Origin of the sequence: Micromonospora sp. LA-10 (genome assembly GCF_051853095.1) — a bacterium.
Lineage (GTDB): Bacteria > Actinomycetota > Actinomycetes > Mycobacteriales > Micromonosporaceae > Micromonospora > Micromonospora echinospora_A.
The window spans coordinates 5,799,344-5,856,126 of record NZ_CP195710.1 but is presented as its reverse complement, the minus strand read 5'-3'; the positions used below and the strand labels follow the sequence as shown (position 1 = coordinate 5,856,126).

The following is a 56,783-nucleotide window of genomic DNA, read 5'->3' as shown; positions in this document are numbered from 1 at the left end:
CGCTGGCGGTGGCGCATCGGTGACGTGGTGATCGAACGGGAGATCGCCATGACGTACGGCCGCTCCTGCGTCGCCGTCGTACACCGGTTGATCTCCGGCGGCCCGGTGCGGCTGGACCTCGCGGCGGCCTGCACCTGGCGCGACGCGCACGGCGAGCGGCGGGCCGACGGCCCGGCGCCCCGGCTGGAACCCGCGGCCGGCGGCGCGGTGATCGACGGCGCGTACCGGCTCGCCGGACCGGACTGGAGCCCGCAGGGGCAGTGGTGGCACGGGGTGCGCCACCGGATGGAGGCCGAGCGCGGCCTGCACCCCGACGAGGACCTCTGGTACGCGGGCCGCTTCACCGGCGCGCTCGACGAGCCCGGCGCGACCGTGTCGGTGCTGGCCTGGGCGGACGACCTGGCCGAGGAGCCGCCCCCGGCGACCGCTGTCATCGAGTCGACCCGCCGGCGCAACCGGGCGGTGACGGCGGCGGCGAAACCCGCCGACGCGGTCGAGGCGACGCTGGCGCTCGCCGCCGACGCCTTCGTGGTACGCACCGCGACCGGCCCGGACGTGGTCGCCGGCTACCCCTGGTTCGGGGCCTGGTCGCGGGACACGATGATCTCCTACGAGGGCCTGTTCCTGTGCACGAACCGGGCCGACGAGGGCCGGGACCTGCTGCGCGCGTACGCCGCCACGCTGTCCGAGGGGATGCTGGCGAACACCGCGGACACTGGCCGGGTCGAGTACAACACCGTCGACGCGACGCTGTGGTTCCTGCACGCCGTCAGCCGGCACGTCACAGTCACCGGCGACACCGACCTCGGCGACGAGCTGCTGCCCGCGCTGCACGGCGTGGTCGAGGCGCACGTGGCGGGCACCCGGTACGGCATCGGCGTCGACCCGGCCGACGGGCTGCTGACCCAGGGCGGGCCGCCCGACGTGGCGCTCACCTGGATGGACGCCCGGGTGTACGGGGTGCCGGTGACCCCGCGTACTGGCAAGCCGGTCGAAGTAAACGCGCTGTGGATCAACGGGCTGGCCGGGCTCGCCGAGCTGACCGAGCTGGCCGGAGGCGACGCCGCCGCGCTGCACGCCCTGCACCGGCGGGCCGCCGCCGCGTTCCGGGAGCGGTTCCCCGCACCGGCCGGCTGGCTGTACGACGTGGTGGACGCCCCCGCGCCGGCGTACCCGCTGGGCGGGGCCGCGCACCACGACGACGACCTGCTGCGCCCCAACCAGCTGCTCGCCTGGTCCCTGCCGTACGCGCCGCTGGAGCCGGACGAGGGCACGCTGCGCCGGATCACCGAGGCGCTGGTCACCCCGCTCGGGCCGCGCAGCCTCGCCCCGGACTCCCCCGGCTGGACCGGCCGGCACCGGGGCGGCCCGGCCGAGCGGGACTCCGCGTACCACCAGGGCACGGTCTGGCCGTGGCTGACCGGGCCGCTGCTCGACGCGTACCGCCGGGCCGGGCTGCCCGCCGACGACCTGCTGGTGGGGTTGGAGGGCCACCTCGCCGAGGACGGCCTGGGCTCGGTGAGCGAGACCGCCGACGGCGCCGCCCCGCACGCGGCCACCGGCTGCCCGTTCCAGGCGTGGTCGGTCGCCGAACTGCTGCGCGCGCGGCGCTCCCGCCGGTAACGCGTTACAGACCGGCAACCGGCGCGTCGCCGCCGGTTATCGACGCCTCGGCAGGATGGGTGGCGGCCCCACCGGGACACCCGCGGCGACGCCGCCGGAGGTGGGGACACCACAACTCAAAGGGGGCCGCGTGTCAGCTGACGCCGAAGTGATCGACATCCAGCCCGCCCGGCGCCTGCGGGTGCTGCTGCTCTCCTGGGAGTACCCGCCGGTGCTCGTCGGCGGCCTCGGCCGCCACGTCCACGCGCTCTCAGTCGCGCTGGCCGCCGCCGGGCACGAGGTCACAGTCGTCACCCGCCACGCCGAAGGCGCACCCCTGGAGGAGTACGCCGAGGGCGTACGCGTCGTCCGCGCCGCCGAGGACCCCGTCCGGTTCCCGCTCGCCACCGACTCGCTGCTGGCCTGGACCATGGCGTTCAACCACACCCTCACCCGCACCGCGCTGCGCGCCGCCTCCTCCGGCGCCTACGACGTCATCCACGCCCACGACTGGCTCGTCGCGCACACCGCCGTCACGCTGGCCGAGCACCTGGACGTGCCGCTGGTGACCACCATCCACGCCACCGAGGCCGGCCGGCACCAGGGCTGGCTGCCCGAGGAGATGAACCGGACGATCCACGGTGTCGAGCACTGGCTGAGCAACGCCTCCGGCCGGGTGATCGCCTGCTCCGGGTACATGCGCGACCAGGTGGCGCGGCTGTTCGGCGTACCGGCCGGGCGCATCGACGTGGTCGCCAACGGCGTCGACGACCGGGCCTGGCGGGCGCGGCCGCACGCGGTGGCCTCGGCCCGGGCCCGCTTCGCCGCGGGCGGGCCGCTCGTCGGGTACGCCGGCCGGCTGGTCTACGAGAAGGGTGTGCAGCACCTGGTGCACGCCGTGCCGCGCCTGGCCGACCGGCACCCCGGCCTGCGGGTGGTGATCGCCGGGGACGGCCCGTACAAGGACGAGCTGGTCGACCAGGCGCGGCGGCTGCGCCTGGGCGACACGATCCGGTTCGCCGGCTTCATGGACTCCACCCAGCTGCCCGCGGTGCTCGCCGCCACCGACGCCACGGTGATCCCCAGCCTCTACGAGCCGTTCGGCATGATCGCGCTGGAGGCGGCGGCGGCCGGAGCGCCGCTGGCGGTGGCCCGCACCGGCGGGCTGGCCGAGATCGTCGAGGCCGGGGTGACCGGGGTGACGTTCCCGCACGGCGACCCGGACGCGCTGGCCGGCGCCGTCGACCGGCTGCTCGCCGACGAGGTCTTCGCCCGCCGGGTGGCGCGCCGGGCCCGGACCATGGTGACGCGGCGGTACGCCTGGTCGGCGATCGCCGCCCGCACCGCGGGCAGCTACGCCGCCGCGCGCCGCGACCACGACACGTTCCATGCCCGCCGGGCCACCGCCCTGCTGGCCCGGGATCGTTCCGCGATCACCATTCCGGAAGGGAATCTGCTTGCCGGTACGGCCAGTTAGGGCATGACGTCTCGCCATGCGATAGGTACCGTCCGATCCGTTGGCTATTGTGGACCACTGACCAGCGGTGAGGAGTGCGGTGCGGGACGTAGTGATCGCCGGACGGTACCGCCTGCTCGACCTGGTCGGCCGGGGCGGGATGGGCCAGGTCTGGCGGGCGCGCGACGAGGAGCTGCACCGCGAGGTCGCGGTGAAGCAGGTCGTGCCGCCGAACTGGCTGGCCGAGAACGAGCGGGACGAGTTGCGCGCCCGGACGCTGCGCGAGGCGCGGACGGCCGCGCGGCTCAACCATCCCAACGTGGTCCGCGTCTACGACGTGGTCCGGGTCGAGGGCGACCCCTGGCTGGTCATGGAGTACGTCCCGTCCCGCTCCCTGCAGGAGATCGTCGAGTCCGACGGGCCACTGACGCCCGGGCGGGCCGCCGAGATCGGGCTGGCGGTGCTCGCCGCGCTGCGCGCCGCGCACGACGCGGGGGTGCTGCACCGGGACGTGAAGCCCGCAAACGTGCTGCTCGCCCGGGACGGCCGGGTGCTGCTCACCGACTTCGGGCTGGCCGTGTTCCAGGGCGGCGACGGCGCCATGACCCGGCCCGGCCTGGTCCTCGGCTCCCCCCAGTACGTGGCGCCGGAGCGGGCCGCCGAAGGCGTGTCGAGCGTCGAGGCGGACATGTGGTCGCTCGGCGCCACGCTGCACGCCGCAGTGGAGGGCCGCTCGCCGTACGCCCGCAGCACCGCAATGGCCACGCTCGCCGCGCTCGCCACCCGGCCGCCCGACCCGGCGCCGCACGCCGGCCCGCTGACGCCGGTGCTGGCCGGGCTGCTGCGGCGCGACCCGCGCGCCCGGCTCGGCCACCACGAGACCGCCCGCCTGCTCGGCGTGGCCGCGGTGTCGGACACCGACGCGACGGCGGGCAGCGGGTCCGCGGGCCGGTCCGCCGCACCACCCGACCGGCCAGCCACCGGGCGCGAGGGCGACACCCGGGGACGTCCCCCGGGCGACGGTGACGAGGCGGCGACCCCGGCGGCGGGCGCCGTGTACCCGGACCTGATGCCGCCGGCCGCCGCCGCCCGCGCCTGGAGCCGGGCGGCGAAGCGCAGCGAGTGGGCCCCGCCCGCCGCGGGCGACCAGGCGACCCCGGCCGATCCGTCCGACTCCGCCGACCTGCCGGAGCGCTCCGGCGAGTCCGGCCGGACCGGTCCTTCCGCCGCCGCTCGCTCCGGCCAGTCCGGCCCGGTGGGCTCGGCGGACCGCTCCGAGCCACCGCCGCCGCCCCGCTCCGAACCGCCGCCGCGACCCCGCTCAGAGCCGCCGCAGCGGGACCGGTCCGGCGAGCTGGAGCGGGCGGAGCCCGCCGCGACCACTCCGGCGGAGCCGCCCCGGGACGTCCCGGACCGCCCGGGTCCGGTCAGCCTCGGCCCGACGGTCCTCACCAGCTTCGTCGACCCCGGCAGCCCGACCGGCCCCGAGTCCGCCCCCCGCGCCGACGCGCTCAGCCCGGTGCGCATTGCCGGCCCGGACGCGGCGCCGGTCGCCCGCCCGGCCCCGGTCGCCCACAGCGGCCCCGCCGACAGCGGCGCGCTGCGGGCCGGGCCGCCTCCGCCAACCGGGGTTCCCCGCCCCGCCGACCGCCCCCTCGACGCCGAGGATCAGAAGCGGCTGCAACGCTGGGGGCTCGCCGTGGGCGCTGTGCTGCTCGCCGTGGCGACCGGCGTCGGCACCGCGCTGGCGGTCACCGACGGCGCCGACGACCATCCGGAGGCGCGCAGGTCCGGCGAGACCGTCGCGCGGCCCTGGGAACGCCCGCCCGGCGGCCCGGGCGTGCCCCCTCCCCCGTTCCCCTGCGTCCGGCCGGACGTGACGGGCACCCCGGTCCGCAAAGGCCCACCACCCGAGGACCCGGCGGTGAACGTGCCGGCCGGCTGGGTCTGGCCCGCCGACACCGGCGGCTTCCACATCGCCCTGCCCGCCGGGTGGCTGCAACTGCGCTCCGGCGACACGACCTGCTTCCAGGACCCGGCCACCCGGCGCATCCTCGGCGTCGAGCCGTACCCGGGCGGGGATCCGGTGGGCCGGCTGCGCTCCTCCGAGCGGGACCTCACCTCCGCCGGGCGGCTGCCGCAGTACGAGAAGATCCGGCTGGCCGCCGACGGGCCGGGCGCGGAGTGGGAGTGCCGGTGGACCGCGCCGTACGGCGAGCGGATGCGCGCATTGCGCGTACTGCCCGGCGAGCGGGCCGGATGGACGCTCGGCCTGACCACGTCCGATGCCGACTGGGCGGCCGCGTCGAAGCAGTTCGCCGTCATCCGGGCGAGCCTCGGAACGGTCCGGCCCACCCGTACCGCGGGCTGAACGGCGCCCGTCCCATCACCGACAGTCGGCGTGGCGCCGGCTGCCCGGCCCGCCATACTTCCGGGTGACCGTGGTGCGCCGTCGGGCGCCCGCGGCACCCCTTCCCCAGTGGACCGTCCGGCTGATGCCCCGCTGTCGCACGGGCTGACTACAGTGGCGTAGTTTTTGTGGATCAAGACCTTCGGGAAGGGCGAGCCGAGATGATGGGACCGTCCCACGCGCTCTCGGGCGCGGCGGTGTGGCTGACCGGCTCCTGGGCGATGGCCCAGTTCGCGGACTACCACCAGACACCGCTGGCGCTCGCGGTGGGCACCGCGGTCTGCGCGGGCGGAGCGCTCTTTCCCGACCTCGACCTGTCCGGGAAGGTCACCCGCAACCAGGGCGGCGCGACTGTGGCCCGCACGTTCGGCGTGGTCAGCCTCTTCGTCGCCGAGGTGATGGAGAAGATCTCGCTCGGCGTCTACTACGCCACCAAGCTCAGCAAGGATCCGCGCCGCAACAACGGGCACCGCACGCTCACCCACACCATCCCGTTCACGGTGCTGGTCGGCTGGGGCACCACCGCGCTCTGCGCCCACTACGGCAAGTGGGCGGTCGTCGGAATCCTCTTCTTCATGATCGGCCTGGCGCTGCGCGGGCTGTTCGACAGGTGGGCCGAGCGCGCCGGCTGGGTGGTGGTCACGCTGGTGTCCGCCGCCGCGGCCTGGTTCACGTTCGCCAACCTGCCCGGCGACCGGGGCTATCCGATGATCGGCCTCGCCGTCGGCGTGGGCTGTTTCGTGCACATCCTCGGCGACATGATCACCCGGGCCGGGGTGCCGATCCTCTGGCCCATCCCGATCAAACGCCGGATGTGGACCATGATCGGGCTGCCCAACAAGATCGCCCTGCGTACCGGCAGCAAGGCCGAGACGGTGGTGCTGCGTACCGCGATGACGATCCTGTCCGTGCTGGCCGCGGTGGGGCTGGTCGCGCCCTCGGTGCTGCAGCGCTTCGACATCCAGGTGTAGCCCGGGCGCCTCAGCCCGCCTCGGCCCGCACCACCCGCGTGTCGGCTATCCGGCGCCGGATCAGCCGGGCCGTCCGACCCACGCCGCGGGCGGTGAGCGCGTACGCCGCCGTCGGCGCGAGGACCAGCAGCGCGCTGATCCCGGCCACGAGCGGCACCCGGGCGCCGGGCACGTCCGTGGCGACCGCCACCGCGGCGGCGTACCCGGCGGCCAGCACAACCGCGACGAGCCCGGCGTACGCCAGCGCCGGGGCGGCCCGACGCCGGCCCGCGGCTTCGCCGAGCGCGACGGCCGGCGCGAACAGCAGCGGCAGCGCGGCCACGCCGAGCAACGCGGCGATCAGCACCAGCAGCGGTCCGGCCAGCGGGCCGCCCGGGTCGGCGCCGGTGACCAGCGCGTACGCCAGCAGGCCGAGGTAGCCGACGACCGCCTCGGCGACGACGACGAGCCAGGCCGCCGTGGCTCCCGCGAGATGCCGAGCGATGGTGGTGCCCACTTTGTGCCCTCCCCCGTGGCGGACGTCCCGGTGACCGTCCCGGAAGGACGGTAGCGCCTCACCTCACCGCGGCGTCAGCAGGCAGAACTCGGTGCCGTCCGGATCGGCCAGCACCAGGTCGTCGGCGGTGTGCCGGCCCACGCCGACCCGGCTCGCGCCGAGCGCGAGCAGCCGGTCGGCCTCCGCGTCCCGGTCGCCGGCCGCGACCAGGTCCAGGTGTACGCGGTCCCGGCCGCCGCGGTCCATCAGCGGCGGCCCGCTCCAGGTGACCTTCGCGCCACCTCGGGGCGACTGGATCGCGGTCTCCTCGTCCTGGTCCCAGACCAGCGGCCAGCCCAGCGCCTCGCTCCAGAAGAGGCCGGCCGCCCGGGTGCCGTCGCAGTTGACCGCGCCGAGCGGGCCGCAGCCGGCGAGGAAGGTGTTGCCCGCGCCGATGACGCAGAACTCGTTGCCCTCGGGGTCGGCGAGCACCACGTGGTCGTCGTCCGGGCCCTGGCCGATGTCGATGTGCCGGCCGCCCAGGGCCAGTGCGCGGTCGACCGTCTCCCGCTGGGCCTGCGTCGACGCGCTGGTCAGGTCGAAGTGGATCCGGTTCTGCACGGTCTTCGGCGCGTCGCTGGGCAGGAGCCGGATGCGGACGTCGCTGTGCGCGTCGCCGCCCAGCGCCACGCCCTCGCGCGGGTGCTCGACGATCTCCCGGCCCAGCACCCCGGACCAGAACCGCGCGAGCCGCAGCGGGTCGCCCGTGTCGAGGCTGACCGCGTAGAGGTGAACCGCCATCTGCCGTCTCCGATCCCCCGCTGCCGACTGGCCGCAGCGTAGGACGAGCCGGTCCGGTCCCGCACCCGGATATCCGGCGGGCTACTTCGCCGGCAGCGTGCGCGCGACGCGGACACCCCGGTCGACCCAGCGGGCCAGGTCGGCGTCGCGCTCGCAGGCATCCGGCGACACGGTGACCCAGCCGCGCATCTCCCGGCCCCGCATGACAGTCGCCTCGGCGCCGGGCTCGCCCAGCGCACGCTCGGCCTCGGCCGGGTCGACCCGGACCATCAGGCCGCCCGCGCCGCGCACGACCACCGCCATGTTGCCGCGCAGCATCATCGCCAGGCCGCCGAACATGCGCCGCTCGGTGATGCCGGGCTCAGGGCCGAGAAGTTCGCGTACCCGGTGCGCCAGGTCCTCGTCGTAGGCCACGGTCCGATCCTGGCACCCGGGTCCGACAAGCGGGGGCGCCTCAGGCGCCGACGCGCTGCTCGGGGATGGACAAGCCGTAGAGCGCCATCAGCTCCGGGCTGTCGATGCGGCTGCCGTCGGCCACCGAGTCGCAGGCGATGTCGACGATCTGGTCCTTGTGCGCCAGCAGGTACGGCCGGGCCCCGACGTCGGCGCTGGCGAGCGTGGCGATGCCGGACCAGTGCCGGCGGCCGAACAGCATCGGGTAGCCGCGCAACCCGTCGTAGGTGGCGCAGACCAGCACGTCCGGGTACGGCAGGGCGGTGACCCGGCGGACCGCCGCAGCGGTGAGCCCCGGGCATGTCCACCGGCACCACGACGACGGCCTCGATGTCGTCGTCGGTGAGCGCGGCGAGCCCGGCCCGGATCGAGGAGCCGACGCCGGTGCCCCACGCGCGGTTGACCACGACCGTGGCGCCGGTCAGGTCGGTGGTCTGCCGCACCTGCTCGGCCGCCGCGCCCAGGACGACCACGACCTGCGCGCAGCCTGCCTCGGCCATGGTGTCGATCATCTGGCTGACCAGCGGCTTCTCTCCCTGGTGCAGCAGCGCTTCGGGTCCGCCGATGCGGCGGCCGCCACCGGCGGCGATGATCATTGCAGCGATCCGGTTCAGCTGTGCCCCCTCGATCAGGGGACGGACCGGGCACAGCCGCCCGGTCCGTCCCGTCGTACGCACACCGGGCCCAACGAGCACGACCGGGGGCGGGTAGCGGGGCAAAACGGAAATTTGCGTGACTATGCCGCGTCTGCGTAGCAGTCGACAGTGGACAGGTCGAGCGGGAACCGCACCGGAGTGTCGCCGAACAGCAGCCGGGTGGCCCGCGCGCCAGCCGCGGTGACCGCCTCGGCGACCGCCGCCGCCCGCCCGGCCGGACAGTGCACCACCACCTCGTCGTGCTGGAAGAACACCAGCTCCGCCTCCGCGCCGGCCAGCTCGGTGCGCAGCGTGGCCAGCAGCGTGGAGGCCCACTCGGCGGCGGTGGCCTGGATGACGAAGTTGCGGGTGAAGCGCCCGCGTGAGCGCGCCGCCCGGGCCGACGGGCTCTGCGGGTCGGCCTCGCCGTCGGGCAGCGCGTCCTCCCCCTCGGCGAACCCCGCCGACCCCGGCGGGCAGGTGCGGCCCAGCCAGGACCGGACCAGCCCGCCCGCCTCACCGGTACGCGCCGCCGCCTCGACGTAGCCGAACGCGGTCGGATAGTTCTTGCGCAACACCGCCAGCGCGGGCAGAGCCGCCCCGCCGGTCTGCCCGTACATCGCCCCGAGCAGGGCCACCTTGGCCTTCGCCCGGTCACCGGCGAACGCGTCGCGGGCCAGCGCGGCGTACAGGTCACCGGCGCCGCCCGCGGCGGCGAGCCGCTCGTCACCCGAGACCGCCGCCAGCACGCGCGGTTCGAGCTGACCCGCGTCCGCGACCACGAACGTCCACCCCGGGTCCGCCACCACGGCCTGCCGGATCACCTTCGGGATCTGCAAGGCCCCGCCGCCCCGGGTCGCCCACCGGCCGGAGACCACACCGCCGGGCACGTACTCCGGGTGGAACCGGCCGCCGGAGATCCACGCGTCGCGCCAGGCCCAGCCGTGCGCCGTCCAGATCCGGTACAGCTCCTTGTATTCAAGAACCAGCGGCGCCGCCGGATGCTCCACCCCGCGCAGCACCCAGGCCCGCGTGTTCGGCAGGTCCACGCCCGCCCGGGCGAACGCCCGCAGCAGCTCCGCGGGCGAGTCGGCGTGCACCTGGCGTACGCCGAACGCGTCGGCGATGCGGGCCTGCAACTCGGCCAGCCGCCGGGGTGGCCCGCCGACCGGTGACGCCTCACCGAGCAGATCGGCCAGGATCGCGTCGTGCACGTCGACGCGCCAGGGCAGACCGGCCGCGCCCATCTCGGCGGCCACCAGCGCGCCCGCCGACTCGGCGGCCACCAGCAGCCGGAACCGGCCGGGGTGGGTGGTCGCGGCGATCCGGGCGAGCTGGTCGGCGTACACCCGGGTCAACGCCGTGACGCCCGGACCGGGCGGGCCCGACGGCGGCTCGAAGAGCGCGGCCTGGGCGTGGCCCGGCGGCTCCGGCGGACGCGGCGCCGGATCCGGCGGGACCGGTGCGCCGGTCAGCCGGGCCCAGGCGGCCGGCAGCGCGCGGGGCTCGCCCCAGCGGCCCGCGTGCCCGAGCAGCAGCGCCTCGGTCAGCTCCACGTCGTGGCAGCGGTCGAGCCGCACCCCGGCGCGCAGCAGCGCCGGATAGACGCCCGCCCAGGCGGCCCAGAGCCAGCGCGGGTGCCCGGCGGCCTCGCGGGCGGCCACGGCGGCGGCCAGGTCGGCGACCTCCTCGGCCGGGCCGGACGGGGTGCCGTCGGGGTGCAGCGGTTGCAGCACGCCGCCGCCCCGCTCGTCCGCCACCACCGCCATCAGCACGAACGCATTCTGCCCCCTCCCCCCGACACGCTCCGCGTGGAAGGAAGGGCCCCCTCTTAACGCCTGCGGTAGAGGAAGGGCCCCTTGTTAACGCTGCGCGTTAACAAGGGGCCCTTCCTTACACCCCCGGAGGGCTACTTGCTGACGCCGGCGGTCAGGCCGGACTGCACCTGGCGCTGGAAGACGATGTACACGATCAGCACCGGCAGCATCGCCATGGTGACGCCGGCGAACAGACCGGACCAGTCGGACTTGTAGCCCTGGTTGACCGACAGCTCGATCAGCCCCTGGGCGATCACCTGGTTCTTCGGCTCGCCGGAGACCGACTGCATGAGCAGCGTCGGCAGGTACCACTGGTTCCACTGGCCGAGCACGTTGAAGATGCCGATGCTGATCAGGCCCGGCTTGGCCATCGGCAGCATCACGCTGAAGAACGTACGGGTGTGCGACGCACCGTCGACCTGGGCCGCCTCGGCGATCGAGTCGGGCAGTGTCCGGAAGAACGAGTGCATGAAGAAGATCGTGAACGACAGCGACCAGGCCACGTAGACCAGGATCAGCATGAGGTGCTTGTTCGGGCCGAGCAGCGGAAGGCTCACCCCGGTGTTGTAGACGCCCTTGAACAGCGGCACCGCGGCCAGATAGATCGGCAGCGTCAGCCCGGACAGGAACATCCAGTAGATCAGCCGGTTGCCGCGGAACTCGTAGCGCGCCAGCGCGTACGCGGCCATCGAGCCGAGCAGCATCGTCAACGTCACGCTGAACACGAGCACGAGCAGCGTGTTGAGGAAGAAGCTGTCGATCCCGGCGGTCCAGGCGCGGGCGAAGTTGTCCCACTGCAGCGAGTCGGGGATCAGCGACAGCGGTTCGCGGATCACCTCGGAGTCGGTCTTGAGCGCCGACATCACCACCCACAGCAGCGGGTAGACCACCATGATCGCCCAGACCGCGAGGAACAGGTGCGAGAAGCCGTTGAAGATCCGGCCGCCGAAACCGTTGCCGATGTCCTTCGCGCGCCGGTCCGCCGGCGGCCGGTCCGGCGGCGCCGTGTCGGACCGGGCCGGACCGGAGGTGTGGGTCACCGTGCTCATCGTCCAGACCTCCTCAGTACTCGATCCGCTCACGGCGGGTGATCCTCAGCTGGAGCGCGGCCAGCAGGATGGTGAAGATGGCCAGCGCGACGGCGATCGCGCAGGCGTAACCGAACTGGCCCTTCTGGAACGCGTTGAACTGGATCACCGAGGCGAAGATCTCGCTGGCGTGGTTCGGCCCGCCCTGGCTCGGCGTCATGACGAAGACCAGCGCGTACATGTCCAGCGCGATGAAGCCCAGATAGACCCAGGCGACCGAGATGCTGTCCCGCAGCAGCGGCAGCGTCACCCGGAAGAACGTGTGGAACCGGCCCGCGCCGTCGAGGATGGCGGCCTCGTAGATGTCCTTCGGGATCGACTGCATCGCGGCGGAGAAGAGCACCATGTAGAAGCCGGCGCCGCTCCACACCGCGATGAGCAGCAGCCACCAGAGCACCGCCGGCACGCCGAGGAACGGCTCCGGGTCGGCGGTGAAGGCGATCGGGTTGTCCGCGTCGACCAGCCCGATCTTGATGAGCAGGCCGTTGATCAGGCCCTGCCCGTCGGTGCGGTAGATCTGCTGCCACATGACGGCGATGACGACCAGCGACAGCACCTGCGGGAAGAAGAAGATGACCTTGTAGATCCCGGAGCCGAACACCCCGCGGATGCCGGCCCTGTCCTCGCGTCCGCCCACGTTGAGCAGGAACGCGAGGAACAGGGCCAGCGCGATCGTGAACAGCGGCACGGTGACCAGGAAGAAGACGTTGTGCCAGAACGCCTTCCGGATCAGTTCGTCGGAGATCAGCCGGACGTAGTTGTCCAGCCCGACGAAGCGCTGGGAATCCGAGTACCCACCCCAGTCGGTCAGCGAGTACCCCGCCGCCTGGGCGAACGGCCACACCACGTAGAACAGGTACAGCGCGACGGGCACGGCCAGGAAACCCGTGACGAAACGCGCGACTCCGTGCCGCATTGGACTCACTTCCTCGCAGGGATCAGGCGGTGCGGGTCTGCTTCTTGACCGACGAGTCCTTGGCGACCTTGTCGGCGGCCGCCTGCATCTTGTCGACGAACTGCTGCGCGGTGAGGCGGCCGGCCATCAGCTCCTCGGAGAGGTTCTGGCTCTCCTTGTCCAGGTCGGCGTAGAAGTCCGGGAACTTGACCGAGATCAGGTCGGAGCTGCCGTTCTTCATCAGCGAGTTGGCCGAGGCCAGCGCGGTGTCCTGGACGTTGTCGCCGGAGCCCTTGGTGGAGGCCAGCGACTTGGTCAGCTCGGCGAACTTCGCCGAACCGGCCTTGGACAGGATGGCCCGCAGGAACTCCTTCGCGGCCTCCTTGTTCGGCGCCTTGCTCGGCACCACGAAGCCCTCGCCGGAGGAGGCGAAGACGTCCTTGGCGGCCTTGTCGCCGCTCTTGCTCCAGTAGTCGGAGATGGTCATCTCGAAGCCCGGCGGGATGGTCGCGGCCATCTCGTTCTTCAGCCAGGTGCCGACCTGGATGAAGGCCGCCTTGCCGTCCAGGAACGCCTGCTGCGACTGGGTGTGGTCGAGCTTGCCCGGCAGCAGCAGCTTGTCCTTGACCAGCTTCTCCCACGGCTCCAGCGCCGCGACGATGCCGTCGGCCTTCCAGGCGCCGTCCTTCAGGTTGTCGATGTCGACGACGGCCTGCTTGCCGACGGCCTTCCAGATGCTGGCGAACAGCGCCCAGCGCGGGTAGTAGCCGTGCACCGCGTCGTGCACGTACGGCGCCATGCCCTTGGCCTTGATCTTCGGCGCGAGCGCGAAGAACTCGTCCCAGGTGGTCGGCGCCGTCCAGCCCTCCTTCTTGAACAGGGCGGCGTTGTACCAGTTGCCCCAGACCGTGTACGCCACGTTGACGACGTAGAACTTGCCGTTCTGCGTACCGTCGGCGACGGTGCCCGGCAGCAGGCTGTCGGCCACGGTCCCCTCGCTGTCCCAGGCGGGCGCGGTGAGCAGGTCGTCCAGCGGCTCGATCGCGCCCTCGTTGATCAGCGTGCTGCGGTCCATCATGTCGGCGCCCGAGTTCATCACCAGGTCGCTCGGCTGCGTCGCCATCTTGGGCTGCTCTTCGGTCTTGATCTTCTGAGTGGAAGACATGTTGACCGTGATGTTCGGGTGCTTGGCGTTGAAGATGACCTTGTCTTCCTTGGCCCACTGGTCGCCCAGCCCGCCGTTGAAGACCACCACCTTGACCGCGCTGCCGTCCTTGACGCCGAACGGGTTGTCCTTGCTCTTGGCCGCGCCGCCGCCGTCGGACTTGCTCGGCTCGCTGCCGGCGCACGCGCTCAGCAGACCCGCCGCCGGTACGGCCAGCAGACCGGCCGCGGCGGCGCGCCGCAGCAGCGTCCGACGGCTGACGTCGCCGAACTTCTCGGGAGTAACCGACATCTTGTCTCTCCTTGTGGTGTCGGGTCAGGCGGTCCGCCGGAGGCGCCCGGCGTACCGCGACTCGAGGGCGAGGTTGTGCTCGTCCCCACCGGGGACGTTGGCGGAGAGGTAGACAGGGGGTACCTCTCCGGCCTGGTGGAACCGTCGTACGACCTCGGCGGTCAGCAGCTGCGCCAGCAGCGCCGCGGTGACCGAGGAGACCGCACAGACCGCGCCGCCGCCCTCGAGCGGCAGCAGTGCGTCGCCGTACGGCGCGCCGTTGTCCAGCACGACGTCGGCGAGGTCGGCGAGCCGGTGCCCGGACGGGTGCCGAGGAGCGACCCGCGCGGTGTGCTCGACCGAGGTGACAGCGATCAGCTGATGGCCGCCGCGCTTGACGAGCGTCGCCAGCTCGACCACCGAGCCGTTGATGCCGGACTGCGAGGCGACCACGAACACGTCCTCCGGCTGCGGCGCCGCCAGCGCGTAGAGCTGGTGCGCCACGGCCGGGTCGCGTTCCAGTTTCGGATCGGCGAGCACGTCGCGGGGCGCGTCGCCGTGCAGCACGAGGTCGTGCAGGGAGAGCCGGTTGGCGGGGACCAGGCCGCCGGCCCGGGCGACCAGTTCGGCGGCGAACGCCTCGGAGTGACCGGCGCCGAACGCCTGCAGGACGCCGCCGGCGCGCAGCCCGGAGGCGATCAGGTCGGCTGCCCGGTCCACCGCGACCGCCTGGGTGTCGACCAGCCGGTCGAGCACCGGGCGGACCGCGTCGGCGTACCGCTGGGCACTGATCATGAGAGGGACCCCTTCGCGGCCTTGTGCCCGTCGACGGCCTGGGCGGTACGCCGGAAGGCCGCGTGGGCGCGGTCGTGGGTACGCTGCGCCACCGCGATGTAGAGCAGGTCGAGCACGACGAGCTGGGGATGCCGGGCGGAGAGCGCATCCGGCCGGAACGTGGTCGCCTGGCTGGCGGTGACCAGCACGATGTCGGCCAGCTCGGCGAGCGGCGAGCGGGGGAACCCGGTGAGCGCGACGGTGGTGGCGCCGCGGCTGCCGGCCTCGGCGAGCAGCTCGATCGTCTCCCGGGTCTGCCCGGTGTGTGAGATGCCGAGCGCGACGTCCCCGGCGCCCAGCAGCGCGGCGCTGGCCAGCCCTTCGTGCACGTCGCTCCAGGCCCACGCCGCCACCCCGATGCGGTGCAGGCTGAACTGCATCTCCTCGCCGACGAGCGCGCTGCCGCTGGCTCCGAAGATGTTCACCCGGCTGGCCCCGGCGATGGCGACCGCGGCCCGTTCCACCTCGGCCAGGTCGAGCAGCGCGGCGGTGTCGTGCATGGCCCGCGTGTCGGCGGCCATGATCTGGTCGAGCACCCGGGACAGCGGGTCGCCGGGCTGGATCTCGCGTCCGATGTCGACGGTCCAGCCGGCGGAGCGGGCCCGCCCGGTCTCGGCGGCGATGCCGAGCCGCAGGTCCGCGTACCCCTCGAAGCCCATCGCCCGGCAGAACCGGGTGATGGTCGCCGGTGACGTGCCGCTGCGCTCGGCCAGCTCGACGATGGTGGCGCGGGCCGCCGCCTCCGGGTCGCTGAGCACGTGCTCGGCGACCCGGCGCAACGCGCCGGTCAGCTCCCCCGCGCCGGCCCGGACCCGGGCCAGCACCCCGTCGGCGCCCAGCCGGTCGGCCGGACCGGCATCGACCACCGCGGTCGCCGCGGAAGTCTCCACCTCGTGCTCGGCCATCGGCGGGCGCCTTTCGGAAAAGAGTGTTAACTGTTAGTGGTAAAAGTTCTTACTGAAGGCCCCTCCGTGTCAAGGCTGTGGGCGAAGTTTTCAAACTGTTACCTGGCGCACGACCGCGATCTTGCGTCCGGCGACGCGGCCGACCAGCATGAGGACCATGTCGGACACCGTCGTGGTCGGCCTCGACGTCGGGGGTACGTCCACCCGCGCGGCAGCGCTCAGCCTCGACGGCACACGCCTGGGCGCCGGCCGGGCCGGTGGCGGCAACCCGACCAGTCACGGCGCCGAGCGGGCCGCCGCCGAGCTGCTCGCCGCCCTGCGCACGGCGCTCGCCGACATCGATCCGATCCGGGTACGCGCCGGCGTCATCGGCCTCGCCGGGGCCGGCCGCCTCCTGGCCGACCCGAACGGCCGCGACGCGTTCGACCACGCCTGGGCCGAGGCGGGACTGCGCTGCCCGTACGCGGTGCACGGCGACGCCCTCGTCGCCTACGCCTCCGGCACCGCTGCCCCGGACGGCACGGTGCTCATCGCCGGCACCGGCGCGATCGCCGCCCAGGTACGCGACCTGCGCCTGGACCGCGTCGCCGACGGCCACGGCTGGCTGCTCGGCGACGCCGGCTCGGGGTTCTGGCTCGGCCGTGAGGCGGTCCGGCGGCTGCTGACCGATCTGGACCGCGCGGAAGCACCCGGCGAGCTGGGGCACCGCGTCCTGTCGGAGCTGACCGGCGCGACCGCTGTGGACGCCCGTCCACGCGCGACGGTCGACGCCGTGGTGCAGGCGGTGACCCGGCGGCCTCCGGTGGAGCTGGCCCGGCTCGCGCCGCTCGTGGTGTCGTCGGCCCGCGACGGGGAGCCCACAGCGGTAGCGCTGATCGCCGAGGCCGCCGCGGCGCTGGCGCAGAGCGTGTCGCGGATCCGCCCGCCCGGCGCGACCGACCCGGTGGTGCTCGGCGGCGGGCTGCTCACCGGCGACACCCCGCTGGCCGCCGCGGTACGCGCGGAACTGGCCGAACGCTGGCCGGACGCGCCGCTGTCCGGCGCCGGGGACGGGGCCGCCGCCGCGGCCTGGCTCGCCGCCCGGGACCTGCCCGAGGTGACCGACGCGGCGGCGCTGCACGCCCGCCTCGTGCCCCCACCCACCTGACCCACGTCCTGGCGGCCCGCGCTGTCACCGGAGACCTCGCGCCGCCCTCCCGGGACGCTCGCCCACCGGGTGGAACGCCATGGGTGTCATAACGCCGGTTTGGCACCCATGGCGTTCCACTCGCCGCTTCCGGCGGTTCTCGGCGTGGGCGGGGTACTCCTGCTGATCAGTATCGGTCTTGCGAGTTTGGCTGATTCGGGTGCCAGCCCTGCGGGGCGGGCTGAGCCGGATGACCCTGCGGCGCGGCGCCGTACGGTGCGGGCTGACCTGGGGCGGGCTGACCCTGAGCGGGCGGGAACGCCTGGCCGGACTGACCGTGCCCCGCCCCCGGGTACATGCCCGGCTGCTGCTGCCCGCCCGGGTACTGCGGCGCGCCCGCGAACTGCTGCTGACCCCCTGCGAACTGCTGCTGGCCGCCGGGGTACTGCTGCTGGCCGCCGACGAACTGCTGGCCGCCCGGGTACTGCTGCGGCCCGCCCGCGAACTGCTGCCCGCCCGCGAACTGCTGCCCGCCCGCGAGCTGCGCGGCCGCCTGCTCGCGTGCCTCCTTGCGCGCCTTCACCGCGCGCACGATCAGCAGGATCGGCAGGACGAAGACGTAGAAGAAGATCCGGTAGCTGTCGCCGTCGAAGAGGAACAGCAGGTAGAAGCCGTACCCGAAGAAGGCCAGGCCGACGACCACGTTGAGGATGCGGGAGCCGGCCCCCTGCTCCTTGACGACCGCGCCGACCACGACCATCGCGATGCCGCCGAGCATCAGCAACAGCGTGTAGAGGAGGAAGAACATGATATTCCTGTCGATAGATGAGCGTGCCGGCTCACCCTAGGTCACTTCGATCTTCTCCACTGCCCCGTTGCCTGTGGCAACCACCTCACTTGAGCTGCCCGGCGGTCAGTCCGGACTGGACCTGGCGCTGGAACGCCACGTACACCACGAGAACCGGCAGCACCGCGATGGTCAGGCCGGCGAACAACTGGGCGTAGTCACCGGCGTAGCCCTGGCTGACCGCGAGCGAACTCAGGCCCTGGGCGAGCATCCGGTCCTGCCCGTCGCCCGGGATCAGCACCTGGGGCAGCAGGAACTGGTTCCAGTGGCTCAGGAAGTTGAAGATCCCGACACTGATCAGTCCCGGTCGCGCCATCGGCAGCATCACCCGGAAGAACAGCCGGAAGTGCCCGCACCCGTCGATCAGCGCGGCCTCCGCCACCGAGGTCGGCAGTGTCCGGAAGAACGCGGTCAGGAAGAACACCGTGAACGGCAGCGAGTACGCGGTGTAGACCAGGATCAGGCCTGGCCAGGTGCCGAGCAGGCCGACGCTGCGGACCACGAAGAACAGCGGCACCAGGGCCAGGAACACCGGGAACATCATGCCGCCGACGAACAGGTAGTAGACCACCTGCCGGCCGCGGAACTCGTAGCGCGCGAAGACGTACGCGGCGGTGGCGCCGAGCAGCATGGTCAGGCTCAGCGAGCCGGACACCACCACCAGGCTGTTGAAGAAGAACCGGCCGATGTGCGCGGTGCTCCAGGCGCGCGCCCAGTTGTCGAAGCGCAGCGCCTCGGGCAGCCCCCACGGCTCGGCGATGATCTCGCCGTTGCTCTTCAGCGAGCTGAGCACCATCCAGGCCAGCGGCAGCACCGTCATGGCCGCCCAGATCATGAGGAAGCCGTGCGAGAAGACGTTCGCCACGCCCAGCTCACGCCGGGGCGGACGGTCGGCCGGGGTGGCCGCGCGGGTCGCCTCGGCGGCCGGGACGCCGGTGTCCACGGTGGTCACGAGTACTCGATCCGATCACGCCGGGCGGTGCGCAGCGCCAGCACCGCCACCGAGAGGGTCAGGAAGAACATCGCCACGCCGATCGCCGAGGCGTACCCGAACTTGTTCTCGCTGCCGAACGACGTGTCGTACATCCGCAGCCCGATCACGTCGGAGGAGAAGTTCGGCCCGCCGTTGGTCATGAGCTGGACCAGGATGAAACCGTCGAGCGCCGCGATGGCCAGGTAGATCCACGCGACCTGGATGGTGTCCCACAGCAGCGGGATGGTGATCTTCCGCAGCATCGTCGCGCGGGACGCTCCGTCGAGCAGCACCGCCTCGTAGATGTCGCGCGGGATGGCCTGCATGGCGGCGCCGAAGAGCACCACGTAGAAGCCGACGTTGCTCCACACCATCACCGCCAGCACGCACCAGAACGCGAAACGCGGGTCGCCGAGCCAGGCCGGGGTGGCCAGCCCGACGGCGCGCAGGGCGCCGTTGAGCAGGCCACTCGTCGGACTGTAGATCTCCTTCCAGAGCAGCGCGATGATCACCACCGAGAGCACCTGCGGGAAGAAGTAGACGAGCCGGTAGACCGAGGTGCCCCGCACCCCGGTCACCCCGGCCCGGCCCTTGCGTCCGCCCATGGTGAGCATGCTGGCGAAGAAGAGTCCCAGCGCGATGGTCACCACCGGCACCACCGCGAGCAGGATCGCGTTGTTCTTCAACGCGTTCCACACGTAACCGTCGTTCAGCAGCGTGCGGAAGTTCGCCATGCCGACCGGGTCGGCCTGCGCGGAGTAGCCCATCCAGTCGGTGGTGGAGATCTGAAACGCCTGAAGGTACGGCGAGAGCACGAAGATGCCGTACAACGCCAGCGGGGGCAGCAGGAACGTGAGGATCAGGGGGAGGCGACCCTGTCGCATCACGCGGACCGCTTGTACTTCTTGACCGAGCTGTCCTGGGCGATCGAGTCGGCGCCCTTCTGGCACTGGTCGAGGAACTCGGCCGGGCCGATCCGGCCGCTGAAGAACTCGCCGCAGGCCGCGTCGACCAGGTTGCGCTCCAGCTTGCGGTAGTAGTTGTTGTAGACCCAGTTGAAGCCGTTGGACCCGGACGCGTCGAGCGCCTTGACCACGGAGCCGAGCCCGTGCGGCAGGTCGATGCCCTCGGTGGCGCCGGCGACCACGGGCAGGCTGGCGACCTTCCGGGTGAAGTCCTGCGCGCCCTTGCGGGACAGCATGGTCCGGAAGTACTCCAGGCCACCGGCGACGTTCTTCGCCTTCGCCGGCACCATGAACGGCTCGCCCGCGGTGCCCCGGATCGCCTCGTACGGCAGCTTGTCGCCGCTGCCCAGGCTCGGCGTGGGCGCGACTGTCATGTTGAAGCCGGACGGGGTGACGTCCTTCTGCTCGCTCTCCAGCCAGGAGCCGCAGGAGATGAACGCGGCCTTGCCCTGGCACCAGGCGGTCTGCGACTGCTTGTGGTCCAGGCCCGGCGAGCCGGCGAGGATGAACTTGTCCTTGACGATCTGGTGCCAGGCGTCGGCGGCGGTCTTCATCGCGTCCGACTTCCAGGCGCCGGGCTCCAGGTTGTCGATGGCCAGCGCCACGGACGGGCCGCCGAGCTTGATCGCGGTGGAGATCAGCGGCCAGCTCATGTAGCGGGGGTGCACACCGGCGTACGTCCAGGGGGCGATGCCGGCGGCCTTGATCCGGCGGCAGAGCGCGATGTGCTCGTCCCAGGTCTTGGCGTCCTCCCAGCCACGGTCGGCGAAGAGCTTGGTGGAGTGCCAGATGCCGTACACCGTGTAGGTGTAGTTGAGCACCAGGAACCGGCCGTCGTAGGAGCCGACCTCGACGGTGCCGGGCAGCAGCGTGTCCTTGACCGTCTTGCCGGGCGTGTCGAGGCTGGGCGCGGCGAGCAGCTCGCCCAGGTCGGCGATGGCGTTCTGCGAGACCAGGCCGTTGAAGTCGATCTGACCGGCGCCGGAGTTGTTCACCACGTCGGGCGGGCTGCCGTCGACGAAGCGGGGCTGGAGCGTCTTGCTGATCTCCGCGGTGGCCGAGTGCTTGATCTCCGCCTTCGGGTACCGCTCCTTGTACATGGCCTCGTGGGCCTTGGCGTAGTCCTCCCCGAAGCCGCCGTTGAAGATCACCACCTCCAGCGGGGCGTCCTCGGCCACGCCGAGCGGGTTCTGCTCGCTCTTCGTGCCCTTGTACGCGCCGCCGTCGCCCTCGTCGTCACCTCCGGAGGTGGCGCAGCCGGCGAGCAGGCCGGCGGCGGGGGTGGCCAGCAGGCCGGCGGCGGCGCTGCGCCGAAGGATCTCACGCCTGTTCATCGCATCTCCTCGGTTCGGGTACGCCCGGTGAACGATCTGTCGCTTGTCTTCACAAGAGGCATTTCCACTGAAGAATTTCTACGACAGTGCGACGGGGACCACAACCCCTCTCGACCGATCCGTTATCCGTACCGGTCGCGGCGCGCTGGCCTAGCCTGAGCCCATGCGCCGCCTGCGGCAGCTCGCGCAACGCACGCCGCCGGGGCGGGAGCGCTACATCGACCTGCTCCGGGCGCTGGCCATCACCATGGTCGTGCTCGGCCACTGGGGCGTCACGGCGATCGGGTACGAGCACGGCCGCCCCTCCGGTCACTCGGCGCTGGCGGACCTGCGCTGGGCCTGGTCGCTGACCTGGGTGGCCCAGGTGATGCCGGTGTTCTTCCTGGTCGGCGGCTACGCCAACGCCGCCTCGCTGGCCGCGCGCCGCCGCCGGGGCGGCTCGGCGACGGGCTGGCTGGTCGACCGCAGCGCCCGGCTGGTCCGGCCGACCACCGTACTGCTGCTGGTGCTGGCCGCGGGCGCGGGCATCGCCACGCTGCGCGGCGCCGACGCGGCCCAGGTGCGCGAGGTGGTCTGGTTCGCCACCATCCCGCTGTGGTTCCTGGTGGCCTACGTCGCCGTGGTGGCGCTGACCCCGCCGATGTACGCGCTGCACCGCCGGTTCGGGCTCGCCGTGCCCGTGGCGCTGGTGGTGCTGGTCGCGCTCGGCGACCTCGGTCGGCTCCTCGGTCCGGCCGTGCTCGCCGACGGCAACTACCTGCTGGGCTGGCTGGCCGTACACCAGCTCGGTTTCGCCTGGTACGACGCGGCCCGGCCGGACACCCGCGCGGCCGCCGGCGCCGACACGGCCGGCGCCGGAACCCGGGGCCTGTTCCGCCGCGGGCTGCCGCTGTCCCGCCGGGCGGGCACGGCCCTGCTCGGCGGCGGGTTGGTCGCGCTGGTGCTGCTCACGACGGCAGGGCCGTACCCGGTGCCGATGCTGCACGTCCCCGGCGAGCGGCTGGACAACGCGGCGCCGCCGAGCCTGGCGCTGATGGCCGCCGCGGCCGCCCAGCTCGGCCTGATCCTGCTGCTGCGGCGCCCGGCCGGGCGCTGGCTGCGCCGGTCCGGCCCGTGGCAGGCGGTGCTGGCGGTGAACGCGGTGGTGCTCACCCTGTTCCTCTGGCATCTGACCGCCGCGGTGCTGCTGGTCGGCCTGCTGGACGCGCTCGGCGTGCTGCCCGCTCCCCTGGTCGGATCGGCGGCCTGGTGGGCGTGGCGCGTACCGTGGCTGCTCGCGCTGGCCGCGGTGCTGGCCGTGCTGGTCGCGGTCTTCGGCCCGGTCGAGGCCCGGACCCGCCGCCCGGCCGCGACCGGCCCGGCCGGGGTCGGCGGGCGGCGGCTGCGCGCCGGGCTGGCCCTGGCCGGGTACGCGGGCGTGCTGGTCGGCCTGCTGCTGAACAGCCTCACGCCCAAGGAGGCGCCGGAGCCGCTGGGCCTGCCCGCCCCGGCGCTGGTGGCGTACCTGGCCGGGGCGGGTCTGCTGCGGCTGCTCAGGTCCGGGCGGGCAGTCCGGCGCCGGCCCGGTTGACGGTCACGCCCCGATCGAGGCGCGGATCGCGTCGACCAGGATCGCCAGGCCCTCCCGGGCCTCGTCCTCGGTGAGCGTCAGCGGCGGGCCCATCCGGATCACGTTGCCGTACAGGCCGCCCTTGCCCACCAGCAGGCCGCCGGTCCGGCACGCCTCGAAGACGCGGGTGGCCAGCGCCGCGTCCGGCTCGACGGTGCCCGGGTGGACGAACTCGACGGCGAGCATCAGGCCCTTGCCGCGCACCTCGGCGACCTGGTCCAGCCCGGCGGTCGCGGCGCGCAGTCCGTCGCCGAGGATCGCGCCGACCCGGGCGGCGTTGGCCTGCAGGTCGTGGTCGAGCAGGTAGTCGAGCACCGCGTTGCCGGCGGCGGTGGAGACCGGGTTGCCGCCGAACGTGGAGAAGCTGATCGCCGGCACCGACTCCAGCACCTCGGCCCGGCCGACCACCCCGGCCAGCGCGAAGCCGTTGCCGACGCCCTTGGCGAAGGTGAGCAGGTCCGGCGTCACGCCGTGCGCCTGGTAGCCCCAGAAGTGCTCGCCGGTACGGCCCCAACCGGTCTGCACCTCGTCGCTGATCAGCAGGATGCCGTGCTCGTCCAGCACCTTCTTCCAGGCGGCGAACAGGCCGTCCGGGCCGTGCACGAAGCCGCCCACGCCCTGGACCGGCTCGGCGATCAGGCAGGCCACGTCGCCGGCGGTCTGGGTGGCGAGCACCTCGCGCAGGTCCTCGACCGCCGCGTCGACCCGGTCGGCGGCGTCGAGGCGGGCCAGCAGCCCGCGCAGCCGCTCGCCGGAGTGCAGCCAGGCCACCTGCAACGGGTTGAGCGCGCTGGCCGACCAGCCACGGTTGCCGGTGACGCCCATCGTCGCGTACGACCGGCCGTGGTAGCTGTTTCGCACCGCGAGGATCTGGTGCGAGCGCCGGTGGTTCGTGGCGACCAGCAGCGCGGCCTCGTTCGCCTCGGTGCCGGAGTTCGTGAAGAAGACGCGGGCGTCCGGGATGCCGGAGAGCTGGGCGATCTTCTCGGCCAGCTCGACCTGCTGGCGGATCAGGTAGAGCGTGGAGGTGTGCACGAGGCCGGTCCGCAGCTGCCGCTCGACCGCCTCCCGGATCTCCGGGATGTCGTGACCGACCATGGTGGTCAGCACGCCGCCGAAGAAGTCCAGGTAGGTCCGGCCGGCGGCGTCGGTGACCCGGCGGCCGGAGCCGGCGACGAGTTCCAGCGGTTCGGCGTAGTAGAGCGGCATCCAGGACGGGAGCACTGCCCGGTGCCGGGCCAGCAGGTCGTCGGAGGTCATCGGCGCACCCTTCAGCGGAGGTGGATCCCCGCACGTTCCCACCACGACCGGGGCGGGGACAACCGGCACTGCGCCGAAAGGCCCGGCGGTAGCATCCGCCGGGTGCGGACGGATCAGGTGACGTTGCCGGGTGGCGTGGCGGGGACGACGCGGGCACACCTCCTGGCCGGGATCCGGTACTGGGTGGAGTCCGGCCCGGTGCGGAGCCTGGTGGCGCGCTTCGGCGGTGACTGGCCCGACGGCGACCTGGCGGCGGTGCTGGCCGGCCTGGACGCGTTCTCCGCCCGCCGCTGGGACTTCCGGCAGGGACGGGAACGCCCGGACGCCCGGGAGCCGGCGTTCGACCCGGCCACCGCCGCGCTGGTGCTGGGCGCCGCCGACGCGCTCGGGCTGGTCCGCGCCGTCGCGCCGGCCCGATCCGGGTACGCGCACCTGCTGGTGCTCGGCGGGCTGGCGCACGCCTGCCTGCGGCGCACCGCGTACGCGGCGCTGCTGGCCCGCGCCTCGGCCCAGGTGACCGGCGAGGTGGCGGTGCTGGGCAGCTTCCGGCCGCTCTCCCCCGCCGAACGCCGCATGATCGACGCCGCCGGGCTACCCGGCTGCGCCACCGAGGTCGACGTCCTCGACGCCGGGGTGCGGCTGGCGTTCGGTGTCACCGAGCCGGACGACGAGCGTGGCGAGCCGGCCGGTCATCCGCACCGGGCCTGGTCCTCGCGCACCTACCGGCCGGCCGGGCTGCCCCCGGTGCGGGTGCTCGCCGCGCCGTCGAGCGAGCCGGACCGCCGGCGCGCGCACACCGCCGACACGCAGCGGTTCTGGGCCGAACACGTGCGGCTGCGCGCGGGCGACGAGGTGCTGATGGTGACCGCCCCGATCTACGTGCCGTTCCAGCACTGCGACGCGCTGCGCACGCTCGCCGTGCCGTACGGGTGCGGCATCGAGACGGTCGGTGTGGATCCGGCCGCGCGCGCCGCGGTCGACGTACCGGAGCCGACCCTGACGCCCGGCCGCTACCTCCAGGAGATCCGGTCGGCGCTGCGGTCGATGCGCGCGCTGCACGCGACGCTGGCGGCGGGCTGACCGGCGTGCGGGGCCGGCGCCCGGCGTAGTGCCGCGCACCGGCCCGTGTGCCGTGTGGTCAGTTGACGTAGACCGCCGGGCTGCCGGTCTTGCTGATGTCCTTCACCGGCGAGTACGAGGCGGTGAAGTACGCGGTGCCGAAGCAGAGCGACGGGCCGGAGAACTTGGTCAGGGCCTGGTTGGTGAAGGTGATCGAGTTGGTGCCGTTGGACGCCGTACCGGTCAGCGTGTTCGTGCTGGTGCGGTAGACGCAGGTGATCGCGCCGAGCAGCGAGTTGAGCACGACGGTGCTCTGGATCGGCGCGGCCGCCGTACCGGAGATGGTGACCACTCCGGCGCTGGTCACCGACGTGGTGTAGGGCAGGTTGTTGACCGTGACGCTCTGCACGCCGGTGGTGCCGAAGACGTTGGTGGTGCAGCTGGTGAACGACTGCGCGGTCAGGCTCTCGGTGGCGGTGCCGGGGGCGGTCGGGTTGGTCAGCACCTTGGCGCTGAAGCTGGACGCGGCGCACTTGATGCCGGTGGTGCCGCTGGTCGAGGAGTAGAACGTGGCGTTCGTACCGCTGCGCAGGCTGGCCTGGATGACGTCGCCCACCGACACGGCGGTGCCGGCGACGGTCGGGTAGGTCAGCACGTTGCTGGCCAGCGAGGTGGTGGGTGCGGCGGTGGCGGGGGCGGCGCCGACCAGAGAGGTCAGCAGCGCCAGGGCGGCGAGGCCCGCGCCGATGCGTCCGTACCTGGGCATGGTTGTTCCTTCCGGCGGTGGGACAGGAAACGGTGCCGGCGGCGTCCGGAGTGGACGGGGCCGGTGGGTGCGGCGGCCGGGATCGGGCCACCGACTGTGGTGGTGCGCCGTTGCGGCCTCAGCGGGCCGGGCGGCGTGGCGCAGTGCGGCGGTGCCGCGTCACCTCGGTCTTCCCGGCCTTGGGGGGACGGGTGCGCGCGGCGATAATGGCAGCCATCCGGCCCTCCTTCGACACGTACGGGGTGACCGACGAGGAGAGATCACCAGCGGTGACGGGGCGTGAACTGAGCGTGTCGAAAGTTATAAACCCCGGAGGGTCGTAAAGTCAACGCATCAAGAAAGGTCGATAGGTGACCGTCCCGAGCCCGCCGTCGCCGGCGCCCGTACCCCTGCCGGGCGCCCGCCACGGCCGCGACCCGGACCGCGCCATCAAGCGCGGCCCGCGCCGGGTGCCGGCCGAGGAGGTGGCGGCGACCCAGCGCGACCGCCTCTTCGACGGCCTGGTCCGCGAGGTCGCCGCCCGGGGGTACGACAACGCCCGGGTCAGCGACATCTGCCACGCCGCAGGCGTCACCCGGCCCGCCTTCTACGCGCTGTTCACCGGCAAGCAGGACGCCTTCCTGGCCGCGTACCGGCACGGCATCGCGGTGGTCTCGCACCTGATGGAGGACGCCTACCGCGACGCCGGCCCGAACTGGCCGCAGGCCGCCCGGGCGGCGCTGCGCACGCTGCTCGACGTGCTGGCCAGCGTGCCCGCCTTCGCCCGGATGGCACTTGTCGAGGTGGACGCGGCCGGCCCGGACGCGCGCCGGGAACGCGACGCGCTGCTGCGCAGCTTCCGCCGGTTCTTCGCCGACGCCGGGCCGGAGCCGGCGGGCACCGAGGTGGATCGCGACGCGCTGGTGTCCACGGTGGTCGGCGGCATCCACGCCACCATCCGCGAGCGGGTGGCGCAGGGGCGGGCCGACGAGCTGCCGCTGTTGCTGCCGGTGCTCACGTACGCGGCCACCGCGCCGTTTCTCGGCCCCGAGGGCGCCCGGCGCGTCACCCGGGCCGCCCGGCCGGACGACGGACCGGCCGCCACGGCGCCGTGCGCGCCGCCCGGTCATCCCTGATCGATCAAAAACCGCAGCGGTTTTTCACTTTGGCCGCTTTTGGCAAATACCGCCCAACGATCTGCTACAGGCAGTTGACCGGCCCTTTACTCAGCGGTAACTTCGGCCTGCGCCCACCCGGCGCGGTCATCCCGCGAATCCAATTCACATCGTCGCGGATGAATTGATCTCGAAAGGGAGCCAGCATGTCGGAGCAGATCGATCAACCGAGAAGCGGCGTACGCTGGCGCCGGTTCGCCGTCACGCTCGGCACCGTGACTGTCGGCGCGGCCGGCATGGTGATGCTCACCGCCCAGGGTGTCCTCGGCGCGCAGTTCGCCATCTCGGGCATGCCGTTCACAGTCACCGCCGACAAACTGGAGGGGACCGGGTTCGAACAGTTCGCCACGCTCGACCAGATGATCCCGGACAGCCCCAACCAGGGCGACACCGGCGGGCAGGTGCTCGTGATCGTCTCGGCCATCGACAAGGCCGAGCTGACGAATCTCTGCCAGAGCATCAACCTGGGCGGGACCAACCTGCGGATCACCGCCGGCAATTCCGGTAAGCCCGTCAGCGCCCGCACGCTCGTGGTCGACGGCGACGAGATCGCCGGCAACGCCTCCTTCAAGAACATCGACGTCGGGCAGGACGCCAGCACCGTCGACAAGGTCCCCGGGGTCAAGGGCAACCCGGGCGTGTTCGCCCAGCAGGCCGACACGGTGACCATCACCAACCTGCGGCAGAACAACTACGCCACCACCGCCGCGGTCTTCACGCTGCCCAACCTGCGCATGGGCTTCAGCTCCGACGGGTGCTGACGTGACCGGGGGACAGCACACGGCGCCCGCCGCCGGCGTCCGCGCACGCTGGCGGCACTGGCGGCGCGCCCGGCCGTTCACCGCCGGGCTGCTCATCGCGCTCGGCGGCGCGGAGATGCTGGTGACGCTGCGCGCGCCGCTCGGCGTCCTGCTGCACGTCGGGCCGCAGGGCCTGGCCGCGTACCTGGTCCCGGCGGTGCTGGTGATCTGCGGCGTGCTGCTGATCACCACCCCGCAGCAACGGGTCTTCTATGCGGTGCTCTCCCTGGTGCTCGGGCTGGTCTCCTGGCTCACCTCGAACCTGGGCGGGTTCCTGGTCGGCATGTTGCTGGCGCTGGTGGGCGGGGCGCTCGCGTTCGCCTGGACGCCGGTCAAGCAGCGCGCGGCCCAGGCCGAGACGTCGGCGACACCCGCCGCCACGGCCTCAGCTGCCACCGCGCCCGGGCCGCGCGAGCCCGTCGACAGCTCGGCGCCCACCGAGTCCCTCGACGCGCTCCTGTCGACCGAGCCGGGGCCGTCGCGCGACGCCCGGGCGGAGCGCGGCTGACTCAGCGGGCGGTGTCCGCCACCGCCTGCGCGAACACCTCGGAACGGTGCTCGAAGTTGCGGAACCGGCCGTAGCTGGGCGCGGCCGGGGACAGCAGCACCACCCCGCCGGCCGGGGTGAGCTTGCGGGACAGCCCGACGGCGGCGACCAGGTCGTCGGCCAGTTCGGTACGCACAGACGGCAGGCCGGACAGCGCCTCCACGATGCGGGGGCCGCTGTCCGGCACGCCGATCACGGTGATCTCCCGATCGGCCAGGTGCGCGCGCAGCGGGCTGTAGTCCAGCCCCCGGTCGGCGCCGCCGACGATCACGGTCAGCGGCCGCCCCTCGTACGCGTCGATCGCGTGCATCGCCGCGTACGGGCTGGTGGCGAGCGTGTCGTCGACGAAGGTGAGCCCGGACGGGTCGGCGATCTCGGTGAGCCGGTGCGCCAGGCCCTGGAACTCGGCGACCGCGACGGCGAGGCTGTCCTTGCGCGCCACCACGTCGATGCCGAGCGCGTCCAGCACGGCGAGCGCGACGCAGAGGTTGCCCTCGTTGTGCCGCCCGACCAGCGGCAGCACCGCGCGCGGGAACAGCGGCGTGTCCCGCAGGTGGAACCACTGCGTGCCGTCCGGGCCGGTCGCCACGTGCGTCGTGTCCGGTGAGCCGGCCCGGATCGCGGGCCGGTCGCCCAGCTCCGCGGCCAGGCGCGGATCGGCGCCGTTGACCACCACGGCGTGCGGGCCGTGCGCGACCAGGTTCAGCTTGTCCCGGTAGTACTCCCGCTCACCGCCGTGCGCGTCCAGGTGCTCGGGGAACAGCGCGGTCACCACCGCCACCCGCGGCGAGTCGGTCAGGTCGGCGCACTGGTAGCTGGACAGCTCCAGCACGTACAGCTCGGCCTCCGGCAGGTCCAGCAGCGGCACCCCGATGTTGCCGCCGAACACGTTCGGCCGGTCCATCGCGGTGAGCAGGTGGCTGATCAGGCTGGACGTGGTGCTCTTGCCCTTGCTGCCGGTCACCCCGACGGTCCGGCCCGCGTGGTCGGCCATCCACAGCGCGCTGCCCTGGGTCACCGGCACGGACCGGCGGCGCAGCTCCACCATCCACGGGTGCGTGTTCGGCACCCCCGGCGAGCGGACCACGACGTCCGCGGCGGCCAGCCGGTCGAAGCCCTCCTCGCCGGTGACCAGCGGCGCCGCGTCGGCGAGCGGGCCTTCCCAGGGCAGGGTGAGGAAGTTGGCGCTGTCGTCGACGACGACCAGGCCGGCCGGCCCGTGCGCGGCGATCGCGGTCACCGCGGCCCGGCCCTCGCGGCCGGCGCCCCAGACGGCGACATGACGTCCGCGCAGATCAGACAGGCGCACGGGCTCTCCTCGGACTCGGTCGGTGCACGGCGGTCGGGGGTCGGCCCAGCCGGACACGGGCGGACGAACCAGGGCCTAGTATGGCGTGTGCCCAACGAGCAGCTGCGGCGGATGGACGCCTTCACCTTCCCGTCCTACTCGATCGACTTCGCCACCGGCGAGGTCCTGTTCGACTACGCCCTGACCGGCCCCGACGGCGAGCAGCGATTCACCGAGGTGATCACGCTTCCGCTGCCGTCCGAGCCGGTCTCCGGCGCCACCGCGGCCATCCTGGCGCGGGTCCTGGAGCTGCTGCACGTCGTCGCCGGCGTCAGCTACTACAAGGCCGCCGCGCCGCCCCGGCTGGTGCTGCCCGCGCCGCTGGGCGCCGCCGCCGTCGAGCTGGTCACCGCCGTCTACACCAAGGGCCTCGCCGAGTACGCGTACCGCAACGACCTGCCGTACGTGCTGGACCTGCGCCCCGAGGTGCCCGCCGGGACGGTGGACCCGGCGACTCCGCTGGACAACTCAGACCGGCGTCCGCTGTCGGCGGTGGGCGGCGGCAAGGACTCCATCGTCACGCTGGAGGCGCTGCGCCGCGCCGGCCTCGACCCGGTGCCCTTCTCGGTCAACCCGAACCACGTGATCGTGTCGGTGAACGAGGCGTCGGACCTGGTGCCGCTGGCCGCCCGGCGACGGCTGGACCCGGTGCTGTTCGAGCTGAACGCGGCCGGCGCGCGCAACGGGCACATCCCGGTAACCGCGATCAACTCGCTGATCGCCGTGGCCACCGCCGTGCTGCACGGCCTCGGCCCGGTGGTGATGTCCAACGAGCGCTCGGCGTCCGACCCGAACCTGATCTGGAACGGCCACGAGATCAACCACCAGTGGTCCAAGGGCGTCGAGGCCGAAGGGCTGCTGCGCGCGGCGCTGGCCGAGCACGCCGGGCTCACCGAGCCGTACTTCTCGTTGCTGCGCTCCCTGTCCGAGCTGCACATCGCCCGGCTGTTCGCCGAGATCGACCGGTACGACGCGGTGGTGACCAGCTGCAACGCCGCGTTCAAGCTGCGCGACGCGAGCGAGCGGTGGTGCCGGGACTGCCCGAAGTGCCGCTTCGTGTTCCTGGCCATGGCGCCGTTCATGCCCCGGGAGCGGCTGACCGGCATCTTCGGCGGTGACCTGCTGGCCGACGAGTCCCAGGTGCCCGGCTACCGGGAGCTGCTCGGCGTCGACGGGCACAAGCCGTTCGAGTGCGTCGGCGAGGTGGAGGAGTCGGTGGTGGCGCTGAGCCTGCTCGCCCAGCAGGACCAGTGGCGCGACGCCCCGGTGGTACGCGCCCTGGTCGCGGCCCTGCCCGACACCGCCTGGCAGGCGGCGGCGACCTCCGACGTCTTCACCCCCGGCGGCCCCAACTTCGTCCCCACCCCCTACGCCAAGGCCCTGACCGCCCTAACCTGACCCCGCCCTCTCCCCTCTCCCCGCCCCCGCCCCCGCCCCCGCCCCGTCGATCATGAAGTTAGCGGGGCGAATTCGGGCGAATCACCGGCTCAACCTCATGATCAACTCTCCCGTCTCATCGATCTTGGACTTGTGGTGCCGCGCAAAAGCCGCGTTTCTGGGCATCGCGGGCGCCACAAGTCCAAGATCGGCGAGCTCGGCCGAGCGCCGCGCCGGGGGTCAGGGGGTGCGGATGGCGTCCAGGGCCAGCAGGGCCACGTGCAGTGACAGGCATCTGTCGACCGAGTCCAGGTCGGCGTCGAGGATGCGGCCGATCCGGGCCAGCCGCTCGTAGAACGCCGGCCGGGACAGGTGCGCCGCGGCCGCGCCGGCCGACTTGTTCCGCCCCTGCTCCAGGTACGCGCGCAGCGTGCCGAGCAGCTGCTCGCGGGGGTGCTGGGCGTCGTACGTTAGCAGTGCCCCGAGTTCGCGCTCGACGAACGTCTGCAACCGGGGCTCGTCACGCAGCAGGTGCAGCAGACCGGCCAGCCCGACGTGCGGCAGCCGGTAGCAGGGCAGGTCACGGGGGTCCCGCCGGGCCGCCTCGGCGATCTGGCGCGCCTCGACGAGTGAGCGGCGCGCCTCGCGCAGACTGCCCACGCCGGAACCGGCCGCCACCACGGTGCGGGTGGCCGGAGGGCGGGACGGGGCGGCGTCGAGGCGTACCCGGCGCAACGCCGTGGCGAACGCGGCGAGTGCCTTCTCCTCGGCGGCCGCGTCGGGCAACGCCAGCAGCGCCCCCACCGCGTGGTCGTCGACGGCGCTGGTCAGGGCGGTCAGTTTGGCGTCCCGCACGGCCTGGCCGACCGCCTCGGCGAGGTCGCGCAGGCGGGCCGGACCGGCCTCGGGGTCGGCGTCGGCGCCCGGGCCGGCGTCGGCGGCCGGTTCGTCGCCGCGGTGCCGGACCACCACGCCGACCAGGTGCCGGCGGTCCAGGACGACGCCGAGCGCCTTGGCGCGCAGCGCCACCTCGTCCACCGGGCGGGAGTGGTCGATGAGCGCGGTCAGCAGCGTGCGGTGGATCTGCCGTTCCAGGCCCTCGGCGTCGCGGCGGATCAGCCGCCCCAGGGCCAGCGTGGAGGCGGCCCGCTCGATCAGGATGGTCAGCCGCGTCGGCGGGGCGGACTCGGCGACCGGCCAGCGCAGCAGCAGCCGTCCCCAGTCCTGCCCGCGCGCCCCGACTGTGGTGACCAGCCAGCCGCTGCCCGGGTCGTACGCGGTGCGCCCGGCCGGGCGGATCTGCCGGGAGTGCTGTTCCCAGCCGTCCAGCAGCAGTTCCGCGTTCTGCCCCGCCGGGTCGTACGCAAGCACCTGCCGGGACAGGTTCTCCAGCACCATCGGGCAGCCGGCCAGCTCGGCGGCCTGCCGCAGCACCTCGGCCGGTTCGGCGCCCTCCACCGACAGGTCGGTGAACCGCTGGTGGATCTCCTCGGTGGCGCGCAGCTCGGTGAGCTGGGCGTCCACGATCAGCCCGTGCACCGCCTCGGTGATCCGGACGAACGGGGTGCCCCGGCGCAGCTCGACCAGGGGCAGGCCGCGGCGTTCGGCGGCGGCGGCCATCACCCGGGGCACACCGGTGAGGTACCGGCGGCCCAGCTCGACCACCAGGCCGGAGGCGCCGACGTCGGCGAGGGTGCCGATGAACTCGCGCAGCCCGGCGTCGTCGGCCGGCAGCCCGATGCCGGTGGTCAGGACCAGTTCCCCGCCGCCGAGCAGGGTGGCGATGTCGGGCACCTCGGCGATGTGCACCCACCGCACCGGGCGGTCCAGCCCGGCGTTCCCGGCGACCAGGCGTGGCGCACCGTGGCGCATCGGCACCAGGTCCAGGACCTCACGCACGGTAGGGAACACGGGCGACACGCTACCCTGCGTCACCAGCGTTGCCGAGGGCCGCACCGGCCGGCTCGCCGGGGAGGACGAGCCGGACGGTGGTGGATCAGTCGACGCCGAACTCCATGGCGGCCCGGTCGAGCGCCTCGTCCTCGGCGGTGGGCACGCCCCGGGAGGCGATGGCCTCGGCACCGCCCTGCGGCATGGCGCCGATGAGCCCGGTCGAGGCCGCCTGGGCGGCGCCCACGACCCGCTGCGGGTTGCCGCCGCCGACCATGCCGACGGAGGCGTACTGCTCCAGCTTGGCCCGGGAGTCGGCGATGTCCAGGTTGCGCATGGTGAGCTGGCCGATCCGGTCGGCCGGGCCGAACGCCGAGTCCTGGGTGCGCTCCATCGACAGCTTGTCCGGGTGGTAGCTGAAGGCCGGGCCGGTGGTGTCGAGGATCGAGTAGTCCTCGCCCCGGCGCAGCCGCAGCGTGACCTCGCCGGTGACCGCCGTGCCGACCCAGCGCTGCAGCGACTCGCGCAGCATCAGCGCCTGCGGGTCCAGCCAGCGGCCCTCGTACATGAGGCGGCCGAGGCGGCGGCCCTCGTTGTGGTAGTTCGCCAGCGTGTCCTCGTTGTGGATGGCGTTGACGAGCCGCTCGTACGCGGCGTGCAGCAGCGCCATGCCGGGGGCCTCGTAGATGCCCCGGCTCTTGGCCTCGATGATCCGGTTCTCGATCTGGTCGGACATGCCCAGGCCGTGCCGGCCGCCGATGGCGTTGGCCTCCAGCACCAGGTCGACGGCGCTGCCGAACTCCTTGCCGTTGATCGTCACCGGGCGGCCCTGGTCGAAGCCGATGGTGACGTCCTCGGTGGGGATCTCCACGGACGGGTCCCAGAACTTCACGCCCATGATCGGCTCGACCGTCTCGATGCCGGTGTCGAGGTGTTCCAGCGTTTTCGCCTCGTGGGTGGCGCCCCAGATGTTGGCGTCGGTGGAGTACGCCTTCTCGGTGCTGTCCCGGTAGGGCAGGCCGCGCTCCAGCAGCCACTCCGACATCTCCGTGCGGCCGCCCAGCTCGGTGACGAAGTCGGTGTCCAGCCACGGCTTGTAGATCCGCAGCTGCGGGTTGGCCAGCAGGCCGTAGCGGTAGAACCGCTCGATGTCGTTGCCCTTGAACGTCGAGCCGTCGCCCCAGATCTGGACGTCGTCGGCGATCATCGCCCGGACGAGCAGCGTGCCGGTCACGGCACGGCCCAGCGGGGTGGTGTTGAAGTAGGCCCGCCCGCCGGAGCGAATGTGGAAGGCGCCGCAGGTCAGCGCCGCCAGCCCTTCCTCGACCAGCGCGGCGCGGCAGTCGACCAGCCGGGCGACCTCGGCGCCGTAGGTGTGGGCGCGGCCGGGCACCGAGGCGATGTCGGGCTCGTCGTACTGGCCGATGTCGGCGGTGTAGGCGCAGGGGACGGCGCCCTTGTCGCGCATCCACGCGACCGCGACCGAGGTGTCGAGGCCGCCGGAGAAGGCGATGCCGACACGTTCGCCGATGGGCAGGGAGGTGAGAACCTTGGACACAAGGAAGATTATGCACGGTCTCGCATGGTCATGCAAGCCGGTCCGTCAGAGCGGGTCGTCGCGCCCCAGCTCCCAGAACGCCACCGCCGCGGCGGCGGCCACGTTCAGCGAGTCCACGCCGCGCCGCATCGGGATCACCACCCGCACGTCGCTGGCGGCCTGCGCCGCCGCGGTCAGCCCCGGCCCCTCCGCCCCGAGCAGCAACGCCGCCCGCTCCCGCTGCGCCGGGGTCAGCCGCTGCATCGGTACGGCATCCGGCGCGGGCGTCATCGCCAGCACCGTGAACCCGGCCGCCCGGACCTGGTCCAGCCCGCCGGGCCAGCTGTCGAGCTTCGCGTACGGGACCGCGAACACCTCGCCCATGCTGACCCGCACGCTGCGCCGGTACAGCGGGTCGGCGCAGGTCGGAGAGAGCAGCACCGCGTCGACGCCGAGCGCGGCCGCGCCCCGGAAAACGGCCCCCAGGTTGGTGTGGTTGTTGACGTCCTCCAGGATCACCACGCGGCGGGCGGCGGCCAGCACCTCGTCGGCCGACGGCAGCGGCCTGCGGTGGAACGACGCGAGCACGCCCCGGTGCACGTGGAAGCCGGTGGCCCGCTGGAGCACCTCCGGCGTGGCCGCGTACACCGGGGTGTCGCCGGTGTCCAGGTCGGCGAGCTGGTCCACCCGCTTCGCGTCGACCAGGTACGACCGGGCCGGGTAGCCGGCCCGCAGCGCCCGCCGCAGCACCAGTTCCCCCTCGGCGATGAACAGCCCGTGCGGCGGTTCCCAGCGGGTACGCAGCTCCACGTCGGTGAGCGCGCGGTAGTCGGCGATCCGGTCGTCGTCGGGGTCGGTGATCTCGTGGACGGGCACCAGGCGATTCTGCCCGGCCCGCCCGGCCACCCCGGCACGGGCCGGGTTTCCGCCGCCCCGGGCGGGGAAGGGAGCCGGAGGGCCGACGCGACGGAGGGACCACGATGGGCGCGGATCACGACGGCAACCTCCCCCGCGACGCCACCGTCGCCGACTACCTGGTCGCCCGGCTCGCCGAGTGGGGCGTGCACCGCTACTACGGCTACCCGGGCGACGGGATCAACGGCATGACCTCGGCGCTGCAACGCGCCGAGGGGCGGGCCCGGTTCATCCAGGTCCGGCACGAGGAGACCGCCGGTTTCGCGGCCGGCGCGCACGTCAAGTACGGCGGCGGCCCGCTCGGCTGCGTGGTGGTGACCAGCGGCCCGGGCGCGATCCACGCGCTGAACGGCCTCTACGACGCCAAGCTCGACCACCAGCCGGTGGTGGCGCTGCTCGGGCACACCGCGCTGCCCGCCGAGGGCGGCGGCTACTACCAGGAGGTGGACCTGCTCTCGCTCTACAAGGACGTGGCCTCGGCCTTCCTGGCTCAGCTCGACGACCCGTCCCAGGCCCGGCACCTGGTGGACCGGGCCTGCCGCACCGCGCTGGCCCGGCGTACCGTGACCGCCCTGGTCCTCCCCTCCGACGTGCAGGACCTGCCGGCGGTGCCGCACCCGCCGCACGCGCACGGCTACTACCACACCAGCGCGGTGCCGAGCAGCGAGCCGACGGTGCCGCCGGAGGCCGACGTGCGCCGCGCCGCCGAGGTGCTGCGCGGCGGTGAGCAGGTGGCGATGCTGGTCGGGCAGGGCGCGCTGGGCGCCGAGGACGAGGTACGCCGGATCGCCGACCGGCTCGGCGCCGGGGTCGCCACCGCGCTGCTCGGCTTCGCCGCCGTCGACCACCGCCAGCCCTGGGTGACCGGCGCGATCGGTCTGCTCGGCAGCCGCCCCAGCTGGCAGCTCATGCGCGAGTGCGACCGGCTGCTGATCGTCGGCAGCCAGATGCCGTACTCGGAGTTCTACCCACCGGAGGGGCAGGCCCGGGCGGTGCAGATCGACATCGACGGCACCCGGATGGGGTTGCGCTACCCGACCGAGGTGAACCTGACCGGCGACGCCGGGCCGACGCTGCGCGCCCTGCTCAAGGAGCTGGGCCCGGGGCCGGGCCCGACCGCCTGGCGGGCCACGATCGCCGACGCCACCGGCAAGTGGCGGGCCGCGCAGCGCGAGGTCGCCGCCCAGCCCGCCGACCCGGTGAACCCGCAGTCGCTGTTCACCTCGCTCGACGACGCGCTACCCGGCGACGCCATGCTCGCGGTGGACTGCGGCACCGCCACCGCCTGGTACGCCCGCCACGTGCGCGTGCGCCCCGGCATGCTGGCCAGCCTCTCCGGCACGCTGCTGTCCATGGGCGGCGGCATGCCGTATGCGCTGGCGGCGAAGTTCGCCCACCCGGACCGCCCGGTGATCGCGCTGCTCGGCGACGGCGCGATGCAGATGAACGGCGTCAACGAGCTGATCACGGTGGCGAAGTACTGGCGGGAGTGGTCCGACCCCCGGTTCGTGGTGCTCGTGCTCAACAACCGGGATCTGGCGTTCGTCAGCTGGGAGCAGCGGTCCGGCGAGGGCACGCCGATGTTCCCGGACAGCCAGGACCTGCCGGACGTGGCGTACCACAAATGGGCGGAGGTGCTGGGCCTCGGCGGCGAGCTGGTCGACTCCCCCGCCCGGGTGGACGGCCTGTGGCAGCGGGTGCTCGACGCGGACCGGCCGGTCGTGGTCAACGCGGTGGTGGACCCGGCCGAGCTGATGCTGCCGCCGCACTTCACCGCCGAGCAGGCCCGCAAGACCGCCGCGGCGATGCTGCGCGGGGACAGCGACCGGGCCGGCATCGTGCGCCGCGGCGTACCGGCCGCGCTCGCCACGTACCGGCCCCGCCGCCGGGGGCGCTGACCCGTCAGGCCCGCTCGTAGCGCAGCAGCACCGACCGCCCGTCGAAGGCGCGCGTCCCGGCCAGCCGCAGGCTCTGCCGGGGCAGGCCGGGCAGCACCTGCCGCCCGCCGCCGAGCACCACCGGGTGCACGATCACGTGGAACTCGTCGACCAGGCCGAGCGCGGCCAGCGCCGTCGCCGCGCCGGTGCCGCCGGTGACCAACAGGTCGCCGGGGAACCGCTCGCGGACCTCGGCGAACTCCTTCGCCAGATCGCCGCCGCCGACCACCAGGGCGCCGTGGCCGGCCTCGGCGAGCGTGCGGGAGACCACGACCTTCGGGGTACGCCGCCAGATCGGCACGAACGCCAGGTCGTGCGGATGGTCGGAGATCGACTCGACCTGCGGCCAGTAGGCGGCCATCATCTCCCACACCCGCCGCCCGTAGACGAAGGCGGAGGCCCGCTCGGCCAGGTCGATCGAGTACGCCGACAGCTCCTCCCCCATCTGCGGCCAGTCGAATTCGCCGTTCGGCCCCTCGATGAAGCCGTCGACCGACGTGTGCACCCCGTAAATGACAGTGCCCATGATGTGTTCCTCCGCGTTGCGGCGCGTCCCGGTCGGGCGCGCTCGCCGGTGGGTCGGAGCCGGCAGGCCGGATCCGACAACCCGGTCGCGCCGATTGTCGGCCGGGCCGGCGGCTCCCGGTCAGGTTACGGTCCGGCCAGCCGCCGTTCGATCTCGTCCGCCGTGGCAGTGGCCCCGATCCGGGCGGCCACCTGGTGGGCGCGCCGCCAGACGTCCCGGGCGGCCTCGGCCCCGGTCAGCCGCTCCACCGCCCGGGCCAGGTCCATCAGTGCCTCCAGCTGCAACGGCGGGCTCGCCGTCAGGTCGTCGGCCGCCTGTTCGAGCAGGACCCGCGCCCGCGCCGGCTCGCCCGACATCAGGCTGATCCTCCCCTGGGCGTACCGGGCATAGGCCAGATACGCCGCGGCCCGCGTCTCCCGGGCCTGCGTCAGGGCGGCGTCGGCGTACCCGGCCGCCTCGCCCAGCCGGCCGTGCCCGGCGAGCATCGCGGCGACCTCGCTGAGCAGCGCCACCTCACCGAGCCGGTCACCGTGCCGCCGGACCAGATCCACGGCTTCCAGGTACGCCGCCCGGGCCTCGTCCACCGCGCCACGGTGGTCGTGCCAGCGGCCCGACGCGCGCAGGCCGAACGCGAGCGGCCGGGGCGTGCCGGCGGCCCGCAGCAGTGCCACCGCCCGTTCGAGCGTCTCCCCGGCGGCCGGATCGCCCTCCTGCAACTGGAGGATGCCGAGCCGGACAAGTTTCGGTCCGGCGCCCACCTCGTCGCCGGCCTCCTGGTAGAGCTCGATGGAGCGGACCAGGCTGGCGCGTGCCGACGCCCGGTCCCCCAGTCCCTCGTACACCTGGTTCTCGACGCCGGCGATGTCGGCCCGCAGCCAGGGCTGGGCGAGCGGCTCGGCCGCCGCGGCCGCGGCCTGCGCGTAGCCGAGCGCGGCCTCCAGGTCACTGCGAGACAGGGCCGCGAACGCCACGCAGAGCCGGAGCCGGGCGGTCCCCTCCGGGTGCCGGCGGCGCTCGGCGGCCGCCAGCCCGGTCTCGGTGACCCGGGTCAGCTCGTCCAGCCGGGCGTCCACGAAGAGGTAGTAGTCGCAGTGCCAGGCCAGCGCCCAGGCGTAGTCCTCCAGGCCGGGTGTCGCGGCGGCCTGCTCGATGACGGCGAGCAGGGCGGCCCGTTCGGCGCCGAACCAGCGTTTCGGGTCGCGCAGGTGCTCACCGGTGGGCGCCGGTGACCTCGGCAGGTCGGCGACGATGACGGCGCCGCCCTCCTGGCTCAGCGCCACCCGGGCCTGCTCGGTCAGGGTCAGCCAGGCGCCGAAGACGCGTCGCAGCACCTCCGGCCGCTCCCCCGGCCCCTCCTCCCGCGCGGCGCGCTCCCGGGCGAACGCGCGGACCAGATCGTGCAGGTGGTAGCGGACCTGGCCCAGCTCGTCCGGCCCGGTCACCTCGACCAGGTTGGCCTCGACCAGACCGGTGACCGCGTCCGCCGCGCTCGCCTCGTCGTCGAGCAGCACGCCGGGCAGCCACGGCGGGGCCCGGTCGAGGTCCAGCACCGCGAACCGGCGCAGCAGCCGGCGGGCCGGCGCGTCCAGCGCCACGTACGCCGAGTGGAACGCCGCCCGTACGCTGCGGTCCGCGCGGGTGAGATGGTCCAGCCGGTGCGAGAGTTCGGCGAGCTGCGCCGCCGCCTGCCGCAGCGACAGCACGCCGGGTATCGCCAGCCGGGCGCCCGCGATCCGCACCGCCAGCGGCAGCAGCCCGCAGTGGTGGACGACGTCGGACGCGGAGCCGGGCTCGGCGGCGACGCGGTCCGCGCCGATGATGCCGGCGAGCAGCCGCAGCGCGTCCGCCTCGGGCAGCGGGTCCAGCCGCAGCTGGTGGGCGCCGTCGACGTCGACCAGCGCGCGCCGGCTCGTGATCAGCACGACGGTGTCCGTCCCAGGCAGCAGCGGGCGCACCTGCGCCGCGTCGGCCGCGTTGTCCAGCAGCACCAGGCCGGGCCGCTCGGCCATCGCCCCCCGGAACAGCGCGGCGCGTTCCTCCAGGTCCGCCGGGATCTCCGCGCCGGGCACGCCGAGCGCCCGCAGGAACCGCCCGAGCACCTCGACCGGGGGCGACGGATGCTCGTGCCCGTTCAGGTCGACGTACAGGTGCGGACCGGGGTACTCCGGGCCGAGGTGGTGGGCGATCCGAACCGCCAGCGCGGTCTTGCCGACGCCGGGCAGGCCGCTGATCGCCGTCACGGCGACCGCCGGTCGTTGCGGAAGCCACGCCAGGACCGCCGTCAGCTGCTCCTCCCGGCCGACGAAGTCGGTGAGGCCGGCCGGAAGCATCCGGACCGGTGGGCGTCCGGCCCACTCCCCCGCAGCGTCAGAGGCTTCGGTGCCGACCGCATCGGGGACGTCGTCAGTGGCGGCGGACCCGTGCGGTCCGGCGGACCCCTGCGGCCCCTCCGCCGGGCGCGGTCCGGAGGCGGGCGGGCGGTCCTGCGGCGCGACGACCGGCACCGCGTCGGCCGCCGCCCGCAGGCTGGGGTCGTTGCGCAGGATCAGGTCGCGCAGCCGGGTCAGCTGCGCCGTCGGGTCGACGCCGAGCTCCTCGGCCAGGCGGCGGCGCAGCTGGTCGAACCGGTCCAGCGCCTCGCCCTGCCGGTCCGCCAGGTAGAGGGCCCGCATGAGCTGACCCACGAGCGATTCCCGCCAGGGGTACGCCTCGACCAGCTCGGTGAGCCGGCCGATCACTCCGTCGTACCGGCCGAGGCCCAGCTCCAGGCCGAGGCAGCGCTCGACCACAGTCATCCGCCGTTCGTCGAGCCGCTGCGCCGCCGCGGTGAGCGCCGGCGTACGCAGGCCGTCGAGCGCCGGACCGCGCCACATCGCCAGCGCGGCGTGCAGCTCGGACACCGCCTCCTCCGCGGCGCCGCCCCGGTCGAGACTCTCCTCGGCCCGGCGTACCCGTTCCTCGAAGACGTCCAGATCGAGCTGACCGTCGGCAACGGTGAGCAGGTACCCGGAGCCGTGGGTGGCGATCACGTCGCCGGGCAGACCGGCGGCACGCAGCGCCCGTCGCGCCGCCGCGACCCGGTTGCGGACCTGGACGTCCGCGCTCGCCGGCGGATGGCCGCCCCACGCGGCGTCCATGAGACGGGACACCGGGACGATCCGGTTGGCCTCCAGCAGCAACGCGGCGAGCATTGCCTGACTGCGCGGGCCACCGACGCGGACCGTCCGATCGTCGAGGCCAACCTCGACCGGGCCGAGCAGCCGAAACATGACCGCCGGCACCATTCGCTCCCCCCGAAGCGCGCGGACCCGGGCGACCACTTCATGATCGCCCTCCGGCCCACCCTAGACGAGGTCGCGCGAGGTCAGACAGTGGCGCGTCCCAGCGGTGGCCGGGGGGACCCACCACTGTGTCCGGTCGTCGCCGCCGGTCAGCCGATCGGCTCCGGCGCGGTCTGCGGCGCCGGGCCGGAGGTGGCGCGCGTCCGGCGTCGTCGGGCGTGACGGCGGTAGAACGTGACCAGGAAGATCGCCTGGAGCGTGCCCTCGACCAGCAGGACGACCGCGCCGTCCACGGCCGCGAGCAGGCTTCCGCCGGTCGCGCCGGCCAGCACGGCCGAGCCGGCCTGGATCGCGCCGTGCGCGACGATCGGGATTCCGAACAGGACGAAGCTGGACAACGCGACGGCGCTGCCCGCCACCACCGCCAGCGCGTAGATCCGTACCGCGCGCCGCTCGTGCGGCGGCAGGACGGCCGTGGGATCCCCGGCGGACGCCGCCACCCGGCCGGGAAACGCCGCGTGCAGACCCCGGCGCAGCAGGTGCCGGGCGTACGCGAAACCGTCCTGGAACAGGTTGCGGCACCGCAGCAGGTCCAGCAGGACGAAGTAGCAGTCGGTGCGCATGTAGACGTGCAGTTGCAGCGCCATCGACATGACGACCACCAGGACGACTGCGGACAGCAGCCCTTCGGCAAGCGGATGCGGGCGGGCGTACGCCATCACCAGCAGCGCGGCGCACACGACGGCGAAGTCCCAGAGCACCCCGCTGAGATACACGCGGTACCGGTAGCGGCGCGGCACCGACCAGATCGCCGTCACGTCGGTCTCCAGGACCAGGTGGTGCAGCCGGGTGGCGAAGCGGATCCGGGCCGGCGCGTCCAGCGAACGGGCCGCCACCAGGTGACTGAACTCGTGCAGCACTGCCGTCACGGAGAACAGCGCGGTGTTCACGAGCACGGCGAGACCGACGTAGCCGGTCCAGAAGAAGTCCCGGTACGAGGGCAGCAGTTCGGGACGGCGTACCACTGTGGCCAGCGTCGCCGCGACCAGCGCGAGGTAGGCCACCTTCGCCGCGGGGCCGAACAGCCAGCGCACGTGCCGGGCCCGCAGCCAGGGCAGGTGCGGCCGGTCCTCGCGGCGGGCGCCGCCGGTGGGCCGGCCGTCTACCTCGGCCACCAGGCCCGCCTCCCGCAGCGCGAGCACCAGGTCCACGAGGTCGAGGTCCACGTCGTGGTCGGCGGCGATCCGTTCCTCGGCCACGCCGATCGGCGCTCCCCCGTCGAGCAGCTCCACGGCGCGGGCGCCGATCGCGGGCAGCTCCACGAACTCGCCGACCTCCGGCCGGCCCACCACCACCGAGTCCGGGTCGTCGTCGGACGGCCGGATCCGCAGCGGGTGGAACCGTACCCGCGACGCGGTGCCCAGGTCCGGCGCCGCCTCGACGCCGGTGGTCGTCATCGCCCGGTCCTCACGCGCCGCGCGGACCGCACGAGGGGCAGTCCGGGTCCCGCGGCACGTCGATGAAGTAGTGGTGGTCCCAGCGCGCGGCGTTCTGGTGGAAGACCCGCCCGGCGACCTGCTGAGGCAGCCCGCCGAGGTGGTAGAGCACCTCCAGCGCGCAGAGGTGACCGGTCACGTTCGCGGTGGCGGCGATCACCGCGTTCGGTCGTTCCCCGCCGCGCAACGGCGTGCCGTCGGTCTGGATCTCGTGCTTGTCCGGCCGCCGCCGCAGGCAGGTGTAGCACCCGGTGCGACCCGGCATGAACGAGCCGACCACCGTCATCGGCCCGGTGTAGAGCGCCATGAACCACGGCGTGCCGGTCCGCAACGCCGCCTCGTTCGTCCAGTCCTGGATCTGGTCGACGGGCCGGTCCGCGCAGAGGACGAAGGCGTCCCGCCCGTTCATCAGCGGCACCAGATCGTCGGCGGAGCGGACCCGGCACTCCTCCCCGGTGACCTCGACGTGCGAGTTCATCGCCCGCAGCCGGTCCACGGCGACCTTCACCTTCGGCTGGCCGAGGTCGCTCTCGGTGTAGAGCAGCTGGCGGGTCAGGTTCGGCTGGTCGATCACGTCGAAGTCGGCGCAGTGCAGGCCGCCGACGCCGCTGGCGACGAGTCCGGCCGCGACCGCCGTACCGGTGCCGCCGAGACCGAGTACGGCGACCCGGGCCCGCCCGATGCGCGCCTGCACGTCGAAGGGCGAGCGGCGCGGCTGGGTGTCGATCCAGGCGTAGAAGTGCCGGGCCCGGTCGTAGCGCTGCGCGGCCTCCACGGTGAACCCGTCGGGCAGCGGGGCCGCCGCGTCCTCGACGAAGCCCTGCGCGATGAGCTGGTCCACCACCTCGCGGACGCTCTCGTCGTCGATGCCCGGGTGCGTCTCGGCGAGGTCCTCGCAGACCTCCCACACGTACCGGGTGCCGTCGAGCAACGTCAGGATGCGGGCGATCGTGCCGTCCTCGTCGTCCTGGATCTCCGAGGCGACGCCGTACTGCATCAGACCGATGATCAGCCGGTTCCCCGGCAGCGTGTAGGGCTCGTGGACGCTCTTGATGCGCGGCTTGAGCATGGGTACCGCAACCTCACTAACGCTCGGCGGAAGGCGGGAAAGCGGCACCCCGGCCGCCGGGCGTGCGTGATGGCGACCGGGGTGCCGGCGGCGGATCAGGCGCCGTTGCTCTCGCGGATGACGGTGGTCTCCAGCCGCTCCAGCTTGCGGACCTTCAGCGAGAGCTTCTTCTTGCCGGCCTGCTCGATCGTGGCCTTCTCCATGGACGCCTCCTCGATTCGGGTACGCCTTCCGCGATACCGCGGAAGACGAGCCCAAGCCTGTCGCCAAGCGTCATCGGTCGATCACAAGTCGATCATCAACGGCCGTTGGCGGGCGCCGCTAGCATCCGGGTACGTGACCCGACCGGTAATGATCGCGTTGATCGGCGTCGACGGCTCCGGCAAGACCACCCAGGCGAAGGCGCTGGCCGAACGGCTGCGCCGGCGCGGTGTCCGGGCGCGGTACTTCGAGAACGCCGGTGGGAGGCCACTGTGGAACCGGCTGGCCCGGGCGCTCGGCCGGACGGACGGGGTGGCGCTGTTCGGCCGTACCGTCTATCCGGCGCTGGAGGCGACGGTGCGCGCGGCGGCGATGGCCCGGACCGTGGCGGTGGCCCGCCTGACCGGCCGGGTCGCGGTGCTGGACCGGTGGACCTGGTGCCAGGACGTGATCATGGCGGCCCGGGGCGACCGGGGACGGCGGGTGGCGCGCGCCGCGTACGCCGTGTTTCCGCGCCCGGCGGTGGTGTGCTTCCTGGCCACCTCGCCCGAGGTGGCGCAGCGGCGGGTGGCCGCACGGGGTATCGACACCGAGGAACTGGCGCACCTGCGCGCGCTGGACGCCGCGTACCGGGCGCTGCCGGAGTTCGGCTCGTTCGTCACGCTCGACGGCGACGCCACCCTGGACGAGGTGGCCGCCGCGCTCGACGCGGCGGTGGACGCCGTCGTGGGCGCGGGTGGGGTGCGGTGTTAAGAAGGGGCCCTTCCTCTACCGGAGGCGTTAAGAAGGGGCCCTTCCTTAACCGCGCTCGCGCAGCCAGCGGAGCACGTCGGAGGGCAGCTCGCGGTCCTCGCGCTGCTCGCGGCGGTCCGGCTCGGTCCGCCGGGGCGGCTGCGGACGCTGCGGGTCGCCGACGAGCTTCCGGCTGGGGGCGGTGAAGTCGCGCACCGGCTCGCCGGTGACCGCCGTCCTGATGGTCCGTGCCACCGCGTCGATCACCTTCGCCTGCACGGCGGAGCCGACCAGGTCGGTGACGTCGTCCGGGTTGGCGGCGATGCCAGCCACGGCGACCTGCGGGGTGTACCCGACGAACGTCTCGGTGGCGTTCCGCTCCGAGCTGCCGGTCTTGCCGGCGACCGGGCGGCCCACGATCCGGTCGACGGCGGTGGCGGTGCCGCCGTTGCACTGCTCGAACGCGGACTGCTGGCCGACCGGGCAGCGGGCCGCGTCGGTGGCGGCGCGGGCCACGTCCGGTTCGAGGACCCGCTTGCACTCCGGCTGCCCCACGTCGACGGCGCTGCCGTCGGGCGTGGTCACCGAGACCACCGGCAGCGGCGTGCAGTACGTGCCCTCGGCGGCCACCGTCGCGTACGCGTTCGCCAGGTCGAGCGGGGTGGTGGCGGCCACGCCCAGCGTGAACGCGCCCCAGTCGGCGGCGTGGTCGCGGGCGAACGCGGCGTCGGAGCCGGCCCGGAAGGTGATGCCGAGGCGCTGCGCCATCTCCACCACCTTGTCCTCGCCGACCTGCTCGGCCAGCCAGACGAAGTACGTGTTGACGGAGCGGCCGAAGCCGTCCCACATCATCCGGTAGCCGTCCATCCACTGCGGGTTGGCGTTCGCCGGGCACCAGGTGCCGTCGCAGTTGCCCTCGTCGTCCGAGGCGTACCGGGTGGGCAGGCGGCTCGGGGCGTCGAAGCCGGTGGACAGCGGCTTGCCGGCCTCCAGCGCGGCCAGCATGGTGAACATCTTGAACGTCGAACCGGCCTGGTAGCCGTCGACGCTGGCGCCGCCGGAGATCAGCGGGTTGACCGTGTTCGGGTAGTTGGCCTGCCCGGCGGGGTTGTCGTCGAGGCTGTAGTGCCGGTTCACCGCCATGGCGAGCACCCGGCCGGTGCCGGGCTCGACCGCCGCGATCGGCAGCGCGCGCTTGTTGCCGTACCCGTAGACCTTGGTGGCCTGCTCCTGCGCGGTCTCCTGGATCTTCGGGTCGAGCGTGGTGACGACCCGGTAGCCGCCCCGGCGCAGCGCCTGCTCGCGCTCCTCGGGGGTGCTGCCGAAGGCCGGCTGGGTGAGCCACCACCGGCGCAGGTAGTCGCAGAAGAAGCCCCAGTCGTCGTGGCCCTGGGCGGTGGCGGTGCAGCCGTTGGGCTGGGCGGTCGGGCGCAGCGTGGGCGCCTGCGCCTTCGCCGCCGCGGCCTGCTGGGCGGTGATCGCGCCGGTCTCGGCCATCGCGTCGAGCACGTACGCCCGGCGGACCAGCGCCTGGTCGAGGTCGCCGTCGATCGGGCTGTACGCCTCCGGCGACTGGACCAGACCGGCGAGCAGCGCCGCCTCGCCCAGCGTCAGGTCGGCCGGGGCCTTGCCGAAGTAGCGCTGGCTGGCGGCGGCGACGCCGTACGCGCCGGAGCCGAAGTACGCGATGTTCAGGTAGCGGTTGAGGATCTCGTCCTTGGAGAGCGACTGCTCCAGCGCGTTCGCGTACCGGATCTCCTGGAGCTTGCGCCCGACGGTCTGCTCGGTGGCGGCCTGCCGCTCCTCCGCGGTGCGGTTCGGGTCGGTCTTGAGCACGTTGCGGACGTACTGCATGGTCAGCGTGGAGCCGCCCTGCTCGGTGCCGCCGCCCTTGACGTTCGCCACGAGCGCGCGGGCGATGCCGCGCAGGTCCGCGCCGCCGTGCGAGTAGAACCGCCGGTCCTCGGCCGCGATGATCGCCTGCCGCATCACCGGTGCGATCTCGTCCAGCGCCACGTCGGTGCGGTTGACGTCGTAGAACGTGGTGATCAGCGTGGTGCCGTCGTTGGCGTAGAGGTAGGAGCGCTGCGGCTGCACGGGGGTGCGCAGCGCGTCGGGCAGGTCCGCGTACGTGCCGAGCGCCGCCCGGGCGGCGAACCCGCCGAGCAGGCCGGCGGGAAGGGCGGCGACCGCGAGGACGAGCCCGGCGAGCAGGCCGGCCAGCAGCACGGTGAGCAGCCGCGACAGGGGCGACCGGGGAGACGGCATGGACTCCAGGATTGCCACGGATGCCGCCTACCGGCCACCTCGCCAGGCAACTGTCAGTTACCTCACGGCGACTGTCCAGCTCCGAACCGGTCAACCGGCCCCGAGTGGGCCCTTCGGTGACGGGGGCGGCACGGGTGCGGCGGCGACGCTGGCGGCGGCCGCGTCCCGGGCGATGGTCTCGGGCACCAGGCGGCCGCTGCGGTAGCCGATGCCGATGCCGGCGACCAGCACGAAGATCGCGCCGAACGTCTGGAGCGAGCCGATCAGCGCGCCACCGAGGCCGAGCAGCGGGGCGGCGATCATCAGCATGGTCCCGTCGCCGTAGGAGAACATCCCGGACCGGGCGACCGACCAGCCGGTCAGGAACCAGCCCACGCTGTAGAGGGTCGCGCCGAACAGCACGATGCCGCGCGCGGTCACGCCGAACACCGGCGTCTGCTCGGCCAGCCCGGCGAACGGCAGCATCAGCACCATCCCGCCGATGCTGGCGAGCAGCCCGGCCAGCGCGACGCGGCGGCAGCGGGTGGCGGCGAGCAGGCCGGTGAGCGCGAGCAGGGCGAGCAGCCCGAGCCACACCGAGGCGACCCAGCCGACCAGGTAGAGCGGCCGGCCGTCGGCCGGGTACGGGTCGTTGCCCACCCCGCCGTCGCTGGCCATCGCCACCAGGCCGTAGAGCACCGCGTACGCCGGCAGCAGCCAGACCGCCGCGCGGGCGAACCGGCGGACCGACCAGGCCCAGGTCGCGTCGGTGGCCGGCGCCCCGCGGCCGGGCTCGGAGACGAACGGCAGGACCCCGAACCCCCCTCCGGTACGCCGGGAGCCGATCGGTCCGGCGGGGTCGTGCGCGCCGGGGACCGGGGTACGGGAGAACAGGCGGTTCGCCGGGTCCTTCATGCCTCACCTCGTTCGCGCCGCGGGCGGCCCGGGACGCGCAAACGGCGCTCCGGCCCTGCTCACCACCCGTCCTGAAACCGATGGTGGCAGCCGCCGGAGCGCCGTATGAGGGATTCTCGGATTTGCCGGTCAGCCCCGCTCGCGCTGGTCCGCCGGGTCGTTCACCAGGCTCGCCGGCGAAACCGGCTCCGGCGCGGGCAGGCCCTGCGGGGCGTTGCCGCCGGTGGCCTGCGCCTCCGCCACTCGTACCTCGTCGTGGATCTCCTGGGCCGCGATGGCCGCGGCCTGGGCCGCCTCGGCGGCCTCCCGCTCGACCTCGCCGGCGCTCTTGGCGGCCTCCGGCGACGGCTGGTCGCCGACCATGTTGGCGAGCCCGCCCAGCGCGCCGCCCATGCCCTCCAGGGCCTTGGTCAGCTCGGTCGGGACGATCCAGACCTTGTTCGCAGTGCCGTTGGCGATCTGCGGCAGCGCCTGGAGGTACTGGTAGGCCAGCACCTTCTGGCTCGGGTTGGCGGTGTGGATCGCGTCGAAGACGGTACGGATCGCCTTCGCCTGGCCCTCCGCCTGCAGGATCCGGGCCTGCCGGTCACCGTCGGCGCGCAGCACCGCGGCCTGCTTCTCACCCTCGGCGGTGAGGATCTGCGACTGCTTGTGGCCCTCGGCGTTGAGGATCGCGGCACGGCGGTCCCGCTCGGCGCGCATCTGCTTCTCCATGGAGTCGCGGATGCTCGGCGGCGGCTCGATCGCCTTGATCTCGACCCGGGTCACCTTGATGCCCCAGCGGCCGGTGGTCTCGTCCAGCACGCCGGACAGGTGCCGGTTGATCTCCTCGCGGCTGGTCAGCGCGCGCTCCAGGTCGAGCGAGCCGATCACGTTACGCAGCGTGGTGACGGTGAGCTGCTCGATGGCCTGGAGGAAGTTGGAGATCTCGTAGGTGGCGCGAACCGAGTCGACCACCTTGAAGTAGAGCACCGTGTCGATCGAGACGACCAGGTTGTCGGAGGTGATCACCGGCTGGGGCGGGAAGCTGACCACCTGCTCGCGCATGTCGACCTTGGTACGCACCGCGTCCACGAACGGCACCAGCAGGTTCAGGCCCGGGTTGAGCGTGCGCTTGTACTTACCGAGCCGCTCGACCACGTCCTGCCGCTGCTGCGGCACGATCCGCACCGCCTTGAACAGCGTCACCACACCGATCAACGCCACCGCGATCATCAGGATCGCCAGAAACTCCATACCGTTCACCTTTTCGCTTCGGGCAGCTCGCCCGGGGTGGAAATGTCGTCCTGCCACACCAGGGCGGTAGCGCCCCGGACCTTGATCACCTGCACGTGCTCACCCTCGGCGTACGCGCGCGTCGCGTCGTACGAGCGGGCCGTCCACAGCTCACCATCAATCTTGATCATGCCGCGCTCGGAGTCGACCGGCTCCAGGACCACAGCAGTGGCCCCCTCCAGCGCCTCGATCCCGAACGGCTGCTCCCCGGTCTCGATCGCCGGCCGCGCGTGCCGCCGGACCACCGGACGGACCACCGCCACCGACAACGCCGACACCACGGCGAAGATCACCGCCTGCAACGCCACCGGCGCACCGAGCGCCGCGGCGCCGGCAGCGGCGAACGCTCCGACCCCGAACATGATCAGGAAGAGCGTCGTCGTAAAGATCTCGGCGACCGCTAATACCACACCCAGAACGATCCAGAACACGGCGTCCACGAGAACAATCCTGACACGTCAACGCACGTGTCATCGAACTGTCATGATCGCTAGGCTCGGCTCGGCGTACCGCGCCCACCGCCGACGAGGAGGACGACATGGCCCTGCTGCCCGAAACCGCGCGTCAGGTGGACCTGCTGGTCGCCCGGGCCCAGGCCGAGGGGCGGGGCCCCTCGCTCGCCCTCGGCGTGATCCGCGACGGCCGGCTGGCGCACCTGGCCGTCGCCGGTGAGACGCCCCGCCCCGACGCCGACCTCCAGTACCGGATCGGCTCGATCACCAAGACCATGACCGCGGTGCTGGTGATGCAGCAGCGCGACGCCGGCCGGCTGGCGCTGGACGACCCGCTGGACGCGCACCTGCCCGGCACCCCGGTCGGCTCGGTGACCGTCCGCCAGCTCCTCGGCCACGTCAGCGGCCTGCAACGCGAGCCGGACGGCCAGTGGTGGGAGCGGACCGAGGGCGCGGACCTGCCGACGCTGCTCGCCGGGCTGACGCCGGACAAGATCGCCCACCCGCCGCACTTCGTCTACCACTACTCGAACCTCGCGTACGGGCTGCTCGGCGGCGTGCTGGAACGGATCACCGGCACGCCCTGGGCGGAGCTGCTGACCGAGCGGCTGCTGGCGCCGCTGGGCATGCGCCGCACCACGTACCACCCCACCGAGCCGTACGCCCGCGGCTACGTCGTACACCCCTGGCACGAGACGCTGCGGGAGGAGCCACTCACCGACAGCGGGGCGATGGCGCCGGCCGGGCAGCTCTGGTCGACCGTCGAGGACCTGGGCCGCTGGGCGTCGTTCCTGGCCGACCCGGACCCGGCGCTGCTCTCCCCCGCCACGCTCACCGAGATGTGCGCCCCCATGGTGATCAACGACCTGGACACGTGGAGCGGCGGGCACGGCCTCGGCGTGGAGCTATACCGGGTCGGCGACCGGGTGCACGTCGGGCACGGCGGCTCGATGCCCGGGTACGTCGCCGGCCTGGCCGTGCACCGGCCTACACGCACCGCAGTGGTGAACTTCGCCAACTCGTACGGCCTGCGCGGCCACCACATCGGCGCGCTCGACCGGGAGGCGCTCACGCTTGTGCTGGACGCCGAACCGGCCGCGCCCACCCCCTGGCGCCCCGCCGACCCGCCCGCCGCTGACGTGGCCGCGCTGACCGGCCGCTGGTGGTGGATGGGCGGCGAGTACGAGTTCCGCGTCGACGCCGCCGGTGACCTGGTCGGCGGCCAGGTGGGCAGGCCGCAGCTGCGCTTCACCCCCGAAGGCCCGGACCGGTGGCGGGGCCGCTCCGGCTCCCAGGACGGCGAGATCCTCACCGTGATCCGCGACGGTTCCGGCACCCCGGTGGCCCTGGACATAGCTACCTTCGTCCTGACCCGAACCCCCGAAGAACTCCCCTAACCCCCGCCGCTTGCGGTCCGCCCAGCCTGGCTTGGCTGGCCCGCCGATCTTGCACTCGCAGCCCTCAATTCACCCCGTTATGACCGATCTGCCCTGGCCACAACTGCAAGATCGGCGCGCCGCCCGCCGGCGCACGGCGGGTCCGGGGGCGACCGTGACCGGCGCAGGGATCAAGCCTGACCGCCCGGAGCCGGGCACGGTCGCCCCCGGACCCCCACCGCAACCACTCGCGACCGGTCAGACAGGCTCGGTGACGAAATCGATCAGACGCTCCATCGCGTTGATCAGCGGCGTCTCCACGTCCGCGAAACTGTCCACACGCGACAGGATGTGCCGCCACATGTCGGCCGGCTCGGCCACCCCGAGCGCCGCGCAGACGCCCTCCTTCCAGGGCTGCCCCGGCGGCACCACGGGCCACGCCGCGATGCCCAGCGCGGCCGGGCGTACCGCCTGCCACACGTCGACGTAGGGGTGGCCGGTGACCAGCACGTGCGGCGAGTTCACCCGGGCCACGATCCGGCTCTCCTTCGACCCGGGCACCAGGTGGTCGACGAGTACGCCGAGGCGGCGGCCGGGGCCGGGCGCGAACGCGCGTACCTCGTCGGCGAGCGCGTCGATGCCGTCCAGCGGTTCCACCACCACACCCTCGATGCGCAGGTCGTCGCCCCAGATCCGCTCGACCAACGCCGCGTCGTGCACGCCCTCGACCCAGATCCGGCTGGCCTTGGCGACCTGCGCCCGTACGCCGTCCACAGCGATCGACCCGGACGCGGTACGGCGGCGCGCCGCGGGCACCGGGGCACGGGCCGGACGCCGTAGCGTGACCGGCCGCCCGTCGAGCAGGAACGCGGCGGGCAGCAGCGGGAAGTTGCGCCGCCGTCCGTGCCGGTCCTCCAGCACCACCGCGCCGGCGTCGAAGCCGACGACCGCGCCGCAGAACCCGGAGTCGGCGTCCTCGACCACCAGGTCGGGTTCGGCGTCGACCTCGGGGGTCACCTTCCGTCGCCGCCAGTCGCCGGCCAGCACGTCGCCGTCGTATCGCCCCGCCATGCCGGAGACGCTAACCACGACCTCGGCGTGTCGCTCGCCGACGCGCCGACCGGGCCGTCATCCGTCGGCACGAAACGGTGCGAAGGGGTTAGTTGGGGGCAGGTCGCGCCACCGGAGCGGCAGCCGAGACAGCAGCGGCGCGGAGCACGTACCCTTTCGGCATGTCCTCCCCCGCAGCGGGCGCGGCCACACTGGCTCCGCGCCGGTCGAGCCGGTTCGTCGCCTGGGTGCGTGCCTGGCGAGCCGGCCTGGTGCCGTTCGACGAGGTGGCCGACGCGGTCGCCGGCGACGAGGAGCACCTGGTCGCCGACGCGCCCGGCACCTGGACCGACGTGTCGCTGCGGGAGGCGCTGCCCACCCTGGCCAAGCACTCCCCGGACGACATCCGCCTGGTGCTGCCCGCGCCGGGTGACCCGCGCGGCCTGCCCGGCCCGGGCGCGTTCGCCGGGGCGGCGCTGGTGGCCGGCGAGGCGGTGGTGGCCAGCGGCATGGGGCTGGTGCCGGAGGTCCGCACGCACACGTCCGGGTCGGGGATGACCTGGGAGACGGTGCTGTGGCGGGTCCACCCGCTGCCGGCGGACGCGCCGAAGGCGTCCCTGGCCACGCCCGGCGCGGCGGAGGCCGAAGCGGAACTGTCCGCCGTGCTCGCCGAGACGACCGCCACGCTGACCCGCCTCGACGTCGCGCAGTGGCGGCCCGAACTGGCCGGCGCGCTCGCCGCGCTGCGCCGCCCGGACGGAGGCACCGACCTGCCGCCGGGCTTCGACCCGCGGGCCCGCCGGCTGTTCGCGCGCGCCGCCGTACTCGATCGGGTGCTGGCCCTGGCCGGGGAGAGCGCGCCCGGCGGCGCGGTGAACACCTACGAGGCGCAGCAGCGCGACGCGGCGCTGCGGCCGCTGACCACCGCCTGCCGGCAGGCGCTGGTGGCCGCCTGCAACGCGCCGCTGCGGCTCTAGCGCCGCAGACCCCCGGCTCAGACCTCGTCGATCAGGTCGGCCACCGAGTCGACGATCCGCGACGGACGGTACGGGTACCGCTCGGCCTCGGCCCGGCTGCTGATGCCGGTGAGCACCAGGATCGTCTCCAGGCCGGCCTCCAGCCCGCACAGGATGTCGGTGTCCATCCGGTCGCCGATCATCGCTGTCGACTCGGAGTGCGCGTCGATGGTGTTCAGCGCCGAGCGCATCATCATCGGGTTGGGCTTGCCGACGAAGTACGGGTCGACGCCCGTCGCCTTGGAGATCATCGCGGCCACCGAGCCGGCCGCCGGCAGCGCGCCCTCCATCGACGGGCCGGTGGCGTCCGGGTTGGTGCAGATGAACCGGGCGCCGTCGTTGATCAGCCGGATCGCCTTGGTTATCGCCTCGAAGCTGTAGGTGCGCGTCTCCCCCAGCACCACGTAGTCCGGGGCGAAGTCGCTGAGCACGTACCCCACCGCGTGCAGGGCCGTGGTCAGGCCGGCCTCACCGATGACGTACGCGGTGCCGCCCGGCCGCTGGTCGGCCAGGAACTGGGCGGTGGCCAGCGCGGAGGACCAGATCGCCTCCTCCGGCACGTCCAGCCCCATCCGGCCGAGCCGGGCCCGCAGGTCACGTGGGGTGTAGATGGAGTTGTTGGTCAGCACCAGGAAGGGCTTGCCGGAGGTGCGCAGCTTCTTGACGAACTCCGGTGCGCCCGGCACCGGCTGCCCCTCGTGCACCAGCACGCCGTCCATGTCGGTGAGCCAGCTCTGCACCGGCTTACGGTCAAGCATCGTGTCGTCCCCAGGGGTGTCGTCGGGTCGGGCTCAGGGCCGGCGCGCCGGGGGCACGCAGCACAACGCCGGGCAGGTGTCCCAGGCGGGCAGCTCGCCGAGACGGCGGCGCAGCCGCTCGCTGTCCGGGGCGGTGCGCTCCAGCACCAGTTCGCGGACCATCGACACGAACCGCGGGTCGACGCCCGGCGTGCCGGCCCGCACGAAGTCCAGGCCGAGCTGCTTGGCCGTCTCCAGCGCCTCGGTGTCCAGGTCCCACACCACCTCCAGGTGGTCGGAGACGAAGCCGATCGGGCTGACCACCACGCTCGTCACGCCCTGCTCCGGCAGGGTGGCCAGGTGGTCGTTGACGTCCGGCTCCAGCCACGGCACCTGCGGCGGGCCGGACCGGCTCTGCCAGACCAGGTCGTACGCCAGGTCCGGCGCGGCCGCGGCGTGCACCAGCCGGGCGACCTCCTCCAGCTGGGCGGTGTAGCGGCCGCCGTGCGGGCCGGCGGAGGCCGCTGCCGACATCGGTACGGAGTGCGCGGTGAAGACCAGCCGGGTGCTGTCCCGCTTCGCGGGGTCGAGCTGGGCGAGCGCGGCGCGGACCGCGTCGGCGTGCGGCTCGATGAAGCCGGGGTGGTCCCAGAACTGGCGCAGCTTCTCGATCAGCGGTGCGTCCGGGCCGACCGCGGCGCGGGCCGAGGCGATGTCCTCCTGGTACTGCCGGCAGGAGGAGTAGCCGCCGTACGCGCTGGTGACGAACGCCAGCGCCCGGGTGATCCCGTCGTCGCGCATCCGCGCCACCGTGTCGGCGAGCATCGGGTCCCAGTTGCGGTTGCCCCAGTAGACCGGCAGGTCGACGCCGTTGGCGGCGAAGTCGTCGCGGATCGCCGCGAGCAGGTCGCGGCACTGCTGGTTGATCGGCGACACCCCGCCGAAGTGCTGGTAGTGCTCGGCGACCTCGGCCAGCCGCTCCGGCGGCACCCCCCGCCCCCGGGTCACGTTCTGCAGGAACGGGAGAACGTCCTCGGGCCGCTCCGGGCCGCCGAAGGAGACCAGCACCAACGCGTCGTACGCCATGAGGACCATTGTTCCTCGCCCGCCGTGACGGCGTGGCGACGCCCCCTGGTCGGCGCGGTGACCACCCGGGCATGGGGTGTTAAGAAGGGCCCCTTCCTATGCGCGAGGCGTTAAGAAGGGGCCCTTCCTTACATCTCAGGCGCCGATGGCGTGGTAGCCGCCGTCGACGTGGACGATCTCGCCGGTGGTGGCCGGGAACCAGTCCGACAGCAGCGCCAGGCAGGCCCGGGCGGCCGGCTCCTGGTCGGTGAGGCTCCAGCCCAGCGGGGCCCGCTGGGTCCAGGCGTCCTCGAACTGGTCGAAGCCGGGGATGGACTTCGCGGCGATGGTGCGCAGCGGGCCGGCCGCGACCAGGTTGCTGCGGATGCCCTGCTTGCCCAGGTGCAGCGCCAGGTAGCGGGAGGCGGACTCCAGCCCGGCCTTGGCCACGCCCATCCAGTCGTAGACCGGCCAGGCCTTGGTGGCGTCGAAGGTGAGGCCCACCACGGCGCCGCCGGAGGACATCAGCGGCAGCGCGGCCATGGCCAGGGACTTGTACGAGAAGGTGGAGACCTGGAGCGCGGTGGCCACGTCCGCCCACGGGGCGTCGAGGAAGCCGCCGCCGAGGCAGCTCTGCGGGGCGAACCCGATCGAGTGCACCACCCCGTCGAGGCCGTCGACGTGCTCGCGCACCTTGTCGGCCAGGCCGGCCAGGTGCTCCTCGTTGCTGACGTCCAGCTCGATCACCGGCGCGGGTTCGGGCAGCCGCTTGGCGATCCGCTCCACGAGGGAGAGCCGGCCGTAGCCGGTGAGCACGACCTGGGCGCCGTTCTCCTGGGCGAGTTTCGCCACCGAGAAGGCGATCGAGGCGTCGGTGATGACGCCGGTGACCAGCAGTCGCTTACCGGCGAGAAGTCCGGACATTGCGTGTCTCCTCCGTGCTCTGCTCAGTGACCCATGCCCAGGCCGCCGTCGACCGGGATGACGGCGCCGGTGACGTACGCGGCCGCGTCCGAGGCGAGCCAGGTGACGACGCCCGCGACCTCGTCCGGGGTGGCCATCCGCCCGGCCGGGATCGCCTTGCGCAGCTCCGTCTTGCGCTCCTCGGGCAGCCCGGCGGTCATGTCGGTGTCGATGAAGCCCGGCGCCACCACGTTCGCGGTGACGTTGCGGCTGCCCAGCTCGCGGGTGATCGAGCGGGCCACGCCGATCAGGCCGGCCTTGCTGGCCGCGTAGTTGACCTGGCCCGCGCCGCCGAAGAGGCCGACCACAGAGGAAATGAAGATCATCCGGCCCCACCGGGCCCGGAGCATCTTCGTCGAGGCCCGCTTGGCGACCCGGAACGAGCCGCTCAGGTTGGTGTCGAGCACGCGGGTGAACTGCTCCTCGGACATCCGCATGAGCAGCGTGTCGTCGGTGATGCCGGCGTTGGCGACGAGCACCTCCACCGGGCCCAGCTCGGCCTCGACCGCGGTGAACGCGGCGTCGACCGACTCGGCGTCGGTCACGTCGCACCGCACCCCGAACAGGCCCTCCGGGGCCTCGCCGCTCCGGTACGTGACGGCCACCCGGTCGCCCTGCTTGGCGAAGGCCTGCGCGATGGCCAGGCCGATCCCCCGGTTGCCGCCGGTCACCAGCACCGTACGGGCCACGGATCCCCCTCTGCTTCAGTGATCTCTCGGTCCGGTCGGAGCCTAGGGGTTACCGGTAGGTAAGCGCTAACCCGAGCAGGTCACAGGGTCTGCCCCGAAGGTGGCCGGCAGGGGTCCGCGGGGCCGGCCGACCGCGCGTGCGGCACCCCTGCCCCCGGTGTACGATCACCGGGTCTGCGGGCCGGTCTGCGCCCGCGTTCCGGGCCCCGCCGACCGCAGGAGGTGATCGCTGTGCGAGATAGCGATCCTCCCAGTCGTGGCCGGGCCCACCGTCAGCCCCGCTGAGCCACGGCTCGGTCGACGCGGCTGACCCGCTTCCCGCCCCCGCACCGCATCCGCTCTCCGGCGCCCACGCCGGGGCGGCCCTGCCGCGCGGCGGAGCACCCGGTCACGACTTCGTGCGCGTACGCCCCGACCCCCCACGGCCCCTCACCGGGCCGACTGTCGCCACGGAGCACACCCATGAGCCGTT

At 73.4% G+C, this 56,783-nt stretch carries 47 protein-coding genes and 1 pseudogene (1 of these 48 cut by a window edge); 15 read left to right on the top strand and 33 right to left on the bottom strand.

The features are described from left to right. The 4 genes from ACSDG8_RS27570 to ACSDG8_RS27555 all read left to right on the top strand — a co-directional run. Positions 1–1,623 carry the 3' portion of an amylo-alpha-1,6-glucosidase gene (locus ACSDG8_RS27570; protein WP_210895136.1) on the top strand. 321 nt of this gene lie to the left of the window's left edge, so only the last 1,623 of its 1,944 coding nucleotides appear in the window; the start codon falls outside the window, past its left edge; it ends in the stop codon at positions 1,621–1,623. 130 nt (positions 1,624–1,753) lie between these two features. Then, positions 1,754–3,079: a glycosyltransferase family 4 protein gene (locus ACSDG8_RS27565; RefSeq protein WP_210895135.1), complete on the top strand. Its 1,326-nt coding sequence runs from the start codon at positions 1,754–1,756 to the stop codon at positions 3,077–3,079. Positions 3,080–3,158: 79 nt separating this feature from the next. Next, on the top strand, positions 3,159–5,429 hold the full coding sequence (locus tag ACSDG8_RS27560) for a serine/threonine-protein kinase (protein ID WP_210895134.1): 2,271 nt from the start codon (positions 3,159–3,161) through the stop codon (positions 5,427–5,429). 200 nt (positions 5,430–5,629) lie between these two features. Next, positions 5,630–6,439 carry a metal-dependent hydrolase gene (locus ACSDG8_RS27555; RefSeq protein WP_073831818.1) on the top strand — a complete coding sequence of 270 codons (810 nt, stop codon included), beginning with the start codon at positions 5,630–5,632 and terminating at the stop codon, positions 6,437–6,439. Positions 6,440–6,449: 10 nt separating this feature from the next. Here ACSDG8_RS27555 and ACSDG8_RS27550 read toward each other — a convergent pair whose 3' ends face one another. The 10 genes and pseudogenes from ACSDG8_RS27550 to ACSDG8_RS27505 all read right to left on the bottom strand — a co-directional run bounded on the left by ACSDG8_RS27550 (position 6,450) and on the right by ACSDG8_RS27505 (position 15,777). Next, complete coding sequence (locus tag ACSDG8_RS27550) at positions 6,450–6,935, bottom strand: hypothetical protein (protein ID WP_210895133.1); 486 nt, start codon at positions 6,933–6,935, stop codon at positions 6,450–6,452. A gap of 63 nt (positions 6,936–6,998) precedes the next feature. Further along, positions 6,999–7,715, bottom strand: coding sequence for a VOC family protein (locus tag ACSDG8_RS27545; protein WP_210895132.1), 717 nt, complete (start codon positions 7,713–7,715; stop codon positions 6,999–7,001). Between the two features lie 81 nt (positions 7,716–7,796). Beyond that, positions 7,797–8,129, bottom strand: coding sequence for a TfoX/Sxy family protein (locus ACSDG8_RS27540; protein ID WP_210895131.1), 333 nt, complete (start codon positions 8,127–8,129; stop codon positions 7,797–7,799). A 40-nt stretch (positions 8,130–8,169) separates the two neighbouring features. Further along, positions 8,170–8,764, bottom strand: a pseudogene (locus ACSDG8_RS27535) (nucleotidyltransferase family protein). Positions 8,765–8,904: 140 nt separating this feature from the next. Next, on the bottom strand, positions 8,905–10,572 hold the full coding sequence (locus ACSDG8_RS27530) for a bifunctional 3'-5' exonuclease/DNA polymerase (RefSeq protein WP_247678685.1): 1,668 nt from the start codon (positions 10,570–10,572) through the stop codon (positions 8,905–8,907). 140 nt (positions 10,573–10,712) lie between these two features. Then, complete coding sequence (locus ACSDG8_RS27525; RefSeq protein WP_210895130.1) at positions 10,713–11,669, bottom strand: carbohydrate ABC transporter permease; 957 nt, start codon at positions 11,667–11,669, stop codon at positions 10,713–10,715. 13 nt (positions 11,670–11,682) lie between these two features. Continuing rightward, on the bottom strand, positions 11,683–12,624 hold the full coding sequence (locus tag ACSDG8_RS27520) for a carbohydrate ABC transporter permease (RefSeq protein ID WP_210895129.1): 942 nt from the start codon (positions 12,622–12,624) through the stop codon (positions 11,683–11,685). 22 nt (positions 12,625–12,646) lie between these two features. Next, positions 12,647–14,059, bottom strand: a complete 1,413-nt coding sequence (ngcE, locus tag ACSDG8_RS27515) for an N-acetylglucosamine/diacetylchitobiose ABC transporter substrate-binding protein (RefSeq protein ID WP_210895128.1) — start codon at positions 14,057–14,059, stop codon at positions 12,647–12,649. A 24-nt stretch (positions 14,060–14,083) separates the two neighbouring features. Next, a complete protein-coding gene (locus tag ACSDG8_RS27510; RefSeq protein WP_030500334.1) occupies positions 14,084–14,833 on the bottom strand; it encodes a sugar isomerase domain-containing protein in 750 nt (249 codons plus the stop codon). Further along, positions 14,830–15,777 (bottom strand): MurR/RpiR family transcriptional regulator, encoded by a 948-nt coding sequence (locus ACSDG8_RS27505; protein WP_116507118.1) that lies wholly within the window; start codon positions 15,775–15,777, stop codon positions 14,830–14,832. The genes ACSDG8_RS27510 and ACSDG8_RS27505 overlap by 4 nt, the downstream gene beginning before the upstream one ends. Before the next feature lie 157 nt (positions 15,778–15,934). On the opposite strand from ACSDG8_RS27505, the gene ACSDG8_RS27500 reads away from it, so the two are divergent. Next, positions 15,935–16,924 (top strand): N-acetylglucosamine kinase, encoded by a 990-nt coding sequence (locus ACSDG8_RS27500; RefSeq protein ID WP_210895127.1) that lies wholly within the window; start codon positions 15,935–15,937, stop codon positions 16,922–16,924. A 166-nt stretch (positions 16,925–17,090) separates the two neighbouring features. Here the strand turns inward: ACSDG8_RS27500 and ACSDG8_RS27495 are convergent, their stop codons facing one another. The 4 genes from ACSDG8_RS27495 to ngcE (ACSDG8_RS27480) all read right to left on the bottom strand — a co-directional run bounded on the left by ACSDG8_RS27495 (position 17,091) and on the right by ngcE (ACSDG8_RS27480) (position 21,022). Continuing rightward, positions 17,091–17,711 (bottom strand): hypothetical protein, encoded by a 621-nt coding sequence (locus ACSDG8_RS27495; RefSeq protein ID WP_247688011.1) that lies wholly within the window; start codon positions 17,709–17,711, stop codon positions 17,091–17,093. Between the two features lie 85 nt (positions 17,712–17,796). After that, positions 17,797–18,702 carry a carbohydrate ABC transporter permease gene (locus tag ACSDG8_RS27490; protein ID WP_374223490.1) on the bottom strand — a complete coding sequence of 302 codons (906 nt, stop codon included), beginning with the start codon at positions 18,700–18,702 and terminating at the stop codon, positions 17,797–17,799. Next, positions 18,699–19,607 (bottom strand): carbohydrate ABC transporter permease, encoded by a 909-nt coding sequence (locus ACSDG8_RS27485; protein WP_210942487.1) that lies wholly within the window; start codon positions 19,605–19,607, stop codon positions 18,699–18,701. Before ACSDG8_RS27485 ends, ACSDG8_RS27490 begins: the two co-directional genes overlap by 4 nt. Beyond that, positions 19,607–21,022 (bottom strand): N-acetylglucosamine/diacetylchitobiose ABC transporter substrate-binding protein, encoded by a 1,416-nt coding sequence (gene ngcE, locus ACSDG8_RS27480; RefSeq protein ID WP_210895125.1) that lies wholly within the window; start codon positions 21,020–21,022, stop codon positions 19,607–19,609. Before ngcE (ACSDG8_RS27480) ends, ACSDG8_RS27485 begins: the two co-directional genes overlap by 1 nt. A 163-nt stretch (positions 21,023–21,185) precedes the next feature. Here ngcE (ACSDG8_RS27480) and ACSDG8_RS27475 point away from each other — a divergent pair, with 163 nt between their 5' ends. Further along, the gene (locus tag ACSDG8_RS27475; RefSeq protein ID WP_210895124.1) at positions 21,186–22,592 is read left to right on the top strand and encodes an acyltransferase family protein; all 1,407 of its coding nucleotides are present in this window, start codon (positions 21,186–21,188) and stop codon (positions 22,590–22,592) included. Positions 22,593–22,595: 3 nt separating this feature from the next. On the opposite strand, the gene ACSDG8_RS27470 is transcribed toward ACSDG8_RS27475, so the two are convergent. Further along, on the bottom strand, positions 22,596–23,891 hold the full coding sequence (locus tag ACSDG8_RS27470) for an aspartate aminotransferase family protein (RefSeq protein ID WP_210895123.1): 1,296 nt from the start codon (positions 23,889–23,891) through the stop codon (positions 22,596–22,598). Positions 23,892–24,008: 117 nt separating this feature from the next. Here ACSDG8_RS27470 and ACSDG8_RS27465 point away from each other — a divergent pair, with 117 nt between their 5' ends. Further along, on the top strand, positions 24,009–24,971 hold the full coding sequence (locus ACSDG8_RS27465) for a hypothetical protein (protein ID WP_210895154.1): 963 nt from the start codon (positions 24,009–24,011) through the stop codon (positions 24,969–24,971). A gap of 58 nt (positions 24,972–25,029) precedes the next feature. Here the strand turns inward: ACSDG8_RS27465 and ACSDG8_RS27460 are convergent, their stop codons facing one another. After that, complete coding sequence (locus ACSDG8_RS27460; RefSeq protein ID WP_210895122.1) at positions 25,030–25,716, bottom strand: Tat pathway signal sequence domain protein; 687 nt, start codon at positions 25,714–25,716, stop codon at positions 25,030–25,032. Positions 25,717–26,066: 350 nt separating this feature from the next. On the opposite strand from ACSDG8_RS27460, the gene ACSDG8_RS27455 reads away from it, so the two are divergent. The 3 genes from ACSDG8_RS27455 (at position 26,067) to ACSDG8_RS27445 (ending at position 28,178) form a co-directional block, all read left to right on the top strand. After that, entirely contained in the window at positions 26,067–26,831 is a 765-nt protein-coding gene (locus ACSDG8_RS27455) for a TetR/AcrR family transcriptional regulator (protein ID WP_210895121.1), read from the top strand. Positions 26,832–27,016: 185 nt separating this feature from the next. Continuing rightward, a complete protein-coding gene (locus ACSDG8_RS27450) occupies positions 27,017–27,631 on the top strand; it encodes a DUF6230 family protein (protein ID WP_210895120.1) in 615 nt (204 codons plus the stop codon). Position 27,632: 1 nt separating this feature from the next. Beyond that, positions 27,633–28,178: a DUF6114 domain-containing protein gene (locus ACSDG8_RS27445; protein WP_210895119.1), complete on the top strand. Its 546-nt coding sequence runs from the start codon at positions 27,633–27,635 to the stop codon at positions 28,176–28,178. 1 nt (position 28,179) lies between these two features. Here ACSDG8_RS27445 and murD read toward each other — a convergent pair whose 3' ends face one another. After that, positions 28,180–29,526: a UDP-N-acetylmuramoyl-L-alanine--D-glutamate ligase gene (murD, locus tag ACSDG8_RS27440; protein ID WP_210895118.1), complete on the bottom strand. Its 1,347-nt coding sequence runs from the start codon at positions 29,524–29,526 to the stop codon at positions 28,180–28,182. Positions 29,527–29,613: 87 nt separating this feature from the next. Between murD and ACSDG8_RS27435 the strand changes: the two genes are divergently transcribed. After that, positions 29,614–30,963 carry a hypothetical protein gene (locus ACSDG8_RS27435; RefSeq protein ID WP_210895117.1) on the top strand — a complete coding sequence of 450 codons (1,350 nt, stop codon included), beginning with the start codon at positions 29,614–29,616 and terminating at the stop codon, positions 30,961–30,963. Positions 30,964–31,182: 219 nt separating this feature from the next. Here ACSDG8_RS27435 and ACSDG8_RS27430 read toward each other — a convergent pair whose 3' ends face one another. From ACSDG8_RS27430 to ACSDG8_RS27420, 3 genes are all read right to left on the bottom strand, one after another. Beyond that, positions 31,183–32,862 carry a PucR family transcriptional regulator gene (locus ACSDG8_RS27430; protein ID WP_210895116.1) on the bottom strand — a complete coding sequence of 560 codons (1,680 nt, stop codon included), beginning with the start codon at positions 32,860–32,862 and terminating at the stop codon, positions 31,183–31,185. Between the two features lie 76 nt (positions 32,863–32,938). After that, positions 32,939–34,390, bottom strand: a complete 1,452-nt coding sequence (gene argG, locus ACSDG8_RS27425; RefSeq protein ID WP_116507134.1) for an argininosuccinate synthase — start codon at positions 34,388–34,390, stop codon at positions 32,939–32,941. Between the two features lie 45 nt (positions 34,391–34,435). After that, positions 34,436–35,275, bottom strand: coding sequence for a TrmH family RNA methyltransferase (locus tag ACSDG8_RS27420; RefSeq protein WP_307856109.1), 840 nt, complete (start codon positions 35,273–35,275; stop codon positions 34,436–34,438). 74 nt (positions 35,276–35,349) lie between these two features. Between ACSDG8_RS27420 and ACSDG8_RS27415 the strand changes: the two genes are divergently transcribed. Further along, the gene (locus ACSDG8_RS27415) at positions 35,350–37,182 is read left to right on the top strand and encodes a thiamine pyrophosphate-requiring protein (RefSeq protein ID WP_210942489.1); all 1,833 of its coding nucleotides are present in this window, start codon (positions 35,350–35,352) and stop codon (positions 37,180–37,182) included. 4 nt (positions 37,183–37,186) lie between these two features. Here the strand turns inward: ACSDG8_RS27415 and ACSDG8_RS27410 are convergent, their stop codons facing one another. From ACSDG8_RS27410 to ACSDG8_RS27395, 4 genes are all read right to left on the bottom strand, one after another. Next, complete coding sequence (locus ACSDG8_RS27410) at positions 37,187–37,747, bottom strand: dihydrofolate reductase family protein (RefSeq protein ID WP_210895113.1); 561 nt, start codon at positions 37,745–37,747, stop codon at positions 37,187–37,189. Positions 37,748–37,872: 125 nt separating this feature from the next. Continuing rightward, a complete protein-coding gene (locus tag ACSDG8_RS27405) occupies positions 37,873–41,016 on the bottom strand; it encodes an AfsR/SARP family transcriptional regulator (protein ID WP_210895112.1) in 3,144 nt (1,047 codons plus the stop codon). A gap of 161 nt (positions 41,017–41,177) precedes the next feature. Next, entirely contained in the window at positions 41,178–42,485 is a 1,308-nt protein-coding gene (locus ACSDG8_RS27400) for a hypothetical protein (protein ID WP_210895111.1), read from the bottom strand. Between the two features lie 10 nt (positions 42,486–42,495). Further along, positions 42,496–43,593 (bottom strand): TOMM precursor leader peptide-binding protein, encoded by a 1,098-nt coding sequence (locus ACSDG8_RS27395; RefSeq protein WP_439427338.1) that lies wholly within the window; start codon positions 43,591–43,593, stop codon positions 42,496–42,498. 336 nt (positions 43,594–43,929) lie between these two features. Between ACSDG8_RS27395 and ACSDG8_RS27390 the strand changes: the two genes are divergently transcribed. Further along, positions 43,930–44,547: a thymidylate kinase gene (locus ACSDG8_RS27390; protein WP_307856110.1), complete on the top strand. Its 618-nt coding sequence runs from the start codon at positions 43,930–43,932 to the stop codon at positions 44,545–44,547. Positions 44,548–44,592: 45 nt separating this feature from the next. Here the strand turns inward: ACSDG8_RS27390 and ACSDG8_RS27385 are convergent, their stop codons facing one another. From ACSDG8_RS27385 to ACSDG8_RS27370, 4 genes are all read right to left on the bottom strand, one after another. Beyond that, positions 44,593–46,794 carry a transglycosylase domain-containing protein gene (locus ACSDG8_RS27385; RefSeq protein WP_247678676.1) on the bottom strand — a complete coding sequence of 734 codons (2,202 nt, stop codon included), beginning with the start codon at positions 46,792–46,794 and terminating at the stop codon, positions 44,593–44,595. A 90-nt stretch (positions 46,795–46,884) separates the two neighbouring features. Then, entirely contained in the window at positions 46,885–47,688 is an 804-nt protein-coding gene (locus ACSDG8_RS27380) for a hypothetical protein (RefSeq protein ID WP_210895108.1), read from the bottom strand. A gap of 129 nt (positions 47,689–47,817) precedes the next feature. Continuing rightward, positions 47,818–48,924 (bottom strand): SPFH domain-containing protein, encoded by a 1,107-nt coding sequence (locus tag ACSDG8_RS27375; RefSeq protein ID WP_210895107.1) that lies wholly within the window; start codon positions 48,922–48,924, stop codon positions 47,818–47,820. 5 nt (positions 48,925–48,929) lie between these two features. After that, positions 48,930–49,403: an NfeD family protein gene (locus tag ACSDG8_RS27370; RefSeq protein ID WP_210895106.1), complete on the bottom strand. Its 474-nt coding sequence runs from the start codon at positions 49,401–49,403 to the stop codon at positions 48,930–48,932. Between the two features lie 98 nt (positions 49,404–49,501). Here ACSDG8_RS27370 and ACSDG8_RS27365 point away from each other — a divergent pair, with 98 nt between their 5' ends. Continuing rightward, a complete protein-coding gene (locus ACSDG8_RS27365; protein ID WP_439427337.1) occupies positions 49,502–50,812 on the top strand; it encodes a serine hydrolase domain-containing protein in 1,311 nt (436 codons plus the stop codon). A gap of 237 nt (positions 50,813–51,049) precedes the next feature. Here the strand turns inward: ACSDG8_RS27365 and ACSDG8_RS27360 are convergent, their stop codons facing one another. Beyond that, complete coding sequence (locus ACSDG8_RS27360) at positions 51,050–51,862, bottom strand: DUF3097 domain-containing protein (protein ID WP_210895104.1); 813 nt, start codon at positions 51,860–51,862, stop codon at positions 51,050–51,052. Positions 51,863–52,023: 161 nt separating this feature from the next. Between ACSDG8_RS27360 and ACSDG8_RS27355 the strand changes: the two genes are divergently transcribed. Further along, positions 52,024–52,818, top strand: coding sequence for a hypothetical protein (locus ACSDG8_RS27355; RefSeq protein ID WP_210895103.1), 795 nt, complete (start codon positions 52,024–52,026; stop codon positions 52,816–52,818). 17 nt (positions 52,819–52,835) lie between these two features. On the opposite strand, the gene ACSDG8_RS27350 is transcribed toward ACSDG8_RS27355, so the two are convergent. The 4 genes from ACSDG8_RS27350 to fabG all read right to left on the bottom strand — a co-directional run bounded on the left by ACSDG8_RS27350 (position 52,836) and on the right by fabG (position 56,311). Further along, on the bottom strand, positions 52,836–53,615 hold the full coding sequence (locus ACSDG8_RS27350; protein ID WP_073831343.1) for an HAD-IIA family hydrolase: 780 nt from the start codon (positions 53,613–53,615) through the stop codon (positions 52,836–52,838). 33 nt (positions 53,616–53,648) lie between these two features. After that, positions 53,649–54,680, bottom strand: coding sequence for a ferrochelatase (locus ACSDG8_RS27345; RefSeq protein ID WP_210895102.1), 1,032 nt, complete (start codon positions 54,678–54,680; stop codon positions 53,649–53,651). A gap of 135 nt (positions 54,681–54,815) precedes the next feature. Further along, the gene (fabI, locus tag ACSDG8_RS27340) at positions 54,816–55,583 is read right to left on the bottom strand and encodes an enoyl-ACP reductase FabI (RefSeq protein WP_210895101.1); all 768 of its coding nucleotides are present in this window, start codon (positions 55,581–55,583) and stop codon (positions 54,816–54,818) included. A gap of 23 nt (positions 55,584–55,606) precedes the next feature. Then, positions 55,607–56,311, bottom strand: coding sequence for a beta-ketoacyl-ACP reductase (fabG, locus tag ACSDG8_RS27335; RefSeq protein WP_210895100.1), 705 nt, complete (start codon positions 56,309–56,311; stop codon positions 55,607–55,609). Between the last annotated feature and the right edge of the window lie 472 nt (positions 56,312–56,783).

Excerpts from the sequence above, each read along its gene's own strand:
- ACSDG8_RS27555 (WP_073831818.1), top strand. The coding sequence starts at position 5,630 with ATGATGGGACCGTCCCACGCGCTCTCGGGCGCGGCGGTGTGGCTGACC.
- ACSDG8_RS27545 (WP_210895132.1), bottom strand. The coding sequence starts at position 7,715 with ATGGCGGTTCACCTCTACGCGGTCAGCCTCGACACGGGCGACCCGCTG.
- ACSDG8_RS27530 (WP_247678685.1), bottom strand. The coding sequence starts at position 10,572 with ATGGCGGTGGTGGCGGACGAGCGGGGCGGCGGCGTGCTGCAACCGCTG.
- ACSDG8_RS27525 (WP_210895130.1), bottom strand. The coding sequence starts at position 11,669 with ATGAGCACGGTGACCCACACCTCCGGTCCGGCCCGGTCCGACACGGCG.
- ACSDG8_RS27520 (WP_210895129.1), bottom strand. The coding sequence starts at position 12,624 with ATGCGGCACGGAGTCGCGCGTTTCGTCACGGGTTTCCTGGCCGTGCCC.
- ngcE (WP_210895128.1), bottom strand. The coding sequence starts at position 14,059 with ATGTCGGTTACTCCCGAGAAGTTCGGCGACGTCAGCCGTCGGACGCTG.
- ACSDG8_RS27510 (WP_030500334.1), bottom strand. The coding sequence starts at position 14,833 with ATGATCAGTGCCCAGCGGTACGCCGACGCGGTCCGCCCGGTGCTCGAC.
- ACSDG8_RS27505 (WP_116507118.1), bottom strand. The coding sequence starts at position 15,777 with ATGGCCGAGCACGAGGTGGAGACTTCCGCGGCGACCGCGGTGGTCGAT.
- ACSDG8_RS27500 (WP_210895127.1), top strand. The coding sequence starts at position 15,935 with ATGTCGGACACCGTCGTGGTCGGCCTCGACGTCGGGGGTACGTCCACC.
- ACSDG8_RS27495 (WP_247688011.1), bottom strand. The coding sequence starts at position 17,711 with ATGTTCTTCCTCCTCTACACGCTGTTGCTGATGCTCGGCGGCATCGCG.
- ACSDG8_RS27485 (WP_210942487.1), bottom strand. The coding sequence starts at position 19,607 with ATGCGACAGGGTCGCCTCCCCCTGATCCTCACGTTCCTGCTGCCCCCG.
- ngcE (WP_210895125.1), bottom strand. The coding sequence starts at position 21,022 with ATGAACAGGCGTGAGATCCTTCGGCGCAGCGCCGCCGCCGGCCTGCTG.
- ACSDG8_RS27475 (WP_210895124.1), top strand. The coding sequence starts at position 21,186 with ATGCGCCGCCTGCGGCAGCTCGCGCAACGCACGCCGCCGGGGCGGGAG.
- ACSDG8_RS27470 (WP_210895123.1), bottom strand. The coding sequence starts at position 23,891 with ATGACCTCCGACGACCTGCTGGCCCGGCACCGGGCAGTGCTCCCGTCC.
- ACSDG8_RS27460 (WP_210895122.1), bottom strand. The coding sequence starts at position 25,716 with ATGCCCAGGTACGGACGCATCGGCGCGGGCCTCGCCGCCCTGGCGCTG.
- ACSDG8_RS27450 (WP_210895120.1), top strand. The coding sequence starts at position 27,017 with ATGTCGGAGCAGATCGATCAACCGAGAAGCGGCGTACGCTGGCGCCGG.
- ACSDG8_RS27415 (WP_210942489.1), top strand. The coding sequence starts at position 35,350 with ATGGGCGCGGATCACGACGGCAACCTCCCCCGCGACGCCACCGTCGCC.
- ACSDG8_RS27410 (WP_210895113.1), bottom strand. The coding sequence starts at position 37,747 with ATGGGCACTGTCATTTACGGGGTGCACACGTCGGTCGACGGCTTCATC.
- ACSDG8_RS27405 (WP_210895112.1), bottom strand. The coding sequence starts at position 41,016 with ATGTTTCGGCTGCTCGGCCCGGTCGAGGTTGGCCTCGACGATCGGACG.
- ACSDG8_RS27400 (WP_210895111.1), bottom strand. The coding sequence starts at position 42,485 with ATGACGACCACCGGCGTCGAGGCGGCGCCGGACCTGGGCACCGCGTCG.
- ACSDG8_RS27395 (WP_439427338.1), bottom strand. The coding sequence starts at position 43,593 with ATGCTCAAGCCGCGCATCAAGAGCGTCCACGAGCCCTACACGCTGCCG.
- ACSDG8_RS27385 (WP_247678676.1), bottom strand. The coding sequence starts at position 46,794 with ATGCCGTCTCCCCGGTCGCCCCTGTCGCGGCTGCTCACCGTGCTGCTG.
- ACSDG8_RS27380 (WP_210895108.1), bottom strand. The coding sequence starts at position 47,688 with ATGAAGGACCCGGCGAACCGCCTGTTCTCCCGTACCCCGGTCCCCGGC.
- ACSDG8_RS27375 (WP_210895107.1), bottom strand. The coding sequence starts at position 48,924 with ATGGAGTTTCTGGCGATCCTGATGATCGCGGTGGCGTTGATCGGTGTG.
- ACSDG8_RS27365 (WP_439427337.1), top strand. The coding sequence starts at position 49,502 with ATGGCCCTGCTGCCCGAAACCGCGCGTCAGGTGGACCTGCTGGTCGCC.
- ACSDG8_RS27360 (WP_210895104.1), bottom strand. The coding sequence starts at position 51,862 with ATGGCGGGGCGATACGACGGCGACGTGCTGGCCGGCGACTGGCGGCGA.
- ACSDG8_RS27355 (WP_210895103.1), top strand. The coding sequence starts at position 52,024 with ATGTCCTCCCCCGCAGCGGGCGCGGCCACACTGGCTCCGCGCCGGTCG.
- ACSDG8_RS27350 (WP_073831343.1), bottom strand. The coding sequence starts at position 53,615 with ATGCTTGACCGTAAGCCGGTGCAGAGCTGGCTCACCGACATGGACGGC.
- ACSDG8_RS27345 (WP_210895102.1), bottom strand. The coding sequence starts at position 54,680 with ATGGCGTACGACGCGTTGGTGCTGGTCTCCTTCGGCGGCCCGGAGCGG.
- fabI (WP_210895101.1), bottom strand. The coding sequence starts at position 55,583 with ATGTCCGGACTTCTCGCCGGTAAGCGACTGCTGGTCACCGGCGTCATC.